The organism is Curtobacterium sp. MCBA15_005, from assembly GCF_001864855.1.
Lineage (GTDB): Bacteria > Actinomycetota > Actinomycetes > Actinomycetales > Microbacteriaceae > Curtobacterium > Curtobacterium flaccumfaciens.
This window is the reverse complement of the sequence record NZ_MJGL01000004.1, coordinates 1-40,964: the sequence shown is the minus strand read 5'-3', so window position 1 is coordinate 40,964 and position 40,964 is coordinate 1. Positions and strand designations below refer to the sequence as shown.

Genomic DNA, 40,964 nt, shown 5'->3' with positions numbered 1-40,964 from the left:
GGCACCGGGCCTCCCGTCTGCACTGGGCTCAGTTCAGGGTCGGGGTGTCCTCCGGCACGACGCCGTCCGCGTACAGGTCGGTCGCCAGGTCGCGGAGCGCGCGCAGCGCGACCCGCTGCGTGAGCGGGCCGTACGAGATGCGGGCGACGCCCAGCGCCTCGTACTCCGCGGCTGGAAGGGCGCCGGGCAGGCCGATGACCGAGAGCTTGCCGCGGCCGAGACCTGCGACGAGCCGCTCGACCACGGAGCGCTCGATCGCGCCGGGCACGAAGACCAGGGCGGCGCCGTTGTCCAGGAACGCCTTGCCGCGGGCGATCGCGTCCTCGATGCTCTCGTCGATCGGGCGGTCGCCGCCGCGCACGATCGCGTCGGTGCGGGCGTTCAGCTGGAAGTCGACGCCCTCGGCCTGTGCCGCAGCGGTGATCGCGGCGACGCGGGCGACGGCCTCGTCGAAGGGCCGCAGCCGGTCCTCGACGTTGGCGCCGACGATGCCCGAGCCGATGGCGCGGCGGATCGTTTCGGCGGGGTCCTCGTAGCCGTCGTCCAGGTCGGCGGTGACCGGCAGGTCCGTGGCGGCGGCGACGACCGCTGCCCCGGACAGGGCGAGGTCGAGGGGCATGCCGCCGTCCTCGTACCCGTACGACGCGGCGATCGAGTGCCCGGCGGTGGCGATCGCCTTCGTGCCGGGCAGTTCGCTGACGACCTTGGCGGTGATCGCGTCCCACACGTTCACGACGCGCAGGATCTCGGGTGCTTCGTGCAGCTGCTTGAGGGTGACGGCCTTGTCGGCGGTGCTCGTGCTCATGCTGCCGACAGTAGGCCGACGGGGCGGCCCCCGGCCGCGAGCCCACCCGAAGACGACGTGGGATGACGTCGGGAGTCGCGCCGGGCCTCCTGGCAGGGGCATGCTGGGACGCATGGCGAGCGACGAGCAGGACCCGGTCGGCACGCTCCGCGGGGTCCGGACGAGCATCAAGTGGACGCGGTACGCGCCCGACGTGCTGCCCCTGTTCGTCGCCGAGATGGACCACGACGTCGCGCCGGCGATCCGGCAGGCCCTGATCGAGCGGGTCTCGCAGTCCGACCTCGGGTACCTCGACGGCCCCGGGCCGCTCGCTCCGGCCTTCGCGCAGTTCGCGCTGGACCGCTGGGGCTGGGAGATCGACCCGTCGCGGATCCACCTGGCCACCGACGTCAGCGTCGGGATCGTCGAATCGCTGCGGCTCGCGCTGCCCGACGGCGGCCGCGTCGCGATCACGCCGCCGGTGTACCCGCCGTTCTTCGAGCTCGTGGAAGAGGCTCGATGTCAGGTCGAGGAGGTCCCGCTGCTCGAGCAGTGGGGGCAGTACCGGCTCGACCTCGAGGGCCTCGAGCGGGCGTTCGCCGACGGGGTCGGCGTCTTCCTGCTCTGCAACCCGCACAATCCCGTCGGACTCGTGCACGACCGGGCCGACCTCGTGGCGATCGCCGAACTGGCCGCGAAGTACGACGTCCTCGTCATCAGCGACGAGATCCACGCGCCCCTGACCCACCCCGGCGTGCAGTTCACCCCGTTCGCCGCCGTCGCCGAGCCGCTCGGTGCCCGCAGCGTGTGCGTGACCTCGGCGAGCAAGGGGTGGAACCTCGCCGGTGTGAAGTGCTCGGTCATCGTCGCCGGCGATCCCCGGACCGCCGCGCTCCTCGACACCCTGTGGGAGGAGGTCGCCTGCCGCACGAGCATCCTCGGGCTGCACGCGAACCTGGCGGCGTTCACCCTGGCGACGGACTGGCTCGACGACGTCGTGGCGCGCATCGTGGCGAACGACCGGCTGCTCGCCAAGCTGCTCGCCGAGCACCTGCCCGGGGTCGTCTACACGCGGCCGCGCGCCGGGTACCTGGCGTGGCTCGACTTCCGCGGCATCGGCCTCGGCGACGACCCCGCGGTGCCGCTGCGGGAGCACGCGTACGTCGCGCTCAACTCCGGGCTCGGGTTCGGGTCCGAGGGGCGCGGGTTCGTCCGGCTCAACCTGGCGTGCTCACCGGAGACCCTGCGCGAGGCCGTGTTCCGGATCGCCGCGGCGTACCCGTCGAGTGCGCAGGAGGGGCTGGTCTGGCACGTCGCCTGACCTGCTCCTGACCCGCGCCTGACCGGCGCGTGCCGGCGACGCGGCTGGAAGGCTCGTCCTCCACAACTCGCCCTGGCTGAAATCTGTTCACAGATCGCGTTGAGTCTCCTGGATCGCGCTCCGCGGACCGCCACGGTCGGTGCATGCAGAGATCCGATCCGACAGTGTCCAATCGAGATAGGCAGGATTGCCTAGTCAAAGTTGGCCAGCTACGGTAAAGCGCACGGAGTTGCTCCGCCGGCTCGCTCGGAAGGCTGCCGAGAACGACGTCGAGTTCGTGTTCCACCGCCACGGCGGGAGCCACGACCTGTTCCGCTTCGGTCGGAACACGGTCGTCGTTCCGAGGCACCGAGAGGTGGAGGAGATGACGGCGCGCGGCATCCTCCGTGACTGCGACCGACGAGGAGATGGGCGACGATGAGCCGACACACGGTGCGCGCGGAGCGCGGCAAGAAGTACTGGGTGATCTGGATCGACGGCGTCATCCGGACGCAGGCGAAGCGCGAACGAGAGATCGAGCTGATGGCTCGCGACTGGCTCTCGTTGATGAACGACGACCGCGATCCGGAGTCCTTCGAACTCGTCGTCGAGGTGGCGATGCCCGAAGCGGCGCAGGCGCACCTGGACCGTGCGGTCGCGCTCCGCGAGGAGTCCGAGCGCGCACGCGTCGAGGCAGCGAAGGAGACCGCCGCCGCGGTGCTGGTGCTGCACGAGTGCGGGCTCACGGTGCGTGAGATCGGACCGCTGCTGCACGTCTCGCACCAGCGAGCACAACAGCTGGTCGCCGCCGCTCGCTGACCGCCCGGGTCATCGAGCCCGCCGGGGTCAGGCCACGTACTGGTTGCGGCCGACGACGCGGATGCGCAGGTCGTCGTCACGGTCCATCGCGAGGAGCTCGCGGGCCACGAACCCGACGGACGGCCACCGGGACACCTCGGTCACCATGAAGCCGTCGATGAAGACCTGCCACGCGCCGGCCTCGCGGACCGCCTGCACCTCGTACGTCGCCATGCCGCGAGCGTACCGGGACCGGGCCGCCGTCAGCGCTGATTGAACGTCAGCGCGGGTCCAAGGTCAGTGCAGGTCGAGGGTCATGTGCACGTCGGCCCGGACGTAGGGGCTCGGGGCGACCTCGTCCTCGCGCAGGTGCCGGAAGCCGAACGCCTCGTACAGGTGCACGGCGCTGGTGAGCTGCGCGTTGCTCTCCAGGTCGATGCGGTGTGCACCGAGTTCGCGTGCCCGGTCGAGCGCCGAGGTGATGAGCTTCCGCCCGGTGCCGTGCCCCTGGTGGTCGGGGGAGACGGCCATCTTCACGAGCTCGAACACGCCGGGGGTGGTGGGCACGACCCCGATGCACCCGACGACCTGGTCGTCGAGCCGGGCGACCAGGACGGCCCCACCCCGCTCCACGACGCGGCCGACGGGATCGGAGAGGAACACGCGGTCCTCGTCCTCGAGGGTGAAGTACCGGGTGATCCACGCCTCGTTGAGCGTGCGGAACGCCTCGGCGTCCGCGGGGGTGGCGAGGTCGGCGATGGAGACGGTGGAGGTCGCTTCGGGCATGCAACCATCCTCGGACGGTGATGCAGTCGCGTCCAATACTCGTTCACGCTGATCGATACGCTGTGTGCATGGATCGAGAACCGGACGTCGACCTCCGGCAGCTGCGGGCGTTCCTGGCCGTCGCCGACGAGCTGCACTTCGGCCGAGCTGCCGAGCAGCTGCGGATCGCCCAGCCCGCGCTGTCCCAGCAGATCCGGCGGACCGAACGCGCGCTCGGGGTCGACCTGTTCGTCCGGACCAGCCGCAGTGTGGCCCTGACCGCAGCCGGCCGGGCGCTGCAAGGGCGTGCGCGATCGCTGCTCGGGCAGGTGCGACGGGACCTCGACGAGACGGTGCGGGTCGGGCGGGGCGAGGTCGGTCGGCTCGACGTCGGGTTCGTCGTCTCCGCGCTGCCCCTCGGTCCGATCGAACGCGTGCAGGCGTTCCGGGAGCGCTACCCGCTGGTCCGGGTGGAACTGACCGAGGGGTACTCGTCGACCCTGCTCGCCCGGATCGTCCGCGGCGAACTCGACCTCGCCGTCGTCCGCGACGCCGACCCGGACCCCGCCGTGCGGCTGCTGCCGTTCCGTTCCGAGGCCTTCGTCGCCGCTGTCCCGCGCGGCCACCGGTTGGCGGATCGGGATCGCATCCGCGGCACCGAACTGGTCGACGAGCCGTTCGTGTTCTTCCCGGCGGTCGCGGGGGCCCTGGCGACCGAACGCAACCTCGCACCGGTCACCGCCGGTGGCCGCCGTCCTGTCATCATGCAGGAGGCCACGACCTGGGCGACCGTGCTCCACCTGGTCGGGGTGGGCCTCGGTGTCACGGTGGTGCCGGAGAGCGCCGCGCTCGCCGCACCCGACACGGTGGCGCTCCTGCCCCTCGAGGGCAGCGTCCACCGCAGCGAGCTCGCCTGGGCGATGCGCGCCGACGACGACCGCGAGATCCTGCGCAACTTCGTCGCCCCGGACTGACCGAGCGGACCGGCTGCGCGAGCGGACGCCGGTCGGGCATCCTCGCTCAGCCGAGCGACAGGACGGGCGCCCGGTGGTCGCCGAGTTCGTCGATGCGCCACGGCCGAGCGCCGCGCAGCGTCAAGCCGAGCTGGACCAGCACGAACCCGACGTGCGGCTCGACGTCGGGGTCCCACGGCCCCTCGACGCCCAGGCCGAACGCGCCGAGTTCGTCGTCGGCCTCGTCCCGCAGGGTCAGCCGCCACCGGCCGTCGCCGAGTTCCTCGACCACGGCCCAGCGGGCGGTGCCGAACCGGCTCACGCCGTCTTGGTGATGTCCGCGGTGAAGTTCTGCACGCGCTGCAGCAGGGAGGCACCACGCATCGCGATGGTCGCCGGCGGGTTCAGGTGCGGGGGCGCGGTGCGGATCAGCATCGGGCACCCGAGGTCTTCGCAGATGTACGTGCCGATCGTGTTGCCGTTGCGCCCGGACTCACCGGCACGCGCGGCGGAGAACAGCCGGACCTGGGTCGCGGGCTGCGGCGAGTGGCAGAACGAGCACATCGCGGCGATGCCGGGGCGCAGCGAGCCGCCGGCGGACCGGACGACGATGCCCACGGGGCGCTCGTCGATCCAGGACACGATGTACCCGCGGCGGGCGGCCTGCGGGTCGCGCCAGCCCAGGAACTCGCGTTCGTCCCAGAGTGTCTCGTGCAGGCCCGGGATGGGCAGCTGTGCGAGTTCGTCGGGGGTGGCGTTCACGAACGACGATCGGATGTCGGCTTCGGTCAAAGGCTTCACGGTCCGATCACCATATGCCTCGCCCCCGACACGTGGTGCGTCACGACAGCCGTGTGGGCGACGGCGCAGTCTCGGATCGTCCCGTTCAGGACAGCCTGGAGGCACGGATCGCGCCGAGCGCGCTGCTCCCGTCCGCCACCAGCACCGCCCGGCGCAGGGCGTCGCGTCCGACGCGACGGGCCGCCGCGTCGTCCGCGGCGAACTCCACGAGCACACGCGTCGACCGCGCCATGGCGCGCGCACCGGGCACCCACGGGACCGCACGTTCGATCGATTCGGCGACCGCGACCGCAGCCGCGTGGTGCTGGGTCAGGTGGGCGCGTTCGTGGGCGACCACGGCCTCCAGTTCGTCGGTGCGCAACCGGTCTGCCAAGCCGGTGCTGACGAGGACGCCACCGCTCCGCCCCGGCACGGCGCACGCCAGTGCGTGGTCGGCCTCGACGACGGCGACGGGGGTGCCGTCGATCTCGCGGTGCGGGGCGACGCCGGAACGCATCGCCTGCCGGACGGCCTCGTGTTCCGGGCCGGGGCGCACCCGGACCGCGACGACGAACGCGACGACCCCGAGCAGCGCGACGCCGACGTTGAAGCCGTGCGTGGGGGAGCCGTCCCCGCCGAACAGCTCCGTGACCGGACGGTCCGCGAGCACCACGAGGGCGATTCCGACCACGAAGCCGACGACGCCGAGCAGGACCGCGACCGACCAGCAGACCAGCGCGGTGCGGGGCAGGTCGATCGTCCAGGCGGAACGGGTCAGGACCCGGGGCGCGAACACCACCACCGCGAGTGCGAGGACGATGAGCGCGATGCCGGCGACGACCACGGTGCGCAGCCGGTCAGGAGCGGGCGCGGGCGTCGAGGGCGCGGCGCAGGGCCTCGAGGTCGTCCGAGGCGAGCGAGCCGGTGAACTGCAGCAGTGCGGCCTCGCGGTCGGAGGACGCGGCGAGCGCGCTCGACATCAGCGACGCGGTCTGCTCGTCGCGACTGTGCACGGCGCGGAACGTCAGGGGAGCGTCGTCGTGCTGTTCCCGTTCCACCTGGCCCTTGCGGCCGAGCCGGTCGAGCACGGTGAGGACGGTCGTCAGCGCGGGGCGGGGCTCCGGGAACGCGTCGAGCACCTGGCGTGCGGTGAGCCCTGCGTCGGCGGAGCGGAGTGCGTCGAGCACCGCCTGCTCCAGCTGCCCGCGGGGGCGCGATCGTTGTCCGGCCATCCCCGCATTCTACGAGATGTCGAAGGCCGGGCCGCGACACACGCTCGTAACGCGGTCTCGGTATGCTCTGGGCGGACAACTGAACACACCGGCCGCTCATCCGTCGCGGGAGACGCCGTGCACGTACCTCCGGGTACGTCGTGCCTTCGGGTACACGCACGGCACCGAAGGAGCAATCCCCCCGTCAATCTCTCAGGTCCCACACCGCAGCGGACAGGCCACTCTGAAAAGCAGACGCTCGGTCGTCTCGCCCACGGTGAAAGCCGCCGGACCTCACGGGCCGCGGTGAAACTCTCAGGCCCATGACAGAGGGGGAGTTCCACCCGGCGATCGTCGCCGGGCCCTGCCGATGCCAGGAGAACTCCGCCATGAGTCCGTCCCCACTGCCCACGCCGGGTCAGCGTTCGTCGCCGCTCGAAGCCGTGCACGAGGCCGCCGGTGCGACCTTCACCGACTTCGCCGGGTACCGCATGCCCGTGCGCTACTCGTCGGACCTCGCCGAGCACCGCGCCGTGCGCGAGGCCGCCGGGGTCTTCGACCTGTCGCACATGGCCGAGATCGGGGTGACCGGCACCGACGCCGTCGCCTTCCTCGACCACGCGCTGGCCGGGTCCTTCGGCGCGATGCCGATCGGCCGCGCCAAGTACTCGCTGCTGCTCGCCGAGGACGGCGGGATCCTCGACGACCTCGTCGTGTACCGGACCGACGACGACGTCTTCCTCGTCGTCGCGAACGCCTCCAACCGCGATGTGGCCGTCAGTGCGCTCACCGCCCGGGCCGACGGGTTCGACATCGAGGTCTCCGACGACTCCGACACCACGGCCCTCGTCGCCGTGCAGGGACCGGCGGCGGCCGGCACGCTCGACGCCCTCGTCGTCGCCGACCGCCTGCAGCCCGAGACTCCGCTCGACGAACTCGGCTACTACCGGGTGCTGCGCGCATGGTTCGACGGTGCCGACGTGCTCGTCGCGCGCACCGGGTACACCGGCGAGGACGGCTTCGAGGTCTACACCGACCCGGACACCGCCCCGGTGCTCTGGGACGCCCTGCTCGAGGCCGGCGCCGACCGCGGGGTCGTGCCCGCAGGCCTCGCCGCACGCGACACCCTGCGGCTCGAGGCCGGCATGCCCCTGTACGGGCACGAGCTCGGCACCGACGTCCGCCCGGCCCAGGCAGGCCTCGGCCGCGTCGTCGCCAAGGAAGGCGACTTCGTCGGTGCGGCCGGCGTCACCCCGTCCGCGGACGCCCGCGTGCTCGTCGGCCTGGTGACCGAGGGACGCCGTGCTCCCCGAGCCGGCTACGACGTCGTGCTCGACGGCACGGTCGTCGGCACCGTGACCTCGGGCGCGCTCTCGCCGACGCTCGGCCACCCGGTCGCGATGGCCTTCGTCGACCCGGCCGCGCTCGCCGCCGTGTCGGACGGGGCACAGGTCCTCCACATCGACGTCCGCGGGACTGCCGTCCCCAGCACGGTCTCCGCGTTCCCCTTCTACCGCCGCGCCTCGAAAGGCTGACCCCATGACCGACCAGACCGCACTCCAGTACACGGCCGACCACGAGTGGCTGCTCGTCGAGGGCGACACCGTCACCGTCGGCATCACCGACCACGCCGCCGAGCAGCTCGGTGACGTCGTCTACGTCGAGCTCCCCGCCGTCGGCACCGCCACCACCGCCGGTGCGCAGATCGGCGAGATCGAGTCGACCAAGAGCGTCGGCGAGCTCTTCGCCCCGATCGAGGGCGAGGTCGTCGAGGTCAACGACGCCGTCGTCGACACCCCCGACACCGTCAACCAGGACCCGTTCGGTGCCGGCTGGCTCGTGAAGATCAAGGTCGACGGCACCTCGTTCCCCGAGGACCTGATGGACCACGACGCGTACCGGGCCTCCATCGCATGACCGCGTTCGAGAACCTCCAGACGTCCTTCGCCGACCGCCACATCGGCACCACCCCGGCCGACCAGCAGGCCATGCTCGACGTCGTCGGGCAGCCGTCGCTCGACGCCCTGGTCCGTGCGGCGATCCCGGAGTCCATCCACGTCGGCCCCGTCGCCGACTCGGTGATCCCGGCCGCCGTCGGCGAGACCGAGGCGCTCGCCGAGCTCCGCGCGAAGGCCGGCCGCAACACCGTCCGCCGCGCCATGATCGGCCTCGGGTACCACGGCACCCACACGCCCGCGGTGATCCAGCGGAACGTGCTCGAGAACCCGAGCTGGTACACGGCGTACACGCCCTACCAGCCGGAGATCTCGCAGGGCCGCCTCGAAGCACTCATCAACTTCCAGACGATGGTGTCCGACCTGACCGGCATGGCCACCGCCGGCGCCTCGATGCTCGACGAGGGCACCGCCGTGGTCGAGGGCATGCTCCTCGCCCGCCGCGCGTCCAAGGTCAAGGGTGACGCGTTCCTCGTCGACGCCGACCTGCTGCCGCAGACCCGTGCGCTGCTCGACCACCGTGCCGACGCGGTGGGCATCACGCTGCGCGCGTTCGACGCTGCCGACGGCCCGAGCGACGACCAGCTCGACGGTGCGTTCGGTGTCATCGTGCAGTACCCGGGCGCCTCGGGCCGCATCGTCGACCCGTCGTCCGTCATCGCGCGGGTCCACGCCGGTGGCGGCATCGCCGTCGTCGCGGCCGACCTGCTCGCGATGACCCTGCTCGCCAGCCCCGGCGACCTCGGCGCCGACGTGGCCGTCGGGACGAGCCAGCGCTTCGGCGTCCCGCTCGGCTTCGGTGGCCCGCACGCCGGCTACCTCGCGGTGCGCGCCGGCCTCGAGCGCCAGCTCCCCGGTCGCCTGGTCGGGGTGTCCTTCGACGCCGACGGCCAGATGGCCTACCGCCTCAGCCTGCAGACCCGCGAGCAGCACATCCGCCGCGAGAAGGCGACGAGCAACATCTGCACCGCGCAGGTCCTGCTCGCCGTGATGGCCTCGATGTACGCGGTCTACCACGGGCCCGAGGGCCTGCGGTTCATCGCCGGACGGGTCGCCCGGACCGCCGGTGCACTCGCCGCCGTGGCGCGTGACGCCGGGGTCGAGGTCGTGCACGACGCCTTCTTCGACACGCTCACCCTGCGGGCCGTCGGTCGCGCCGGGGCGATCGTCGCGGCAGCGCAGGACGCCGGCTACCTGCTGCACGTCGTGGACGCCGACACGTTCCAACTATCCGTCGACGAGACGACCACGCCCGACGACGTCGTGGCGCTGGCGGGCGTGCTCGGGGCGGTGGACGTCACCGTCCCCGCGACCGAGACCGCCGTGCGCGACGCGGCCACGGGCCTCCCGGCCGCACTGCAGCGTGAGAGCGACTACCTGACGCACCCCGTGTTCAGCGCACACCGCAGCGAGACGCGCATGATGCGGTACCTCAAGCACCTGTCCGACAAGGACTACGCGCTCGACCGCGGCATGATCCCGCTCGGAAGCTGCACGATGAAGCTCAACGCGGCGACCGAGATGGCCGCCGTGACCTGGCCGGAGTTCGCGAACATCCACCCGTTCGCACCGCGCGAGGACGTCGAGGGCTACCTCGACATGATCGGCGACCTCGAGTCGTGGCTCGCCGAGGTCACCGGCTACGACACCGTGTCCCTGCAGCCGAACGCCGGCAGCCAGGGCGAACTCGCCGGCCTGCTGGCCATCCGCGGGTACCACCAGGCCAACGGCGACAGCGAGCGCACGGTCTGCCTGATCCCGTCGAGCGCCCACGGCACGAACGCGGCGTCCGCGGTGCTCGCCGGCATGAAGGTCGTCGTCGTGGCCTGCGACGAGAACGGCAACGTCGACCTCGAGGACCTCCGGGCCCGTGTCGCCGCCCACGCCGACACCCTCGCGGCCCTGATGATCACGTACCCGTCCACGCACGGCGTCTACGAGCACGACATCCGCGAGATCTGCGACGCCGTGCACGACGCCGGCGGCCAGGTCTACGTCGACGGTGCGAACCTCAACGCGCTGCTCGGCCACGCCCGCTTCGGTGACTTCGGCGGCGACGTGTCGCACCTCAACCTGCACAAGACCTTCTGCATCCCGCACGGCGGTGGTGGCCCCGGCGTCGGACCCGTCGCCGCGAAGGCGCACCTGGCACCGTTCCTGCCGGGGCACCCGTTCGCGCAGCAGGCCGACCGGCGCTCCGGTGCGACCGTCGCCGAGGCGGACGACCGCCTGGCGCACGCCGGTGGCCCGGTCAGTGCTGCTCCGTACGGCAGCCCGAGCATCCTGCCCATCACGTGGACGTACGTCCGGATGATGGGGCTCGAGGGCCTCACCCGTGCGACCGAGGCCGCGGTCCTCGGGGCGAACTACATCGCGGCTCGTCTGCGTGATGCGTTCCCGGTGCTGTACACGGGCGACGACGGACTCGTCGCGCACGAGTGCATCCTCGACCTCCGCCCGCTGCGCGACACCACCGGCATCACGGTCGACGACGTCGCGAAGCGCCTGGTCGACTACGGGTTCCACGCGCCGACGATGTCGTTCCCGGTGGCGGGCACGCTCATGGTCGAGCCGACCGAGAGCGAGGACCTCGCCGAGCTCGACCGCTTCGTCGACGCCATGCTCGCGATCCGGGCCGAGGCCGCAGCGGTGGAGCGCGGGGAGTGGCCGGCGGACGACAACCCGCTGGTGCATGCACCGCACACCGCCTCGTCGGTGATCTCGGGGGAGTGGGCGCACGCCTACACCCGCGAGCAGGCCGTCTACCCGTTGCCGGGGATCAGCGGCCGCAAGTACTGGCCGCCGGTGCGTCGCATCGACCAGGCGTACGGGGACCGCAACCTGGTGTGCGCCTGCCCGCCGATCGAGGCGTTCGCCTGATCCGGCCGGGGCCGACGCCCCGGCGCCGACTCCCCGTCGTCGCTGCCCGCTCGGTCGCCGAGCGCTTCGTGCTCCGTCCGGTCCGCCGGGCGGGGCACGGTCACGTCCGGGCGTCCGGGCGTCCGGGCCTCCGGGCGTCCGGGCGTCCGGGCGTCCGGCCGGGCGGTCAAGACACCCCGCTCAGGTCCGCCGGGCGGTCACGAACCGTCGTCCGGACCCGCTCCCACCGACAGTTCGTGACCACTCGGCGCGCCACCCACGGCAGGTCCTGACCGCTCGACGCGCCCCCTCAGCCGTACCCCTGAGCGATGCTCGCCCGTTGCCCGACTTGCACAGAAGTGTGACGGAGTGCAATGGATTTCATGCGGATGCAACAAAAACGCACCCCTCACCGGCACGCGCGCGAATGTTGCATCCTCTCGCAAGGATCGTGCAACTTGGTTACCGGCGTGTAACCGTTCGCCCCTGGGTTTGGACGCCGCTGTTCACCTTGCCTACGCTGCAAAGGTCAAACGCGCCCGGGTGACACCGCTGTGCCCTTGCGCGTCCCATGCACCAGGAGGAACCTTGATCAAGAAGCGCGCCGGGCTCTCAGCCCTCGCCGTGCTCGGGGCCACAGCACTCGCCCTGACCGCCTGCTCCAGCAACAGCTCGTCGAACGGCGGTGACTCGGGCTCGGCGAACGCGTCCGGGATCGTCACCACGAACGGCAGCGAGCCGCAGAACCCGCTGATCCCGTCGAACACCACCGAGACCGGTGGCGGCAAGATCATCGACTCGCTCTTCGAAGGCCTCGTCTCGTACGACGCCGACGGCAAGCCGGTCAACGAGGTCGCGAAGAGCATCAAGACCGATGACTCGAAGACCTTCGACATCACGCTCAACACGAACTACACCTTCACCAACGGCGAGAAGGTCACGGCCGAGTCGTTCACCAAGGCGTGGAACTGGGCAGCCCAGAAGTCGAACGCCCAGGGCGCCAGCTACTTCTTCGAGAACATCGAGGGCTACGACGCCGACAAGGACTCCGAGCTCACCGGCCTCAAGGTCGTGGACGACGACGAGTTCACCGTCACGCTGAAGTCGGCGCAGTCCGACTTCCCGCTGTCGCTCGGCTACTCGGCGTTCGTGCCGCTCCCGTCGGCGTTCTACGACGACACCAAGGCGTTCGGTGAGAACCCGATCGGCAACGGTCCGTACAAGCTCGACGGCAAGAAGGCCTGGACCCACAACCAGTCCATCAAGCTCGTCGCCAACAAGGACTACGAGGGCAAGCGCAAGCCGAAGAACGGTGGTCTCACGATCACGTTCTACGCCTCGCAGGACACCGCGTACTCCGACGCCCAGGGCGGCAACCTCGACGTCCTGGACGCCGTGCCGGACAGCGCGTTCAAGACCTACAAGTCCGACTTCCCGGACTCGAACGTCAACCAGGCCGCCGCGATCTTCCAGGCGATCTACCTGCCCTACTACCTCGACCACTGGAAGGGTGAAGAGGGCAAGCTGCGTCGCGAGGCCGTCTCGATGGCGATCAACCGCAAGCAGATCACCGACAAGATCTTCGACGGCACCCGCACCCCGGCCAAGGACTTCACCTCCCCGGTGATCGCCGGCTGGAACGACGACCTCGAGGGTTCGGACGTCCTGGACTACAACGAGTCCGAGGCCAAGAAGCTCTGGGCCGAGGCCGACAAGATCTCGAAGTACGACGACACGCTCACCATCACGTACAACGCCGATGGTGGCCACGAGGCCTGGGTGACCGCGGTCACGAACTCGATCTCGAACACGCTCGGCATCAAGGCCGAGGGCAACGCGATCCCGACGTTCCAGGAAGCCCTGGACCTGCAGACGAACGACAAGCTCACGGGCGGCAGCCGCACCGGTTGGCAGGCCGACTACCCGTCGCTGTACAACTTCCTCGGCCCGACCATGGGTGAGGGCTCGTCGAACAACTACTCGCGGTACGACTCCAAGGAGTACAACGAGCTGCTCGCCAAGGGCCGTTCGGCTGCGACGGTCGAAGAGGGCAACAAGTCCTTCGACCAGGCACAGGAACTCCTGTTCCAGGACCTGCCCGAGATCCCGCTCTGGTACTCCAACGTGACCGGTGTCTGGAACGCGGACAACGTGTCGAACGTCAAGTTCGGCTGGAACTCGGTGCCGCTGTACTACGACATCGAGGTCAAGAAGTAACACCGGTCTCCTCGAGACCAAGGCGCGAGCAGGTATCCTGCCTCGCGACCACCGGACGGGGGTTCGGGGACCGCACAGGTCCCCGAACCCCCGTACCACGGTGACAACACCCCCACACAGCGGGCGCCCTCCCGCACCGGACATCCGTGCCGACCCTCGGACCGTCCACCCCTCACCACAATGAACCTGATCGACATCGCTCCGGACCGGGCAGTGATCTGATGCTCTGGTACCTCGGCAAGCGCCTCCTGCAACTCATCCCCGTGTTCTTCGGGGCCACGTTCCTCATCTACTTCCTGGTCTTCTCGCTGCCCGGCGACCCGATCGCCGCGCTGTTCGGCGACCGGCAGCCGTCGCCGCAGGTCATCGAGACGCTGCGTCAGCAGTACAACCTCGACAAGCCGTTCATCGTGCAGTACCTGCTCTGGATCGGCGGCGTGTTCCGCGGCGACCTCGGCGTGACCTACTCCGGTCTGCCGGTCAGCCAGCAGCTCGCGTCGGCCTTCCCGATCACCGCGCGCCTGGCGATCCTCGCGCTCGTGTTCGAGGCCGTCGCCGGCATCGTCGTCGGCGTCATCGCGGGTCTGCGCAAGGGCAAGCTGTTCGACGCCACCGCGCTCGTCGTGTCGCTCCTGCTCATCTCGGTGCCGACCTTCGTCGTCGGGTTCGTGCTGCAGTACGTCTTCGGCATCAAGCTCGGACTCTTCCGGGTCACCGTGTCGGGCGAGGCCCCTTGGAGCGAACTCGTCCTGCCGGCGATCGTGCTCGCGTCGGTGTCGTTCGCGTACATCGTCCGTCTGACCCGGGCCAGCGTCGCCGAGAACATGAGCGCCGACTTCGTGCGCACCGCCACGGCCAAGGGCCTGCCCCGTCGTCGTGTCGTCGGCGTGCACATCTTCCGGAACTCGCTCATCCCCGTCGTGACCTACCTGGGTGTCGACATCGGCAACCTGATGGTCGGCGCGATCGTCACCGAGGGCATCTTCAACATCAACGGTGTCGGCGGCACGGTGTTCCGTGCCGTCAAGCTCGGCGAGGGCCCGACGGTGGTCTCCTTCGTCGCCGTGATGGTCATCATCTTCATGCTCGCCAACCTCCTGGTGGACCTGCTCTACGCCGTCCTGGACCCGAGGATCCGCTATGCCAAGTAACGCCGCACCCCGCTCGGCGACGCACTACGTCGCCCCGCTCGAAGAAACCCCCCTGCAGGCGGTCGACCAGGTCAACGAGGACGAGAAGACCCGTTCCCTGTGGACCGACGCCTGGGAGTCGATGCGGACCCGCCCGACGTTCTGGATCTCCTCGGTCCTGATCCTGCTGATCATCGTCGTCGCGGTCTTCCCGGGGCTCTTCGCCCACGTCGACCCGAGGGCGTCGAACCTGGACAACAGCGACGGCGGACCCGAGGCCGGGCACATCCTCGGCTTCACCCGTCAGGGCTCGGACGTCTACGCCCGCGTGATCTGGGGAGCCCAGAACTCGCTCATCGTCGGCATCGTCGCGACGATCCTGGTGTCGATCGTCGGCATCGTGATCGGTTCCCTGGCCGGCTTCTACGGCGGCTGGCTCGACACGATCGTGTCCCGCATCGGTGACATCTTCTTCTCGATCCCCACCGTCCTCGGTGCGATCGTGATCATGTCGGTGATCCCGGCGCGGAACGCGATCACCGTCGCGCTCGTCCTCGCGGCGTTCGCGTGGCCGCAGATCGCCCGCATCATGCGTGGCGCCGTGCTGAGCGCCAAGCAGGCCGACTACGTCATGGCGTCGGCGGCCCTGGGCGTCAGCCGGTTCCGGACGCTCCTGCGCCACGTCATCCCGAACTCGCTGGCTCCGGTCATCGTGGTCGCGACCGTGTCGCTCGGCACGTTCATCGTCGCCGAGGCCACGCTGTCGTTCCTCGGCATCGGTCTGCCGCCGTCGGCCCTGAGCTGGGGCCTCGACATCGGCACCGCCCAGACGTCGATCCGCACGAACCCGTCGACCATCTTCTGGCCGTCGGCTGCCCTGTCCATCACCGTGCTCGCGTTCCTGCTCCTCGGTGACGTGGTGCGCGACGCGCTCGACCCGAAGGCGAGGGCCCGCCGATGAGCGAGACACTGACCCAGACGAACAGCAGCCGCACCGGCGGCTCCGGCGCGCCCCTGCTCGAGATCACCGACCTGCAGGTTGGCTTCAAGACCCAGAGCGGCCTCGTGCAGGCCGTCCGCGGCGTCAACCTCACCCTCGAGCAGGGCGAGCGCCTGGCCATCGTCGGGGAGTCCGGTTCGGGCAAGTCGACGAGCGCCCAGGCGATCATCAAGCTGCTCCCCGGTACCGGTGAGGTCACCGGCGGTTCGATCAAGTTCAACGGGCGTGAGCTCGTCGGGCTGAGCGACAAGGAGATGTCGGAGATCCGCGGGAAGGAGATCGGCTACGTCCCCCAGGACCCGATGTCGAACCTCAACCCGCTGTGGTCGATCGGCTTCCAGGTCGAAGAGGCGATCCGCGCGAACGGCATGGCGACCGGCAAGAAGGCCGTCCGTGACCGTGCCGTCGAGGTCCTGCAGGAAGCCGGTCTCGGCGACGCGTCGACCCGCCTGAAGCAGTACCCGCACGAGTTCTCCGGCGGCATGCGCCAGCGCGTGCTCATCGGCATCGGTCTGTCGAGCCGCCCGCAGCTGCTCATCGCGGACGAGCCGACGAGTGCGCTCGACGTCACCGTCCAGCGCGTCATCCTCGACCACCTCGAGAGCCTGACCCGCGACTTCGGCACCTCGGTGCTGTTCATCACGCACGACCTCGGGCTCGCCGCCGAGCGTGCCGAGAAGCTCGTCGTGATGTACAAGGGCCAGGTCGTCGAGGCCGGTCCCTCGAAGGAGATCCTGGCCAACCCGCAGCACCCGTACACGCAGCGTCTCGTCGCGGCTGCCCCGTCGCTGGCCAGCCGTCGCATCCAGTCGAAGGTGCAGCACCAGCGGGTCGAGATCGCCGACGCCGGCAACGACGACGCCGAGCTGATCGCCCGGGCACAGGAACGCGAGCACCGTCCGGCCGAGGACCTCATCGTGGTGAAGAACCTCGAGAAGGTCTACAAGCTGCGCGGCAAGAGCCTCGCCACCCGCGAGCTCAAGGCCGTCGACGACGTGTCGTTCTCGATCCAGAAGGGCACCACCACGGCGCTCGTCGGCGAGTCCGGTTCGGGCAAGTCGACCGTCGCGAAGCTCGTCCTGCAGCTCGAGAGCATCACGAGCGGCACCGTGCAGTTCGACGGCATCGACATCGGCGCGCTGAAGGGCAAGGACCTCTTCGACTTCCGCCGCCGCGTGCAGCCGGTGTTCCAGGACCCGTACGGCTCCCTGGACCCGATGTACAACGTCGGGAACACGATCGCCGAGCCGCTCGCCACGCACAAGGTGGGCGACAAGGCCTCGCGTCGCGCCCGGGTGCTCGAGCTGCTCGACCAGGTCGCGCTGCCGAAGTCGATGGTGAACCGCTACCCGAACGAGCTGTCCGGCGGCCAGCGCCAGCGCATCGCCGTCGCTCGTGCGCTGGCGCTCAAGCCGGAGGTCATCGTCCTCGACGAGGCCGTCTCCGCGCTCGACGTGCTCGTGCAGGGCCAGATCCTCGACCTGCTCACCGAGCTGCAGACCGAGCTCGGCCTGACGTACCTGTTCATCACGCACGACCTCGCGGTCGTCCGCCTCGTCGCGGACAACGTCTGCGTCATGCGCCGTGGGCAGATCGTCGAGAAGGCGACGACCGACGAGGTCTTCGCCGCCCCGAAGGAGCAGTACACGAAGGACCTCCTGGCCGCCATCCCCGGCGCCGGGTTCGAGTTCGGACGCTGATCCACCTGGACACGAACGAGGCCGGACGCCCCGTCGTCCTCCGCGCTGGTCGCGGGGGCGCGGTGGCGTCCGGCCTCGTCGCCGTCCTGGGGCTGTTCCTGCTCGGCGATGCGGCGTTCCGGGGGAGCTGGGACGTCGTCCTCCGCGCCGCCGGCCCGATCGCCGTGCTCGTCTGGGCACTCTGGGTCCTGACCTACCGCCCGTGCATCGTCATCGACGAGCGCGCGGTCACCGTGGTCAACCCGCTCCGCCGCACCGTGGTGCCGTGGCAGGCCGTCGCCGACGTCCGGCTCCGGTGGCAGATCGTGATCGAGACGGTCGCGGGCCGGAAGGTCCAGTGCTGGGGCGGCCCGTCGCTGCCACGGCCGAAGCCGGCCCGGCGGGGTGAGCGGGCGGTCCTGCGACAGCCCGACGAGATGACCGTGCTGCTCGACCGCTGGTCCGAGCACCGCGACGGCACCGGCGCCGGCGACGCCGTGCGCGGCTGGGACCTGCCGGCCCTGACGGTCGGCGCAGCCGCGCTGGCGCTGCTCGCCGCTTCGCTGCTCAGCCTGTGGCTGGGAGCCTGACGCGGCTCGCGATCGCGACCACAGGACGGACGGGAGGCCCGGCGCACGACGTGCTCCGGGCCTCCCGTCCGTCTGCTGGTCACGTCCACGGCGTGACCAGCGTCGTCAGACAACCGCGCCGACCCGCTCGGTGAGCAGGTGCTCCTGGTCGGTCTGGATGCAGGCGACACCGCGGCCGTGCACGGGCTCGAGACCCGGGTCGATCGTGCGGCACTGCTCCTGCCGGCCCTCGTCGAGGAGCTGGTAGAGCGGGCAGCGCGTGCGGAACCGGCACCCGTCGATGCGCTCCGTGGGGGAGGGCAGGTCGCCGTCGAGCAGGATGCGCCCGCGGGCGGCCTCGGCCAGGGGGTCCGGCACCGGCACGGCCGACAGCAGGGCCCGCGTGTACGGGTGCTGGGGGTCCGAGAACACCGCGTCGCCGTCGCCGTACTCGACGATGCGGCCGAGGTACATGACCGCGACGTCGTCGGCGATGTGCCGGACCACGGACAGGTCGTGCGCCACGAACAGGTACGACAGCCCGAGGCGGTGCTTGAGGTCCTCGAGCAGGTTGATCACACCGGCCTGCACCGACACGTCGAGCGCGGAGACCGGCTCGTCGAGCACCAGGATCTTCGGCTCGACGATGAGCGCACGGGCGATGCCGATGCGCTGCCGCTGGCCGCCCGAGAACTCGTGCGGGTACCGGTCGATGTAGCTCGGCTCGAGCCCGACCAGCTCGAGCACCTCGCGCACCCGCCGGCGGATCTCGTCCTTCGCGACGCCGTGCACGGTGAGGGGTTCACCGATCACCGAGCCGATGTCGAGCCGGGGGTCGATCGACGCCATCGGGTCCTGGAACACGACCTGGATGTCGCGGCGCAGTGCCAGACGGTCCTTCTTGGACAGCGAGGCGGTGTCGACGCCGTTCACCCGGATGGTGCCGTGCTGGGCCCCGGCGAGCTCGAGGATCTCCATGATGGTGGTCGTCTTGCCGCAGCCGGACTCGCCGACCAGACCGAGCACCTGCCCGCGCTTGAGCGTCAGGGAGATGCCGTCGACGGCGTGCACCTCGCCGATCTGCCTGCGGAACAGCGCACCCTTGGTGAGCGGGAACGTCTTGACCACGTCCCGCAGCTCGAGCACGACGTCGTCGCCGTGGTCGACGGCCGCCTCGGGGACGTCCTCGGGGCGGGGGAAGATCTCCGAGCGCTCGAGGGTGCCCGCGGCGATCTCGTCGCGACGGATGCACGCGGCGGTGTGGTCGTCGAGCAGGGTGCCGTTGCCGATCGTCGTGACGGCACCGGTCAAGACCGGGTTGTCGGCGCTCTGCGGCACCGACGGTGCGACGAGGGCGGGTTCGCCGTCGCGGCAGGCGTCGATGACGGCGGGGCAGCGGTCCGCGAACGGGCAGCCCGTCGGCTTCTGCGTGAGCAGGGGCGGGCGGCCGTCGAGCGGGACGAGCCGCTCGGTGCGGGCGGACGTCATGTTCGGCATCGAGCGGAGCAGCCCGATCGTGTACGGCATCACCGGCTCGCGGAACAGGGGGAGCACCGGCGCCGTCTCGACGATCCGGCCCGCGTACATCACGGCGACGCGGTCGGCGTTGCCGGCGACGACGCCGAGGTCGTGGGTGATGAGCACGACGGCCGCACCCGTCATGTCCTTGGCGGTCTGCAGCACGTCGAGGATCTGCGCCTGGATCGTCACGTCGAGCGCCGTGGTGGGCTCGTCCGCGATGATCAGCTTCGGGTCGTTCGCGATGGCGATGGCGATCATCGCGCGCTGTCGCATGCCGCCGGAGAACTCGTGCGGGAACGCGTCGAGTCGTCGAGCCGGGTTCGGGATGCCGACGATGCGCAGGAGTTCCTCGGCGCGGGTGCGTGCGGCGTGCTGGGTGAGGGAGCGGTCGTGCAGGCGTAGGCCCTCGATGATCTGCTGGCCGATCGTGTACACCGGCGTCAGGGCGGACAGCGGGTCCTGGAACACCATCGCGATGTCACGACCGCGCAGCGCCGACATCTCGCGGTCGTTCCTGCCGACGAGCTCCTGTCCGTCGAACCGGATGCTGCCCTGCACCTGGGCGGACGACGGCAGCAGGCCCATCACGGCCATCGAGGACACCGACTTGCCGGAACCCGACTCGCCGACGATGCCGAGGAACTCGCCGGGAGCCACCGAGTAGTCGACACCCCGGACCGCGTAGACGGGCTTGGTCTTCGGGTTGAACGTGACCGACAGGTCGGACACGGTGAGCAGCGGCTCAGTCACGGTTGGCTCCGGAGGTGGGGTCGATGGCGTCGCGCAGGGCGTCGCCGAGCAGGCTGGTCGAGAGCACGGTCGCGACGAGGGTCGCGGCGGGCAGGACGAAGAGCCACGGGCGGGTGACGGCGGACTGGCTGCCGGCGGCGAGCAGGGTACCGAGCGAGACGTCGGGGATCTGGATGCCGAAGCCGAAGAAGCTCAGCGAGCTCTCCGCCAGGATCGCGGCACCGACGCCGAGCGTGGCGTCGATGATGAGCAGCGACGCCACGTTCGGCAGGATGTGCCGCCGGATGATCGTGAACGCCGGGACACCCATGAACCGGGCGGCCTTGACGTAGTCGCGTTCGCGCAGCGACATCGTCTGACCGCGGATCACCCGGGCCATCACCATCCAGCTGAACACCGCGAGGCCGACGATGAGGGCCACCCACGTCAGGTTCTTGAACACCGGGCTGAGCAGCACGAGCGCGTAGAACGACGGGATCACGAGCAGCAGGTCGATGACCCACACGAGCAGCCGGTCGGTGACGCCGCCGAAGTACCCGGCGATCGCGCCGACGATGCCGGCGATCAGGGTCGCTGCCGGACCGGCGATCAGGCCGATGAGCAGCGACTTCTGCAGGCCGACCAGGGTCTGCGCGTAGATGTCCTGGCCGATGTCGTTCGTGCCGAACCAGTGCGCGGCGCTCGGCGGCATGCCGAACGCCAGTCCGTCCGAGTCGACGGCGTTCCAGTGGTAGAGGTACGGGCCGAGGAACGCCCAGAGGATGATGAGGAGCAGGGCGCTGCCGCCGATGCGCGCGCGCCAGGTGCCGAACACCTTGCGCCAGAGCGGGGTGCGGCCGCCCTTCACCTCGATGACGTGCGCCGGCGTACCGGCGTTGCCGTCGCCGGGGTCACCGGCGGTGGTCGTGGTCGTGGGGTCGAGAACAGACACGGGTCACACCCTCACTCGCGGGTCGAGCGCGGCGTACAGCAGGTCCGCGAGGGTCCCTGCGATGAGCACGAGGATCGCCGTGAAGAGGATCGTGCCCGACGCCGCGTTGATGTCGTTGTTGCTGATGCTCTGGACGAAGTACTCGCCCATGCCGTGCCAGCTGAAGACCAGCTCGGTGATGCTCGCACCGGTCAGGATGAGTCCGAACGAGTACGCGAAGAAGGTCGACATCGGGATGAGGGCGACCCGCACACCGTGGCGCATGATCGCCGACCCGCGGGTGCGGCCCTTCGAGCGTGCGGTCCGGATGAAGTCGTTCGACAGCACGTCGAGCATCGCCGAGCGCTGGTAGCGCGAGTAGGTGGCGACGGCGCCGATGGTCAGCGAGATCGTCGGTAACAGCAGGTGCCCGAGCCGGTCGCCGAGCACCGGGAAGAACCCGGTCACCCCCGGCGTGTACTCGCCGGTGAACCGGATCACCTGCGTCCCGACGCCCTGGTTGAGCGTGGTCGCGAGGATCATCAGCACGACGGCGATGACGAAGGTCGGGGTGGCGAGCACCGCGAACGACAGGTAGGTCGACACCTGGTCGGACGTGCGGTACTGCCGGACCGCGTTCCAGACGCCGAGCAGCACCCCGAGGATCGCGCCGAGCAGCGTGCCGATCACGAGCAGCCGCAGGCTCGTGCCGGAGCGGGCGATGATGTCGGCCGTCACCTCGGTGCCGCGGGTGCTCATGCCGAGCGAGCCGTGCGTCACCAGACCGACCCACCAGTCCCAGGTGCGGACGAGGAGCGGGGTGTCCGGATCGGCGCCGAGCTTGCGGAGCGACGCCTGGATGGTGCCCGGCGGCACGGCCGGGTTGCGCCCCAGGAACCGGGCGGCCGGGTTGAGCGTCGTGCTGGCGAGGATGTACCCGAGCGTGGTCGCCACGATCGTCAGGACGATGTAGTTGACGATCCGCTTTGCGATGAAGGCGAGCATGTGGTTCGTGACCTCTGGGTGCGGCCGTCCGACCGGACGGCGTTGTCGGTGGCGACAGGCTAGCCGTTCGAGCGACTGGGTGGGACAACGGAAGTGACGCTATGCAACATTCGTTACGAGCGTGTTTCGATTCATCGCACAGACCCTTGTGCCGCCTTCGGATGTGGCTAGGGTTCTCAACCAACAGGCGCGACGGCGGGGGCCGCCGCGGTCCAGCGCGATCTGCGCGAACCACAACGAAAGGGAATCGTCGCCATGCGAAAGAGGATCAAGGGCATCGCCGTCCTGGCCACCGCTGCGGCTGCTGCCGTCGTGCTGGCCGGCTGCTCCGGCGGCGGAGAAGCGGGCGGCGACAACTCCGCGGTCGCCGAGTCGTCGCTGAAGTCGACCGGCTGGACCGTCGCGGACCGCGCCGACGTCAAGGACGGCGGGTCGATCACCCTGCCGATCGACACGGCTCCGGCGAACTGGCAGCTCGCCAACCTGGACTCGGGGACCGTCGACGACACGACGATCTCGCAGACCTACCTGCCGGGCTTCATCCAGTTCAAGGAGAACGGCGAGTGGGAGGCGAACAAGGACTACGCGACTTCCGTCGAGCTGACCAAGGACTCGCCCCAGACCGTCGAGATCAAGATCAACCCGAAGGCCGTGTGGTCGGACGGCACCCCGATCAGCGCGAAGGACGTCATCGCGAACTGGAAGGCGCTGAACGGCACGAACAAGGCCTTCGCGCCCCTCGCCACCAACGTGTGGGAGGACGTGGACTCGGTCAAGCAGGGCTCCGACGAGCGTGACGTCATCATGACGTTCTCGAAGACCAACGCCGACTGGGCGAGCGTCCTCGGTGCGATCTACCCGTACTGGGCCGTCGACACCCCGGACCACTTCAACAAGGCCTGGGCCAAGGGTCCGTACGCGGCCGACGGCAAGACCTACGTCTCCGGTGGCCCGTACATCCTGAAGTCCTTCGACGCCAACGGTGGCGTCGTGACCTTCGAGAAGAACCCCAAGTGGTGGGGCGACGAGGGCAAGCTCGACACGATCGTCTTCAAGACGGTGTCCCGTGACGGTGTCGCCCAGGCGTACGGCAACAAGGAGCTCGACGCCTTCAACCTGAACGGCAGCGCCGACAACCTCAAGACGGCGAACTCGCGCTCCGACTCGAAGATCGAGCGGTCGCTCGGCACCACGCAGCGCCAGATCACGCTGAACGGCACCTCGGACGTCTTCAAGGACCAGGACGTGCGCCAGGCGTTCGCGCAGGCGATCAACCGCAAGGTGCTCGCCCAGGCGATCCTGTCGCCGGTGAAGAGCCCGGGTGACGTGCTCAACAACCTGACGTACCTGCCCGGTCAGGAGGGCTACAAGGACGACGTGTCGAGCGTCTACGGCTACAGCACCGACAAGGCGAAGTCGAAGCTCGAGGACGCCGGTTGGAAGATCGGCTCGGACGGCTACGCGACCAAGGGCGGCAAGGAACTCGACGTCCGCTTCGTGATCCCGTCGGACAACCCGAACTCGGCGAACGTCGCGCAGCTCGTGCAGCAGCAGACCAAGCTCGCCGGCTTCAAGGTGACCATCGACACCGTGCCCACCGACGACTTCTTCACGAAGTACATCACCACGACGACCCGTGACTTCGACGCCACGTACTTCGCGTGGCAGGGCACTCCGTTCCCGATCTCGTCGCTGAAGTCGATCTACTACCCCGCCGACGCCGGCCAGAACTACACCGGCGTGACGGACGACTCGCTCGGTGCCGCGTGGGACAAGGCGAACGGCGAGCTCGACCCGGATGCCCGCATCAAGGACGCGCAGGCCATCGACAAGAAGATCGTCGCGGTCGCCGGCACCATCCCGCTGTTCGCCGAGCCGTACGCCTGGGGCGTGCGCAAGGACCTGGTGAACTACGGTCCGGCACAGTTCCAGCAGTCCTCGGTCAAGTGGCAGGACGTCGGCTACACCAAGTAGTCGGCACCGCGTTCACGAACGACACCGTTCACGAACGACACCGCACACGAACGACACCCTCGACGTCGCACGACGTCGGGGGTGTCGTCCTGCGTCGGGCTGCCGGCCGACCTGACCGGCCGCGACGACTGCGCGACCGCTAGAACCGAGCCGCCGCCAGCGACGCCGCGACCCCGAGGACGACCATCGCCAGGATCGTCCAGCCGTGGGTGCGGTGCGTGATCGGCGCAGCCGTCACGCTCGACGGGGGCGGGCCGTCCTGCACGGCCGGGGCGGGCACGTGAGCCAGCATCCGCGCGGCCGCAGCGTCGACGTCCAGGCGATCCGGGCCTCCCGGCCGGTCACCGGTGTGCGCGGCGAGACGCGCCGTCGGGCGGGTCGCGATCCAGACGCGACGGACGCCCTCGCTGGTGACCACCTCGATGCCGTACTTCGTGCGCACCTCGCTGATGCGTGACCAGGTGTACGTGCTGGTCCGCCGGACGTCCACGATGCGCAGGTGCTCCGGTGTCAGCTCGATCCGGGGCCGCCACAGCGCCGCCCACGCGACGAACGCGACGGCGATGCTCGGGATCGGCACGAGCCAGGGGGCGCCGCCGCCGAGCAGGGCCAGTGGGACGAGCGCGACGGCCACGATCCAGAGGACGACGGCGAGGGCGCGCAGGCCGGGGGCGACGATGGTGGTGGGCACCGGACGAGGGTACGAGATGCCTCCCCGGAGACGCCCGGGGAGCGGGTGTGACACACCGGCGCGTATCTCCGGACGACCCGATTCCCCGGGGAGGCAGATCCTGGACGGACCCTCGTGCCGTCCATGGTCGTCGCCCCCAGTTGGGGTGTCAATACCCCATCTCGGCGCACTCAGCGGACTCCCACGCCGGGGACTACGAAACGAGCAGTTCGATCTGTTCGCGGATGGTCTCGGCCTTCGGGAACCGCAGACCGACCAGGCCGACGTGCCGCCACCGGACCACGCCGTCGGGGCCGATCACGAAGACCGATCGGCGCAGGCCGATGCCCGGTGCCTGCACCCCGTACGAGCGGATCACCGAGCCCGCGGTGTCGCTGAGCAGCGGGAACGCGAGCGAGGACCCGCGGGCGAACCCCTCGTGCGAGTCGAGTGCCTGCGGGCTGATGCCCCACACGGTCGCGCCGAGGTCGGTGAACTCGTCGAGTTCGGCCTGGTAGCTGCAGAGCTGGGCCGTGCAGACCGCCGTCGCGTCGCCCGGGTAGAAGGCCAGCACCACGGTGCGGCCGATCTCGGCGGACAGGTCGTACTCGTCGTCGGTGCGGACGCCGCCGCGCACGACCATCCCCGGCAGGGTGAACGACGGGGCGGACTCGCCGATCGCGGGGATGCTCATGGGTCTCACGGTAGGGCGACCCGGCGGGGGTTGGCCCTCGGCGCGCTGTGCGGGGGCTGTGGATGCGCTCCGCGGCCTACGAGAACAACCGCGGGAACGCGTGCGCCACCCAGGGGTACCCGACGAAGACCACCGCGTCGAGCAGCGCGTGCGTAATGACGAGCGGCAGGAGCCGGCCCCACCTTGTGTAGATCCAGCCGAACACGACGCCCATCACCGCGTTGCCGATGAACGCCCCGAACCCCTGGTACAGGTGGTAGCTGCCGCGCAGCAGGGCGGTCGACAGGATCATCTGCCAGCGGCCCCAGCCCAGGTCGCCGAGTCGGGCGTAGAGGTACCCGATCACGATCACCTCCTCCTGCAGACCCGAGCGGATCGCGGACAGCAGCAGGACCGGGACCGTCCACCAGTAGGAGTTGAGTGCGGCGGGGTCGACCGCGACCGTGATGCCGAGCGCCCGCCCCGCGAAGTACAGCGCGAGCCCCGGGATCCCGATGCACAGCGCGATGAGCGCCGGGCCGCCCAGGTCCGGCTTCGCCCGGAACCGGTCGATCCCGAGCCGCCCGAGGTGCGGCCGCGACGTGCTCCACAGCAGGGAGCAGACGAGCGCGACCGGGGCGAGGTCCACCGCGATGCCGAGGAGCTGCCGGGCGAGGTCGACGTACTGCACCGTCGTCGACGAGGTGTTCAGGGCCGTCGACTGCTCGCCGAGCGGGGTCGTCTGCGACAGGTCGTCGATGATCTGCAGGATCGAGTAGAGGGCGCTGGCACCGAGCGAGAGCAGCAGGACGATGGTGATCTCGACCCACGTTCGCCGACGGCTCATGCGCTGTACTCCTGTCGCTTGCGAACTACCGGTAGACTGGCGTGTCGGGCGTTCTGCCCACGGGTGCGGTGCTGTGAAAACACTGGCCCGACACTCTCCCAGAAATTGAAGGATGTCCTGTATGGCGCTCGCCACCCGGTCCGACCTGCGCAACGTCGCCATCGTGGCACACGTCGACCACGGCAAGACCACCCTCGTCGACGCGATGCTCACGCAGACCAACTCGTTCGACGCCCACTTCGAGGGCGAAGACCGCATGATGGACTCGAACGACCTCGAGCGCGAGAAGGGCATCACGATCCTCGCGAAGAACACGTCGGTGCTCTACAACGGCAAGCACGCGACCGAGTTCGGTGCGGACGGCCCCATCACCATCAACGTGATCGACACGCCCGGCCACGCCGACTTCGGTGGTGAGGTCGAGCGCGGCCTGTCCATGGTCGACGGTGTCGTGCTGCTCGTCGACGCCTCCGAGGGTCCCCTGCCCCAGACCCGCTTCGTGCTGCGCAAGGCGCTCGCCGCGAAGCTCCCGGTGATCCTGCTCGTCAACAAGACGGACCGGCCCGACTCCCGCATCGACGAGGTCGTCTCCGAGTCGCAGGACCTGCTCCTCGGCCTGGCCTCGGACCTGTCGGACGAGGTCGACGACCTCGACCTCGACGCGATCCTCGACGTCCCGGTGGTCTACGCCTCGGGTCGCAACGGCGCCGCGTCGCGCAACAAGCCGAACGACGGCGAGCTGCCCGACAACGACGACCTCGAGCCGCTGTTCGAAGCGATCCTCCAGCACGTCCCGGCCCCGAAGTACGACGACGAGCACCCGCTGCAGGCGCACGTCACGAACCTCGACGCCTCCCCGTTCCTCGGTCGCCTCGCGCTCCTGCGCATCTTCCACGGCACCATGAAGAAGGGCCAGACGGTCGCGTGGGTCAAGCACGACGGCACCGTCGTCAACGCCCGCATCACCGAGCTCCTCATCACCAAGGCGCTCGACCGCTACCCGGCCGAGTCGGCCGGCCCCGGTGACATCGTCGCCGTCGCCGGCTTCGACACGATCACCATCGGTGAGACCCTGACCGACCCCGAGGACGTCCGCCCGCTGCCGACCATCACGGTCGACGACCCGGCGATCTCGATGACGATCGGCACGAACACCAGCCCGCTCGTCGGCAAGGTCAAGGGCCACAAGCTGACCGCCCGCATGGTCAAGGAGCGCCTCGACCGCGAGCTCGTCGGCAACGTCTCGCTCAAGGTCCTCGACATCGGCCGCCCCGACGCGTGGGAGGTCCAGGGTCGTGGTGAGCTCGCACTCGCCATCCTGGTCGAGCAGATGCGTCGCGAGGGCTTCGAGCTCACCGTCGGCAAGCCGCAGGTGGTCACGAAGCGTGACGAGAACGGCAAGCTGCAGGAGCCGTACGAGCACATGACGATCGACACGCCGGAGGAGTACCTCGGCGCGATCACGCAGCTCATGGCCGCTCGCAAGGGCCGCATGGAGAACATGACGAACCACGGCACCGGCTGGGTGCGCATGGAGTTCATCGTCCCGTCGCGCGGCCTGATCGGCTTCCGCACGTCGTTCCTGACCGAGACCCGCGGCACCGGCATCGCCAACGCGATCTTCCACGGCTACGACGAGTGGGCCGGCGCGATCCAGACCCGCATCAACGGCTCGATCGTCTCCGACCGCTCCGGTGTGGTGACGCCGTTCGCCATCACGAACCTCCAGGAGCGGATGTCGTTCTTCGTCAACCCGACCGAAGAGGTCTACGAGGGAATGGTCATCGGCGAGAACTCGCGCGCCGACGACATGGACGTGAACATCACCAAGGAGAAGAAGCTCACCAACATGCGGTCGGCGAACGCCGACACGTTCGAGTCGATGACGCCGTCGCGTCAGCTCTCGTTGGAGGAGTGCCTCGAGTTCGCCCGTGAGGACGAGTGCGTCGAGGTCACCCCCGCCGCCGTGCGCATCCGCAAGGTCGAGCTGGACGCGTCGGCTCGCCAGCGCTCCTACGCGCGTCTCAAGCGCCAGGACGCGTAAGCACCAGCAGCAACACCCGCGGAGGCCCGTCCTCCGTCCGACGGCCCGGTCACCTGCAACAGGTGGCCGGGCCGTTCGCGGTTGTACCGTGGTCAGCGTGACTCTCGACCTGCTCTCGATCTACCAGGACCTGCACGCCCACCCGGAGCTCGGCTTCCAGGAGCACCGCACCGCCGGTGTCATCACTGCGAAGCTCGCCGAGATCGGTGGGATCGAGGTGACGACGGGCGTCGGCGGCACCGGCGTCGTCGGTGTCGTGTCGAACGGCGAGGGCCCCGTGGTCTGGCTCCGCGCCGACATGGACGGCCTGCCCGTGCAGGAGCGGACCGGCCTGTCCTACGCCAGCGAGCACGTCGGCACCGACGACGAGGGCCGCGAGGTCCCGACCATGCACGCCTGCGGCCACGACATCCACGTCACGTGGCTGCTCGGCACGCTCGAGCGCCTGGTCGCGACCACGGGGGACTGGCGCGGCACGGTCGTCGCCGTCTTCCAGCCTGCTGAAGAGGTCATCTCCGGCGCCCGCGCGATGGTCGAGGACGGCCTGGTCGAGCGGTTCCCGAAGCCGGACGTCGTGCTCGGGCAGCACTCCGCGCCCGCACCGGTCGGCATCGTCGCCGTCGGCACCGGCCCCGTGATGGCGTCGAGCGACCGGCTGACGGTGACCTTCAACGGTCGTGGGGCGCACGGTTCGGCGCCGCAGGCCTCGCTCGACCCGGTCGTCACCGCGGCCTCGGCCGTCGTGCGGCTGCAGACCGTCGTCGCCCGCGAGGTCTCGCCGAGCGACGCAGGGGTCGTCACCGTCGGCAGCTTCCACGCCGGCACGCGGGCGAACATCATCCCCGACGAGGCCGTCATCGAGATCTCGACCCGGGCCCGCAACGAGGAGACCCGCCAGCGCATCATCGCGTCGATCGAGCGCATCGTCCGTGCCGAGAGCACGGCCGGTGGCCTGGCCGAGCCGACGATCGTGCGTGCACCGGGCGCCGAGGTCACCGTGAACGACGCCGAGGCCGCCGCCACCGTGCTCGAGGCCATCCGCGCCGAGGTGCCGGGAGCCCGCGACCTGGAGATCGGGCTCGCCATGGCGTCGGAGGACGTCGGTCAGCTCGCCACCGCAGCCGGAGCGCCGCTCGTGTACTGGTTCACGGGCATCACCGACCCGGAGCGCTTCCGTCGCGGCGAGGAGATCCCGAGCAACCACTCGCCGTTCTACGCGCCGCAGGCCGAGACCGCGATCCCGGTCGGCGTCGACGCCCTGGTCGCGGCGACGCGCGCCTACGTCGCCTGACACGTTCTTCGGAAAGGAGGCCCGGGGCGGCCCCGCCGCGCACGTGACCGCCCCGGGGACGGCACGTTCACAGCCAACTCGCGCCGGGCCTCCCGGCTCGTCCGTTACGGTCGCGCCATGCGTTCCCTCCGTACCCCGCTGATCGCCGCCGTCGCTGCCGGCATCGCCCTGGCCGGGCTCACCGGCTGCTCGACCCAGGCCGTGCAGCAGGCAACCGACCTCGGGTCCTCCGTCGCGTCGAACGTCGCCGACGGGGTCGCGGGCATCGACGGCAAGGCGATCCAGGACGGCATGTCCTCGGTCGCCGGGGGCATCGACGGCGCGCTCGACACAGCGCTCAAGGGCGCGCACGTGACCTCCGACGGCAAGGTGCCGGACGGGTTCCCGTCCGCCGACGTCCCGCTCGTCGACGGCACCGTGCTCGGCGGGGGAGCCGGACCGAACGGCTCGGGATGGGTCGCGCAGGTCCGGGCAGCCTCGGTCGACGACTTCCAGGCCGCCGTGCAGCAGCTCACCGACGCCGGGTACACCGAGTCGGCGAAGCGTGCGGACTCGTCGAGCGCGTTCGGCATGTTCCGGAGCGACGCCTACCGCGTCGTCCTGACCTTCTCGGAGAGCAAGGACAGCGGCGGCGTCACGGCGACCTACATCGTCACGCCCCGCTAGTCCCGTACCCTTGGGGACGATGTCGAAGGCCCCTGCCACGCGCCCCGAGCGCGTCCTGATCGTGCACGCCCACCCCGACGACGAGACGCTCTCGTCGGGCGGGACCATCGCGACCCTGCTCGAGCGCGGCGCCGAGGTGACCGTGCTCACCGCGACCCGGGGCGAGCGCGGCGAGATGCTCACGGAGCGGTTGGCCCCGCTGGCGGGCGACCCCGCGCGGGTGGCACGGCACCGGGAGACCGAGATCGCCGCGGCCCTCGCCGCCCTCGGCGGGCCGCAGCACCTGTGGCTCGGCGGGCGCGGTGCCCGACCGACCGACCTGCCGGAGCGTCGCTACGTCGACTCCGGCATGCAGTGGGGCCCGGACGGACGGGCCATCGCCGCGGACGACGCCCCGGCCGACTCACTGACCGCGGCAGACCTGGGCGAGGTCGTGGACGACGTCCGCGCCGCGATCCGCTCCACCGGTGCCGACGCCGTGATCAGCTACGCCGACGACGGCGGCTACGGGCACCCCGACCACGTGCGGATGCACCACGCGGCGCAGTACGCGGCCCGAGCCGAGGAAGTCCCGTTCTCGATGATCGTCGACCCCGACCCCGACAGCGGTCAGGCCGACGTCACGGTCGACGTCCTGCCGGTCCGGGCCAAGGTGCGTGCGGCGGTCGAGCAGTACCGCTCCCAGGTCGCCGTCGACCCCGTGGACCCCGCCGACCCAGCGGCCCTGTCGTGGGTGATGCCGCACGGCGTCCGGCAGTACGCCCCGGCGGTCGAGGCGTTCCGGCACGACGCGGCCCCGCAGCCGGCGGCGCCCCAGACCTACGCCGAGATGTCCGGCCAGGGCAAGGCCGCGGCGGTCGTCGTCTCGCTGCTGCTCGGGCTGCTCGCCGGCGGCCTCGGGACGGTCACGCACCAGCAGACGATCGGCGCGTTCCCGGTCGGACTCGTCGTCACCACCCTCATCGTGCTCGGCCTGACCGTGGGCGTGCGGCTCGTCTACCGCTCGCGTGCGATGGTCGCCGCGATCGGCATCGGGATCCTCGTCGCGACGCAGGTGCTCGTGTCGGTCGGCGGGGAGAGCTCGCCGCTCGTCCTCGCCAATGCGGCCGGGTACGTGTGGACGTTCGCCCCCGCGGTCATCGCCGCCCTGGTCCTCGCGTGGCCGGACCTGTCGGGGCTGCGGTCCCGGACGGCCCCGGGCCGCGAGTAGACTCGAACCCGCTCGTCGAAGGGAGCACCCGAACCGTGACCTACGTGATCGCCCAGCCCTGTGTCGACGTCAAGGACCGCGCCTGCATCGACGAATGCCCGGTCGACTGCATCTACGAGGGTGACCGCTCGCTCTACATCCACCCCGACGAGTGCGTCGACTGTGGTGCGTGTGAGCCGGTCTGCCCCGTCGAGGCCATCTACTACGAGGACGACCTGCCCGACCAGTGGGCCGACTACTACAAGGCCAACGTCGAGTTCTTCGACGAGGTCGGGTCGCCCGGCGGTGCCGCGAAGGTCGGCGTGATCCACAAGGACCACCCCGTCGTCGCAGCCGAGCCCGTCCGCGGCTGACCGGACCCCCCTCGTGGCGCTCGACCTCCCCGACTTCCCCTGGGACCAGCTCGTCCCGTTCAAGCAGCGCGCCGCGGCGTACGAGGGCGGCATCGTCGACCTCAGCGTCGGATCGCCCGTCGACCCCACGCCCGAGGTCGTCCGCACCGCCCTGGCCACCGCGACCGACGCGCACGCCTACCCGCAGGTCGCCGGCACCCCGGCGCTGCGGCAGGCCATCGCCGACTGGTACGGCCGTCGGCACGGCGTCGCCCTGACCGAGGCGAACGCGCTGCCGACGATCGGCTCGAAGGAGTTCATCGCGGGCCTCGCGCTCTGGCTCGGCATCGGCCCCGGTGACACCGTGGTGTTCCCGGCCGCCGCGTACCCGACGTACGAGCTCGGAGCCGCACTGGTCCGCGCCGATGCCCTGGCCTCGGACGACCCGGCGGCGTGGCCGTCCACCACGAAGCTCGTGTGGCTGAACTCCCCGGGCAACCCCGACGGCCGCGTGCTGACCCTCGACGAACTCCGTGCCGCCGTGGTCCGCGCCCGCGAGCTCGGAGCCGTCATCGTCGGCGACGAGTGCTACGCCGAGCTCGGATGGGACCCGGACTACGCCACCACCCCGACGCCCACGATCCTCGACCCGCGGGTCGTCGGCGACTCGCTCGACGGCGTGCTGAGCGTGTACTCGCTGTCGAAGCAGTCGAACCTCGCCGGCTACCGTGCGGCCTTCGTCGCCGGTGACGCCGCGATCCTGGCCGACGTCCTGGCCGTCCGGAAGCACGCCGGGCTCATGCCGCCGCTGCCCGTACAGCAGGCCATGGTCATCGCGCTGCAGGACGAGACCCACGTGCAGCAGCAGAAGGCCCGCTACCGGGCCCGCCGGAACATGCTCCGGCGAGCACTCGAGGACGCCGGGTTCCGGATCGACCACAGCGAGGCCGGGCTCTACCTCTGGGCCACCCGTGGCGAACCCGCACTCGACACCGTGGCCTGGCTCGCCGACCGCGGGATCCTCGTCGCACCCGGCACGTTCTACGGCGCAGCAGGGGGCGAGCACGTCCGCGTGGCCCTGACGGCGACCGACGAACGCATCGCCGCGGCGGCGCAGCGACTGGCGAGCAGCCGTCGCCTCGGTACCGCGTAGCACGGACACGAGTACTCCGGGCGGGCCCCGCAATCCGTGAGGACCACCAAATCGTCACCTGGGATGTGTGCACGACCGACAGGTGCCGCGATTAGGCTGTCCTCGTGACTGACACTGCCAATGACGCTCAGAAGACGGCCACACCGCCCACCACGCCCGTCCCCGTGAGTCCCGCCGCCGAACAGCAGGGCGCGACCGCGACGCTGACGTTCCCGGGCGGCACGGCGGAGTTCCCGATCCTGCAGAGCGTCGACGGCGCGTCCGCGATCGACATCTCGACCTTCAAGAAGCAGACCGGGATGAACACGCTCGACTACGGGTTCGTGAACACCGGTGCGACGAAGAGCGCGATCACCTACATCGACGGCGACCAGGGCATCCTGCGCTACCGCGGGTACCCGATCGACCAGATCGCCGGCAACTGCACCTTCCTCGAGGTCGCGTGGCTCCTGATCTACGGCGAGCTGCCGACCCCCACCGAGCTCGAGCAGTTCGACGCCCGCATCCGTCGGCACACGCTGCTGCACGAGGACCTCCGCCGTCTGTTCGACGCCCTGCCGCACTCGGCGCACCCGATGTCCGTGCTCTCGAGCGCCGTGAGTGCCCTGTCCACGTACTACGAGGACGACATGGACGTCGACGACCCCGAGAAGGTCGAGCTGCAGACCGTCCGGCTCCTCGCCAAGCTCCCGGTGATCGCGGCCTACGCCCACAAGAAGGCCATCGGGCAGGCGTTCCTGTACCCGGACAACTCGCTGTCGTTCGTCGACAACTTCCTGCGACTGAACTTCGGCACCATGGCCGAGACCTACAAGCCCAACCCGGTGCTCTCGAAGGCGCTCGAGCGGCTCCTCATCCTGCACGAGGACCACGAGCAGAACGCCTCGACCTCGACGGTGCGCATGGTCGGCTCGACGAAGGCGAACATGTTCGCCTCGATCTCGGCCGGCATCAACGCCCTGTACGGCCCGCTGCACGGCGGCGCGAACGAGGCCGTGCTCGAGATGCTCCAGCAGATCAAGGACTCGGGCGAGCCCGTGACGCGCTTCGTCGAGCGGGTGAAGAACAAGGAGCAGGGCGTCAAGCTCATGGGCTTCGGACACCGCGTCTACAAGAACTACGACCCGCGCGCGAAGCTCGTCAAGGAGTCCGCGCACGAGGTCCTCGAGTCCCTCGGTGTGCAGGACGACCTGCTCGACATCGCGATGGAACTCGAGCAGATCGCGCTCGAGGACGAGTACTTCGTCAGCCGCAAGCTCTACCCGAACGTCGACTTCTACACCGGCATCATCTACAAGGCGATGGGCTTCCCGCCGCGGATGTTCACCGTCCTGTTCGCGATCGGTCGTCTGCCGGGCTGGATCGCCCAGTGGCGCGAGCTGAACAACGACCCACTGAACAAGATCGGTCGCCCGCAGCAGCTCTACGTGGGTGCGCCCGAGCGGGACGTCCCCTCGCGCTGACCGACTCCGAGCGCCCCGCCCCACGGTTCCGTGGTGCGGGGCGCTCGTGCGTGTGCGCCGCCTGCCGAGCGTCGCCGTCCCGTCCCGTCCCGTCTGTGCTCGTCGTTCGTCGAGCGGGCGAAACACCCGGGCAGCCTGCGTGCGCGTGCTGGCATTTCGCCCGCTCGCGGGGTGGCGGGGCGCGCCGCTCGCCTCTGCCGAGTGGTCGCGAACTGTCGTCCGGCGGGTGTCGCAGCGACGGTTCGTGCGCCCTCGGCGCCCCGCGGACGGTGTGTTGTGACCACTCGCGGGGCGGGGTGGGGCACTGGACGCGACGGCCTGGAGGCCCGGTGGCGGTCTCGTGGACCGGCTCCGGGCCTCCCGTGCGGGCGTGTCGGGCGCGGGACGGCGGGACGCGCCGCTCACCTCCGCCGAGTGGTCGTGAACTGTCGTTGGGTGGGTGTCCAACCGACGGTTCGTGCACCCCCGGCGCCCGCGGACGACGTGTCGTGACCGCTCGCGGGGCGGGGCGCTGGACGCGACGGCCTGGAGGCCCGGTGGCGGTCTCGTGGACCGGCTCCGGGCCTCCAGGCGGGCGCGTCGGGCGCGGGGCGGCGGGACGCGCCGCTCACCTCCGTCAAGTGGTCGTGAACTGTCGTCCGGCGGGTGTCGAACCGACGGTTCGGGCGCCCGCGGCGCCCGCGGACGGTGTGTCGTGACCACTCGCGGGGCGGGCCTCCGGGCCGGCGCGCCCGGCGTGGTGCGCTACGCGTGCAGCGCGGTGTTCAGCTGGATGCCCTCGCCCTTGCGCTGCAGCGCCTCGACGGCCCCGCTGACGCTGTTGCGGCGGAACAGGATGTTCGGGGTGCCGGAGAGCGCGGCAGCCTTGACGGTCTTCGGGGTGCCGTCGGGGTTCGGGGCCGCGCCGACCAGCACGACCTTGGTGCCGGCCGTGACGTAGAGACCGGCCTCGATGACGGAGTCGTCACCGAGCGAGATGCCGAGGCCCGCGTTCGCGCCGAGCAGCGCGCGTTCGCCGAGCGAGACACGGTGCGTGCCTCCGCCGGACAGGGTGCCCATGATCGAGGCGCCGCCGCCGATGTCGGTGCCGTTGCCGACGACGACGCCCTGCGAGACGCGGCCCTCGATCATGGCGTCGCCCAGGGTGCCGGCGTTGAAGTTCACGAAGCCCTCGTGCATGACGGTCGTACCCGGTGCCAGGTGGGCGCCGAGACGGACCCGGTTCGCGTCGCCGATCCGCACGCGGTCCGGCACGACGTAGTCGACCAGACGCGGGAACTTGTCGATCGCGTGCACGGCGATGCCGGCGCGCTGCAGGGACGGGCGCAGGCGCGTCAGGGACTCGGGGTGCACCGGGCCGGCGTTCGTCCACGCGACGATCGGCAGGTGGCCGAAGACGCCGTCGAGGGAGACCTCGTTCGGGCGGACGTGCAGGTGGCTCAGCAGGTGCAGGCGGAGGTACGCGTCCGGGGTGCTCGTCGGGCCGGCGTCGATCGTGATCTCGGTGGTGACGGCCTCGATCCGGACCTCACGGCGGGGGTCGTCCCCGACGTGCGCCTGCAGCTCGGCGGGGAACACGGCGTCGGCGGGCAGCGCGCCGAGGTGCGTCTCGGGGTACCAGGTGTCGAGCGTCGTGCCGTCGGCGGCGATCGTCGCGAGGCCGTGGCCCCAGGCGTGGGTCGGGCGGTCGGTGGCAGTCGTGTCGGTCACGGCTCCAGGGTACCGAGCGCCGGTCGGCGGGCACCGTCCGTCCGGACTGCCGGGGCGGTCGGGTCGCCGACCGTCCGGACTGCCGGGGCGGTGCGAGGGGCGGCCGGTAGGCTGCCCGCATGCCGGAGCACCTCGACCTCACCGCCTCGTCCATCGACATCACCCGTGCCATCTGCGACATCGAGTCGGTGTCCGGCAACGAGCAGGCCCTCGCCGACGCGATCGAGGCCGTGCTCGCACCGCTGCCGCACCTCGAGGTGATCCGCGACGGCGACGCGATCGTGGCGCGGACGAACCTGGGCCGCGACCGCCGGGTCGTCATCGCCGGTCACATCGACACCGTCCCGCTCAACGACAACCTGCCGACCGAGTTCCGGACCTCCGAGGACGGCACCGAGATCCTCTGGGGCCGCGGCACCGTCGACATGAAGGCGGGCTGCGCGGTGCAGCTCAAGCTCGCGTACGACCTCGTCGACCCCTCGGTCGACGTCACGTGGGTCTGGTACGACCACGAAGAGGTGAGCGACGCCCTGAACGGCCTCGGCCGCCTGGCCCGGACGCGACCCGAACTCCTCGCCGCCGACTTCGCGATCCTGGGTGAGCCGTCCGGGGCGCAGATCGAGGGCGGGTGCAACGGCAACCTCCGCGCCGAGATCCGCACGTTCGGCAAGCGCTCGCACAGCGCCCGGAGCTGGATCGGCGACAACGCCATCCACAAGACCGCCCCGATCCTGGCCACCCTGGCCGCGTACGAGCCCCGCACGGTCACGGTCGACGGGCTCGAGTACCGCGAGGGCCTGAACGCGGTCGGCATCAGCGGCGGCATCGCGGGCAACATCATCCCGGACGAGGCGATGGTGCACGTGAACTACCGGTTCGCCCCCTCGCGCTCGGCTGACGAGGCCGTCGCCCACATCCGCGAGCTGTTCGACGGGTACGAGGTCACGATCGTCGACCTCGCCGCCGGTGCCCGCCCCGGTCTCGACGCCCCGCTCGCGCAGGACTTCGTCGCGGCCGTCGGCGGACCGGAGCCCCGTCCGAAGTACGGCTGGACCGACGTCGCACGCTTCTCGGCGCTCGGGGTCCCCGCGGTCAACTACGGCCCCGGCGAGCCGGTCTTCGCCCACCACGACGACGAGCAGGTCCCGGTCGCGCAGATCACCGCGGTCGAGGCCGGGCTGCGTCGGTGGCTGACGGCCTGACGACGGCGGGGGCCACCCGGAGGACCCCTGCTCGGAACCGTTGGCGGGCCCGGTACCGGGTCGTCCCCTGGTGGGTGCGCATCACGGTCGTCTACGTGCTGGCGCGGCTCGTGACCGGTGCCATGATGCTCGCGTTCGCGGGTGTGCAAGCGGCGAACTCGTTCACCGTGCAGAGCCCGGGCTACCTGTCGTTCGCGTCGATCTGGGACGGCGCCTGGTACCGCGTGATCGCCACGGGCGGGTACCCGTCGACGCTGCCGGTCGACGCCGCCGGGCACGTGACCGAGAACGCGTGGGCGTTCATGCCCGCGTACCCGTTCCTGGTGCGCGGGCTCATGCTGCTCACCGGAGCGTCGTTCGAGTTCGTCGCGGTCTCGGTGTCGTTGCTCGCCGGACTCGGGGCCGCGCTGGTGTTCCGCCGGCTCATGGGGCGGTTCCTCGACCCCGCACGGGCGACGTTCGCCACGGTGTTGTTCTGCGTCGCACCGGTGTCCGCGATGTTCCAGGTGGCCTACGCGGAGTCGATGGGCCTGTTCCTGTTGCTCGTCGCGCTGCTGCTCATGGTTGATCGACGGTGGTGGGCGATGCTGCCCGTCGTGCTGCTGCTCGGCATGACGCGGCCGACGGGCCTCGCCTTCGCGTTCCTGGTGGTGCTCTTCGTGGCCGCGTGGGCGATCCGGCCGGCGTGGGTGCGCTCGTCGGAGCCGCTCACCCTCCGCCGACTCGTGCCCCCCGCGGTGGTCGCCACGGTGTCGGGTCTGGTCGGGCTGGCGTGGCCGGCGATCGCGTGGGCGGTCACCGGGGTGCCGAAGGCCTACACCGACACCGAGCTCGCCTGGCGGTCGTCGTACATCGGGTGGAAGGAGCTCGTGCCGTTCGCGCCGTGGGTGCAGGGGTTCGGGTGGTGGTTCGGGCAGCCGGCCGGCACGGTCCTGCTCGTCGTCGTGCTCGTCGGGTTCGCGGCGTTCGTGTGCATGCCCGCCGCACGCCGGATCGGCATCGAGCTCCGACTCTGGGGCGTGGCGTACCTCGTGTACCTGCTCGCGGTGTTCTTCCCGCAGTCGAGCACCTGGCGCATCCTCGTGCCGATCGCGCCGTTGCTCGGGATCGTCGCGCTGCCGCGGTCGCGGGTGTACCGCGTGGCCGTCGTCGTCGCGTTCGTCGGGCTGCAGTGGGTGTGGCTGTACTACACGTGGTGGATCGACGGCTACGACTGGACCCCGCCGTGATCGATGCGGGGCTCCGGAGGCCCGTGGTTCCGCGTTCTGCGGAGCATCCGGACAGCACATCCGACACCCCCAACCTGGGCGGTTTCGCAGTTGCCCCCTCCATACGGGATAATGGGGCTGCATTTACTGCACGAAAGGGGACATCTGATGGCAGCCATGAAGCCGAGGACCGGTGACGGGCCGATGGAGGCTGTTAAGGAGGGTCGACTCATCATCGTGCGGGTTCCGCTCGAAGGTGGAGGCCGCCTGGTCGTCTCGGTCAACGATGCCGAGGCCAAGGAACTCCACGACGCACTCGCTGAGGTCGTCTCGGCCTAGTACGTCGAAGCACCAGAACGGAAGGCCCGGAGCGTGTACGCTCCGGGCCTTCCGTCTGTGCGCTGCCGATCCCGCGGCTGGGGGATCCGCGGCGCTGTCGGTCGGCTCCGGCAGGATGGGGCCGTGCCGAGGACGAGACTGCCGATCCGCCGCGTCGAGGAGTACGCGCCCGACCCGATGCCGCGCGACGTCTGGCCCGCGACGCTCGCGCCCGTGCGGCAGCTGCTCGACGACGGGCTCGACCTCGCTCCGGTGACGGTGCTGGTCGGTGAGAACGGTGCCGGCAAGTCCACCCTGGTGGAGGCGATGGCGCTCGCCTTCGGCATGGGGCCCGAGGGCGGTTCGACGAAGTCCGGGCACAGCACCCGCCCGAGCGAATCGCAGCTCTGGGAACACATCGCCCTGCACCGGGAGCCCGGCGCGGTGCGGTCCGGCTTCTTCCTGCGCGCGGAGACCATGCACGGGGTGTTCACCTACCTCGAACAGCACCCCGGGGGAGCCGAGCCGCTGCTCCACGAGCGGAGCCACGGTGAGTCGTTCCTCGACTTCGTCATCCACCGGTCGCAGTGGCCCGGGCTCTGGATCCTCGACGAGCCGGAGTCCGCCCTGTCGTTCTCGGGGTGCCTGGCGCTGATCGGGCTCCTGCAGTCCATCGTCGAGACGGGTGTCGGCCAGGTCGTGCTCTCGACCCACTCACCCGTGCTCGCCGCGTTCCCCGGGGCCGAGATCCACGAGGTCGGCGAGTGGGGCCTGCGGCGCACCGGATGGCGCGACCTCGACCTGGTGCGGAACGAGCGTGCGTTCCTCGAGTCGCCCGAGCGGTACCTGCGGCACCTGGACTGACCTGCGAGAACGCCGGCGGGTCGAGCGCTAGTTGGTGACCTTCGTCAGCTGCAGCAGGCCGTCGCCGGCGGGCGACAGCGCGCTGCGCACTGCACCCGACGTCGACACCTCGGTCAGGAGCAGCCGGAAGTCCGTGGTGGCACGGTCGCGCTTCACCGGGTCGGCCACGCGTCCGCGCCAGAGGGCGTGCGGCACCAGGACGGTGCCACCCAGGCGGGCGAGCCGCAGCCCGTGCTCGACGTACTCGATCACGTGCTCGGGGTCGGCGTCGACGAGCACGACGTCGTACGAGGCCTCGTTCATGCGGGGGAGCACCTGGTTCGCCCGACCAGGGATGAGTCGGATCCGTGCGGGAGCGGTGCCGGCGCTGATGTAGGCGTCGCGGGCGAACTGCTGGTGGTCGACCTCGACGTCGATCGTGGTCAGGGTCGCGTTCGGAGCGCCGGCGAGCAGGTACAGGCCGGAGACCCCGAGGCCGGTGCCGATCTCGATGATGCTCGTGGCTCGCGAGGCTGCGGCGATGACGGCGATCTGCGCACCGATCGCGGGCGAGATCGCTTCGACCCCGAGTTCCAGGGAGTGCTCACGAGCACGGGCGATCGCCTCGGTCTCCGAGACGATGTCCTCGGCGAACTTCCAGTTCGACTCTTTCTCTGACACGCACACTCCGTTCGGGAGACAACTCTAGAGGTGCAACGCAGCAGCAGGCGTTAGGCTCGCTCGCGTGGACATCCCGCTCGACAAGATCCTGATCATCGGGGTCATCGGCGTCCTCTTGCTCGGGCCGCAGCGCCTGCCGATGTACGCCCAGAAGCTGGCCGAGTTCGTCAAGGCCGTTCGTCGATTCGCCGACACCGCGAAGGAGCGGATGCGCGACGAGATGGGCCCCGAGTTCGACGACATCGAGTGGCAGAAGCTCGACCCGCGCCAGTACGACCCGCGCCGCATCATCCGAGACGCCCTGCTCGACTCCGGCACGAGTGCCGCAGCCGTCCAGACCGCGCAGGTCACGGCCTCGAAGGTGCGCGCGACGGCTCCCGTCGTGCCCCTGGCCGCCGGTGAACCGGCACCCTTCGACGCCGAGGCGACCTGACGCCCGTCACGTGCCCACCTGACGGACTGGAGGCCCGGTGCCAGCTGGCACCGGGCCTCC

Annotated in this window: 40 protein-coding genes and 2 riboswitches; of the genes, 25 read left to right on the top strand and 15 right to left on the bottom strand. The window is 70.4% G+C overall.

Translation table 11 applies throughout. The annotated features are described in order from the left end of the window. Positions 1–28: 28 nt before the first annotated feature. The gene (locus tag BIU89_RS04740) at positions 29–805 is read right to left on the bottom strand and encodes an isocitrate lyase/PEP mutase family protein (RefSeq protein ID WP_071244957.1); all 777 of its coding nucleotides are present in this window, start codon (positions 803–805) and stop codon (positions 29–31) included. A 112-nt stretch (positions 806–917) separates the two neighbouring features. On the opposite strand from BIU89_RS04740, the gene BIU89_RS04735 reads away from it, so the two are divergent. From BIU89_RS04735 to BIU89_RS04725, 3 genes are all read left to right on the top strand, one after another. Then, positions 918–2,105: a MalY/PatB family protein gene (locus BIU89_RS04735; RefSeq protein WP_071244960.1), complete on the top strand. Its 1,188-nt coding sequence runs from the start codon at positions 918–920 to the stop codon at positions 2,103–2,105. A 277-nt stretch (positions 2,106–2,382) separates the two neighbouring features. Then, entirely contained in the window at positions 2,383–2,526 is a 144-nt protein-coding gene (locus BIU89_RS19120; protein WP_395876594.1) for a hypothetical protein, read from the top strand. Beyond that, positions 2,523–2,903, top strand: coding sequence for a hypothetical protein (locus BIU89_RS04725; protein ID WP_071244955.1), 381 nt, complete (start codon positions 2,523–2,525; stop codon positions 2,901–2,903). The genes BIU89_RS19120 and BIU89_RS04725 overlap by 4 nt, the downstream gene beginning before the upstream one ends. 27 nt (positions 2,904–2,930) lie before the next feature. Here the strand turns inward: BIU89_RS04725 and BIU89_RS04720 are convergent, their stop codons facing one another. Beyond that, positions 2,931–3,116: a hypothetical protein gene (locus tag BIU89_RS04720; protein WP_017887087.1), complete on the bottom strand. Its 186-nt coding sequence runs from the start codon at positions 3,114–3,116 to the stop codon at positions 2,931–2,933. A 63-nt stretch (positions 3,117–3,179) separates the two neighbouring features. Further along, on the bottom strand, positions 3,180–3,668 hold the full coding sequence (locus BIU89_RS04715; protein ID WP_071244954.1) for a GNAT family N-acetyltransferase: 489 nt from the start codon (positions 3,666–3,668) through the stop codon (positions 3,180–3,182). A 68-nt stretch (positions 3,669–3,736) separates the two neighbouring features. On the opposite strand from BIU89_RS04715, the gene BIU89_RS04710 reads away from it, so the two are divergent. Continuing rightward, the gene (locus BIU89_RS04710; RefSeq protein ID WP_071244953.1) at positions 3,737–4,621 is read left to right on the top strand and encodes a LysR substrate-binding domain-containing protein; all 885 of its coding nucleotides are present in this window, start codon (positions 3,737–3,739) and stop codon (positions 4,619–4,621) included. A 46-nt stretch (positions 4,622–4,667) separates the two neighbouring features. On the opposite strand, the gene BIU89_RS04705 is transcribed toward BIU89_RS04710, so the two are convergent. From BIU89_RS04705 to BIU89_RS04690, 4 genes are all read right to left on the bottom strand, one after another. Beyond that, complete coding sequence (locus BIU89_RS04705) at positions 4,668–4,922, bottom strand: hypothetical protein (RefSeq protein WP_017887084.1); 255 nt, start codon at positions 4,920–4,922, stop codon at positions 4,668–4,670. Further along, entirely contained in the window at positions 4,919–5,401 is a 483-nt protein-coding gene (locus tag BIU89_RS18380) for an FBP domain-containing protein (protein ID WP_027464546.1), read from the bottom strand. The genes BIU89_RS04705 and BIU89_RS18380 overlap by 4 nt, the downstream gene beginning before the upstream one ends. A gap of 85 nt (positions 5,402–5,486) precedes the next feature. Further along, positions 5,487–6,224, bottom strand: coding sequence for a M48 family metalloprotease (locus BIU89_RS18750; RefSeq protein ID WP_071244952.1), 738 nt, complete (start codon positions 6,222–6,224; stop codon positions 5,487–5,489). Positions 6,225–6,237: 13 nt separating this feature from the next. Further along, positions 6,238–6,612 carry a BlaI/MecI/CopY family transcriptional regulator gene (locus tag BIU89_RS04690; protein ID WP_027464548.1) on the bottom strand — a complete coding sequence of 125 codons (375 nt, stop codon included), beginning with the start codon at positions 6,610–6,612 and terminating at the stop codon, positions 6,238–6,240. A gap of 96 nt (positions 6,613–6,708) precedes the next feature. After that, positions 6,709–6,829, top strand: a riboswitch (glycine riboswitch). Further along, positions 6,830–6,931, top strand: a riboswitch (glycine riboswitch). 49 nt (positions 6,932–6,980) lie between these two features. Between BIU89_RS04690 and gcvT the strand changes: the two genes are divergently transcribed. The 8 genes from gcvT (at position 6,981) to BIU89_RS04650 (ending at position 18,021) form a co-directional block, all read left to right on the top strand. After that, entirely contained in the window at positions 6,981–8,126 is a 1,146-nt protein-coding gene (gene gcvT, locus BIU89_RS04685; RefSeq protein WP_071244951.1) for a glycine cleavage system aminomethyltransferase GcvT, read from the top strand. 4 nt (positions 8,127–8,130) lie between these two features. Then, positions 8,131–8,508, top strand: a complete 378-nt coding sequence (gene gcvH / locus BIU89_RS04680) for a glycine cleavage system protein GcvH (RefSeq protein ID WP_027464550.1) — start codon at positions 8,131–8,133, stop codon at positions 8,506–8,508. Continuing rightward, entirely contained in the window at positions 8,505–11,426 is a 2,922-nt protein-coding gene (gcvP, locus tag BIU89_RS04675) for an aminomethyl-transferring glycine dehydrogenase (RefSeq protein WP_071244950.1), read from the top strand. Before gcvH ends, gcvP begins: the two co-directional genes overlap by 4 nt. A 567-nt stretch (positions 11,427–11,993) precedes the next feature. Then, positions 11,994–13,622 (top strand): peptide ABC transporter substrate-binding protein, encoded by a 1,629-nt coding sequence (locus BIU89_RS04670; RefSeq protein WP_027464552.1) that lies wholly within the window; start codon positions 11,994–11,996, stop codon positions 13,620–13,622. A 221-nt stretch (positions 13,623–13,843) separates the two neighbouring features. Further along, positions 13,844–14,773: an ABC transporter permease gene (locus BIU89_RS04665; RefSeq protein ID WP_027464553.1), complete on the top strand. Its 930-nt coding sequence runs from the start codon at positions 13,844–13,846 to the stop codon at positions 14,771–14,773. Beyond that, a complete protein-coding gene (locus tag BIU89_RS04660; RefSeq protein WP_027464554.1) occupies positions 14,763–15,713 on the top strand; it encodes an ABC transporter permease in 951 nt (316 codons plus the stop codon). Before BIU89_RS04665 ends, BIU89_RS04660 begins: the two co-directional genes overlap by 11 nt. Continuing rightward, positions 15,710–17,452, top strand: a complete 1,743-nt coding sequence (locus BIU89_RS04655; protein ID WP_071244949.1) for a dipeptide ABC transporter ATP-binding protein — start codon at positions 15,710–15,712, stop codon at positions 17,450–17,452. The genes BIU89_RS04660 and BIU89_RS04655 overlap by 4 nt, the downstream gene beginning before the upstream one ends. A 62-nt stretch (positions 17,453–17,514) precedes the next feature. Further along, positions 17,515–18,021, top strand: a complete 507-nt coding sequence (locus BIU89_RS04650; protein ID WP_071244948.1) for a PH domain-containing protein — start codon at positions 17,515–17,517, stop codon at positions 18,019–18,021. 105 nt (positions 18,022–18,126) lie between these two features. Here BIU89_RS04650 and BIU89_RS04645 read toward each other — a convergent pair whose 3' ends face one another. The 3 genes from BIU89_RS04645 to BIU89_RS04635 are packed head-to-tail and all read right to left on the bottom strand — an operon-like array spanning position 18,127 to position 22,186. Next, positions 18,127–20,271, bottom strand: a complete 2,145-nt coding sequence (locus BIU89_RS04645) for a dipeptide ABC transporter ATP-binding protein (RefSeq protein WP_071244947.1) — start codon at positions 20,269–20,271, stop codon at positions 18,127–18,129. Beyond that, positions 20,264–21,202 (bottom strand): ABC transporter permease, encoded by a 939-nt coding sequence (locus BIU89_RS04640; protein WP_083404166.1) that lies wholly within the window; start codon positions 21,200–21,202, stop codon positions 20,264–20,266. The genes BIU89_RS04645 and BIU89_RS04640 overlap by 8 nt, the downstream gene beginning before the upstream one ends. A 3-nt stretch (positions 21,203–21,205) precedes the next feature. After that, positions 21,206–22,186, bottom strand: coding sequence for an ABC transporter permease (locus tag BIU89_RS04635; RefSeq protein WP_027464558.1), 981 nt, complete (start codon positions 22,184–22,186; stop codon positions 21,206–21,208). A 255-nt stretch (positions 22,187–22,441) separates the two neighbouring features. On the opposite strand from BIU89_RS04635, the gene BIU89_RS04630 reads away from it, so the two are divergent. Continuing rightward, positions 22,442–24,160 carry an ABC transporter family substrate-binding protein gene (locus BIU89_RS04630; protein ID WP_071244946.1) on the top strand — a complete coding sequence of 573 codons (1,719 nt, stop codon included), beginning with the start codon at positions 22,442–22,444 and terminating at the stop codon, positions 24,158–24,160. A gap of 139 nt (positions 24,161–24,299) precedes the next feature. On the opposite strand, the gene BIU89_RS04625 is transcribed toward BIU89_RS04630, so the two are convergent. From BIU89_RS04625 to BIU89_RS04615, 3 genes are all read right to left on the bottom strand, one after another. Further along, positions 24,300–24,851: a PH domain-containing protein gene (locus BIU89_RS04625; protein WP_071244945.1), complete on the bottom strand. Its 552-nt coding sequence runs from the start codon at positions 24,849–24,851 to the stop codon at positions 24,300–24,302. Positions 24,852–25,044: 193 nt separating this feature from the next. Then, the gene (locus tag BIU89_RS04620) at positions 25,045–25,524 is read right to left on the bottom strand and encodes a peroxiredoxin (RefSeq protein WP_071244944.1); all 480 of its coding nucleotides are present in this window, start codon (positions 25,522–25,524) and stop codon (positions 25,045–25,047) included. Positions 25,525–25,600: 76 nt separating this feature from the next. Beyond that, entirely contained in the window at positions 25,601–26,350 is a 750-nt protein-coding gene (locus tag BIU89_RS04615; protein ID WP_071244943.1) for a CPBP family intramembrane glutamic endopeptidase, read from the bottom strand. Between the two features lie 121 nt (positions 26,351–26,471). On the opposite strand from BIU89_RS04615, the gene typA reads away from it, so the two are divergent. The 7 genes from typA to BIU89_RS04580 all read left to right on the top strand — a co-directional run bounded on the left by typA (position 26,472) and on the right by BIU89_RS04580 (position 34,509). Beyond that, positions 26,472–28,394 (top strand): translational GTPase TypA, encoded by a 1,923-nt coding sequence (gene typA / locus BIU89_RS04610; protein ID WP_027464562.1) that lies wholly within the window; start codon positions 26,472–26,474, stop codon positions 28,392–28,394. A 97-nt stretch (positions 28,395–28,491) separates the two neighbouring features. Continuing rightward, on the top strand, positions 28,492–29,685 hold the full coding sequence (locus BIU89_RS04605) for an amidohydrolase (RefSeq protein ID WP_071244959.1): 1,194 nt from the start codon (positions 28,492–28,494) through the stop codon (positions 29,683–29,685). 117 nt (positions 29,686–29,802) lie between these two features. Further along, positions 29,803–30,351, top strand: coding sequence for a hypothetical protein (locus tag BIU89_RS04600; protein WP_071244942.1), 549 nt, complete (start codon positions 29,803–29,805; stop codon positions 30,349–30,351). A 19-nt stretch (positions 30,352–30,370) separates the two neighbouring features. Next, positions 30,371–31,561 carry a PIG-L family deacetylase gene (locus tag BIU89_RS04595; protein ID WP_071244941.1) on the top strand — a complete coding sequence of 397 codons (1,191 nt, stop codon included), beginning with the start codon at positions 30,371–30,373 and terminating at the stop codon, positions 31,559–31,561. Positions 31,562–31,596: 35 nt separating this feature from the next. Then, positions 31,597–31,914, top strand: coding sequence for a ferredoxin (fdxA, locus tag BIU89_RS04590; RefSeq protein ID WP_017887060.1), 318 nt, complete (start codon positions 31,597–31,599; stop codon positions 31,912–31,914). Between the two features lie 13 nt (positions 31,915–31,927). Beyond that, entirely contained in the window at positions 31,928–33,046 is a 1,119-nt protein-coding gene (gene dapC / locus BIU89_RS04585; RefSeq protein ID WP_071244940.1) for a succinyldiaminopimelate transaminase, read from the top strand. A gap of 164 nt (positions 33,047–33,210) precedes the next feature. Further along, complete coding sequence (locus tag BIU89_RS04580) at positions 33,211–34,509, top strand: citrate synthase (protein WP_081827170.1); 1,299 nt, start codon at positions 33,211–33,213, stop codon at positions 34,507–34,509. 744 nt (positions 34,510–35,253) lie between these two features. Here BIU89_RS04580 and dapD read toward each other — a convergent pair. Then, positions 35,254–36,219, bottom strand: a complete 966-nt coding sequence (gene dapD / locus BIU89_RS04575; RefSeq protein ID WP_071244939.1) for a 2,3,4,5-tetrahydropyridine-2,6-dicarboxylate N-succinyltransferase — start codon at positions 36,217–36,219, stop codon at positions 35,254–35,256. Positions 36,220–36,338: 119 nt separating this feature from the next. On the opposite strand from dapD, the gene dapE reads away from it, so the two are divergent. From dapE to BIU89_RS04555, 4 genes are all read left to right on the top strand, one after another. Continuing rightward, on the top strand, positions 36,339–37,421 hold the full coding sequence (gene dapE, locus BIU89_RS04570) for a succinyl-diaminopimelate desuccinylase (RefSeq protein ID WP_071244938.1): 1,083 nt from the start codon (positions 36,339–36,341) through the stop codon (positions 37,419–37,421). Then, positions 37,406–38,650 (top strand): hypothetical protein, encoded by a 1,245-nt coding sequence (locus BIU89_RS04565; RefSeq protein ID WP_071244937.1) that lies wholly within the window; start codon positions 37,406–37,408, stop codon positions 38,648–38,650. Before dapE ends, BIU89_RS04565 begins: the two co-directional genes overlap by 16 nt. Positions 38,651–38,797: 147 nt before the next feature. Continuing rightward, positions 38,798–38,968 carry a DUF3117 domain-containing protein gene (locus BIU89_RS04560; RefSeq protein ID WP_017887054.1) on the top strand — a complete coding sequence of 57 codons (171 nt, stop codon included), beginning with the start codon at positions 38,798–38,800 and terminating at the stop codon, positions 38,966–38,968. Positions 38,969–39,091: 123 nt separating this feature from the next. Next, a complete protein-coding gene (locus BIU89_RS04555) occupies positions 39,092–39,811 on the top strand; it encodes an AAA family ATPase (protein WP_083404164.1) in 720 nt (239 codons plus the stop codon). A gap of 27 nt (positions 39,812–39,838) precedes the next feature. Here the strand turns inward: BIU89_RS04555 and BIU89_RS04550 are convergent, their stop codons facing one another. Further along, positions 39,839–40,471, bottom strand: a complete 633-nt coding sequence (locus tag BIU89_RS04550; RefSeq protein ID WP_027464569.1) for an O-methyltransferase — start codon at positions 40,469–40,471, stop codon at positions 39,839–39,841. Positions 40,472–40,535: 64 nt separating this feature from the next. Between BIU89_RS04550 and BIU89_RS04545 the strand changes: the two genes are divergently transcribed. Further along, complete coding sequence (locus BIU89_RS04545) at positions 40,536–40,904, top strand: twin-arginine translocase TatA/TatE family subunit (protein WP_027464570.1); 369 nt, start codon at positions 40,536–40,538, stop codon at positions 40,902–40,904. Positions 40,905–40,964 lie beyond the last annotated feature (60 nt).

Excerpts from the sequence above, each read along its gene's own strand:
- BIU89_RS04560 (WP_017887054.1), top strand. The coding sequence starts at position 38,798 with ATGGCAGCCATGAAGCCGAGGACCGGTGACGGGCCGATGGAGGCTGTT.
- BIU89_RS04710 (WP_071244953.1), top strand. The coding sequence starts at position 3,737 with ATGGATCGAGAACCGGACGTCGACCTCCGGCAGCTGCGGGCGTTCCTG.
- gcvT (WP_071244951.1), top strand. The coding sequence starts at position 6,981 with ATGAGTCCGTCCCCACTGCCCACGCCGGGTCAGCGTTCGTCGCCGCTC.
- BIU89_RS04595 (WP_071244941.1), top strand. The coding sequence starts at position 30,371 with ATGTCGAAGGCCCCTGCCACGCGCCCCGAGCGCGTCCTGATCGTGCAC.
- BIU89_RS04635 (WP_027464558.1), bottom strand. The coding sequence starts at position 22,186 with ATGCTCGCCTTCATCGCAAAGCGGATCGTCAACTACATCGTCCTGACG.
- BIU89_RS04720 (WP_017887087.1), bottom strand. The coding sequence starts at position 3,116 with ATGGCGACGTACGAGGTGCAGGCGGTCCGCGAGGCCGGCGCGTGGCAG.
- BIU89_RS04615 (WP_071244943.1), bottom strand. The coding sequence starts at position 26,350 with ATGAGCCGTCGGCGAACGTGGGTCGAGATCACCATCGTCCTGCTGCTC.
- BIU89_RS04655 (WP_071244949.1), top strand. The coding sequence starts at position 15,710 with ATGAGCGAGACACTGACCCAGACGAACAGCAGCCGCACCGGCGGCTCC.
- BIU89_RS04600 (WP_071244942.1), top strand. The coding sequence starts at position 29,803 with ATGCGTTCCCTCCGTACCCCGCTGATCGCCGCCGTCGCTGCCGGCATC.
- gcvH (WP_027464550.1), top strand. The coding sequence starts at position 8,131 with ATGACCGACCAGACCGCACTCCAGTACACGGCCGACCACGAGTGGCTG.
- dapE (WP_071244938.1), top strand. The coding sequence starts at position 36,339 with ATGCCGGAGCACCTCGACCTCACCGCCTCGTCCATCGACATCACCCGT.
- BIU89_RS04740 (WP_071244957.1), bottom strand. The coding sequence starts at position 805 with ATGAGCACGAGCACCGCCGACAAGGCCGTCACCCTCAAGCAGCTGCAC.
- typA (WP_027464562.1), top strand. The coding sequence starts at position 26,472 with ATGGCGCTCGCCACCCGGTCCGACCTGCGCAACGTCGCCATCGTGGCA.
- BIU89_RS04715 (WP_071244954.1), bottom strand. The coding sequence starts at position 3,668 with ATGCCCGAAGCGACCTCCACCGTCTCCATCGCCGACCTCGCCACCCCC.
- BIU89_RS04660 (WP_027464554.1), top strand. The coding sequence starts at position 14,763 with ATGCCAAGTAACGCCGCACCCCGCTCGGCGACGCACTACGTCGCCCCG.
- BIU89_RS04690 (WP_027464548.1), bottom strand. The coding sequence starts at position 6,612 with ATGGCCGGACAACGATCGCGCCCCCGCGGGCAGCTGGAGCAGGCGGTG.
- BIU89_RS04620 (WP_071244944.1), bottom strand. The coding sequence starts at position 25,524 with ATGAGCATCCCCGCGATCGGCGAGTCCGCCCCGTCGTTCACCCTGCCG.
- BIU89_RS04630 (WP_071244946.1), top strand. The coding sequence starts at position 22,442 with ATGCGAAAGAGGATCAAGGGCATCGCCGTCCTGGCCACCGCTGCGGCT.
- BIU89_RS04725 (WP_071244955.1), top strand. The coding sequence starts at position 2,523 with ATGAGCCGACACACGGTGCGCGCGGAGCGCGGCAAGAAGTACTGGGTG.
- gcvP (WP_071244950.1), top strand. The coding sequence starts at position 8,505 with ATGACCGCGTTCGAGAACCTCCAGACGTCCTTCGCCGACCGCCACATC.
- BIU89_RS04735 (WP_071244960.1), top strand. The coding sequence starts at position 918 with ATGGCGAGCGACGAGCAGGACCCGGTCGGCACGCTCCGCGGGGTCCGG.
- BIU89_RS04665 (WP_027464553.1), top strand. The coding sequence starts at position 13,844 with ATGCTCTGGTACCTCGGCAAGCGCCTCCTGCAACTCATCCCCGTGTTC.